Here is a 55787-nt window from a genome sequence, read left to right on the forward strand (position 1 = left end):
GTTCGCCGCCAGGAACAGCACGAGGGCGGTGGCCGCCGCGAGGACGACGAACAGGAAGCTGCCCTTGCCGAAGACCGCCTCGGCGACCTGGGAGATCACCGGGTTCTGGACGTAGCCGGAGCCGAGCGGGTGGCCGTCCCGGAGCAGGTCGGTGGCCGGGTTCTCGGCCATACGGACCTTGGTCGACATGGCGAGGGCGATGATGCCGCAGAACATGGTGACGGCGAGCCCGCCCATCAGCGCCAGCGTGGTCGCCGCGTTCTTCGACTTGGGCTTGCGGAAGGCCGGGACGCCGTTGGAGATGGCCTCCACGCCGGTGAGCGCGGCACAGCCGGAGGAGAAGGCGCGCAACAGCAGGAAGACCAGCGCGAAGCCCGCGAGGCCCTGGTGTTCGGCCTGGATGTGGAAGTCGGCGGTGGGTGCGCGCATGGTGTCGCCGAGGAGCAGACCGCGGACGGCGCCCCATGCGATCATGATGAAGACGCCGCCGACGAACACATACGTCGGGATCGCGAAGAGCTTGCCGGACTCCTTCACGCCGCGCAGGTTCATCAGCGTCAGCAGGACGATCACGGCGACCGCGCACAGCACCTTGTGCTGGACCACGAAGGGGATCGCGGAGCCGAGGTTCTCGATGCCGGAGGCGATCGAGACGGCGACGGTGAGGACGTAGTCGACGAGCAGGGCGCTGGCCACCGTCAGGCCCGCCTTGGGGCCGAGGTTGGTGGTGGCGACCTCGTAGTCGCCGCCGCCGCTCGGGTAGGCGTGCACGTTCTGGCGGTAGGAGGCGACGACCGTGAACATCAGCACGACGACCGCGACGGCGATCCAGGGGCTGAAGTGGTACGCCGACACGCCCGCGATGGACAGGACCAGCAGGACCTCCCCCGGCGCGTAGGCGACAGAGGACAGCGGGTCGGAGGCGAAGACGGGGAGTGCGATGCGCTTCGGCAGCAGCGTTTCGCCCAGCCGGTCACTGCGCAGTGCGCGCCCGATCAGGATCCGTTTGGGCACGTCGGTCAGTTTGGACACGACAGAGGATCGTACGGCTTCGAACCGGGTGCTTCCACTTGCGGTCGCACATCTGCCTGACGGGTGAAATCGGCGCCGGTCAGGGCTACGGATTCCGCAGCCCCGACGATCTTGTGTCTAGATCTCCCTGTCCATATGACAAATCCCGTCCTTGCCGTCGTACGGAGGTCCCATGCCCGCGCCCGCAGAGCTGATCGGCGCCGCCTGCGCCCTCGTCGGCCTCGGAATCCTCACCCTCTTCAGCGTCCTGAGCATCAGCCGCCGCTGAGCCGGAACGCCCGACGGCGAACCCGCCTCCTCGAACCCGTCGTGTTTCCGCACTGCGGGTTCAGGCACCCTTTTCGATCTTGAACGGTCCGAGCGGCTGGGAAAGGCTGGCGAAAGCCACGCGAACCCGCTGTGAACAACAGCGCACGGAGCGATGACCAGCTCTGCCCCACCCGCGCCCAGAGAGGCTGTACGACCGTGATTCGCCGTCTGCTCATACCTGCGATACCCGCCGTGCTCATCGGCGCCGCCCTCCTCCCCACGGTGCTGGCCACCGACATCGGCTGGGACGTCTCCCGCCCCGCCGCGCCGGCCACCGCCTGAGGAGGAGAACCATGACCAACGTCCCGCCCTACCTGCATGTGCCGGCCGCCGACACGCTGCGGGCGCTGGCCGCACACTCCGACGAGGAGCTGAAGTCCTTCCGGGAGAGCTGGGAGGACCTGCCCGTCGACGCGTACATGAAGGACGGTGCCGACTACCGGCGCCGCCGCTACGGCTCCTTCCGCGGCGTGGACCGCATGGAGCCCGACGCGCACGGCGTCTTCCACCAGTCCGTCGAGGTCAACGCCCTGCACGGCGGCGTCGACCGGCTCTTCCCGCCGCTCGCCGAAGAGGTGAAGGCCTCCAAGGTCCTGCGCACCCTGGTGGCCGCGCTCGCCGACCGGCTGCCCGGTGAGTTCGACCGGAGGCGCGGCGGCGTCGGCGTCCATCAGATACGCATCACCGCCACCCGCGGCACGAACGGCCTGCCCGCCCCCGAGGGCGTCCACGAGGACGGCCACCACTTCGTCGCCCAGGTCTTCATGGGCCGCGTCGGCGTCCAGGGCGGTGCCTCGCAGATCTACGACCGCGAGATGCGGCCGCTGCTGCGCACCACGCTCACCGAACCGTTCGAGACGATCATCATCGACGACCGGCGGGTCTTCCACGGCGTCGACGCCATCGAGCCCGCCGACGGCCACCGCACCGGTGTCCGCGACATGCTGCTCGTCGACTTCTTCCCGCGCGCCGATGGGTGACGGCGCCTCCGCGGTGCCGGGCGGCGTCACCGTCCCGGACGGCTTCCTGCGCGAGCTGTCCGAGCGGCTGCCCACCGCCCGCACCGATGCACTGACCCGGTCCGCCTACACCTCCGACGCATCGATCTACCGTGTCGTACCGCGTGCCGTCGTCGAACCCCGGGACGCCGAGGAGGCCGCCACCGCCGTGGCGGTCGCCGCGGCGCACGGGGTCGGCGTCACCGCTCGCGGCGGCGGCACCTCCATCGCCGGCAACGCCATCGGCGCCGGCCTGGTGCTGGACTTCTCCCGGCACATGAACAAGGTCCTCGCCATCGACCCGGATGCCGGTACGGCCACCGTGCAGCCCGGCGCGGTCCTGGGCACCGTCCGGGCGCGCGCCGCCGAGCACGGGCTGACCGTCGGCCCCGACCCGTCCACCTACTCGCGCTGCACCATCGGCGGCATGATCGGCAACCATGCCTGCGGGCCGCACTCCGTGGCCTGGGGCACCACCGCCGACATCACCGAGCGCATCGAGCTGCTGCGCGCCGACGGACGGCTGCTCAGCGTGGGCCCCGGCACCACCGGCGACCGGGACCTCGACGAACGGCTCCGGGGTCTGCGGGACGCGCACCTGGCCGGCATCCGCACCGAGCTGGGCCGCTTCAGCCGCCAGGTCTCCGGCTACGGACTGGGCCGGCTGCTGCCGGAGCACGGCTTCCACGTGGCGCGCTCGCTGGTGGGCTCCGAAGGCACCTGCGGCCTGGTCCTGGGCGCGACGATCAACCTGGTACCGCTGCCCGCCGCCCGGGTCCTGCTGGTCCTCGGCTTCCCGGACGTCTACGACGCCGCCACCGCGGCCCCCGGCCTGGCGCGGGCCGGCGCCCTCACCGTCGAGGGCATGGACGCCGCCCTGGTGGACGCGCTGCGCGCGCGGCCCGGGCAGGCGGCGGGCGTCGACCTGCTGCCGCCCGGCGGGGCCTGGCTGTACTGCGAGATCGAGGGCACCGACCCGGCGGACGCCGAGGAGCGGGCCCGGCGGATCGGGAAGGAGAGCGGGGCCCGCTGGGAGGTCTTCACGGACGCCGGCCGTACCGACGCCCTGTGGAGCATCCGGCGCAACGGCGCCGGCATCGCCACCCGCATGGCCGACGGCCGGGAGGCCTGGCCGGGCTGGGAGGACTCCGCGGTACCCGCCGAGAACCTCGCCGGTTACCTGAAGGACCTGCACGCCCTGATGGCCGAGCGGCAGCGGCAGGGCACCATCACCGGCCACTTCGGCGAGGGCTGTCTGCACCTGCGCGTCGACTGGGACCTCACCAGCGAGGCGGGCATCGCCGACTACCGCGCCTTCATCGAGACCGCCGCCGACATCGCCGTCTCGCACGGCGGCTGTGCCTCCGGCGAGCACGGCGACGGGCGGGCCCGCTCCGAGCTGCTGACCCGTACCTATTCGCCCGAACTCCTCGGCGCCTTCCGGCAGTTCAAGGAGATCTGGGACCCCGAGGGGCTGCTCAACCCGGGCATCCTGGTCGACCCGGCCCCCCTGGACGCCGATGTGCGGCCCGGCCCCGGGCACGACCGGCACGCGCTGCCGCTGCTCACCCTGTCCGCCGACAAGGGCTCGATGGCGGGTGCGGTACGCCGCTGCATCGGCGTCGGCAGCTGCCGCAACGCCACCGGTGCCATGTGCCCGTCGTTCCAGGCCACCGGGGACGAGGTGCACTCCACGCGCGGCCGGACCCGGGTGCTCGGCGAGATGCTGCGCGGCGAGACGCTGCCGGACGCCTGGCGGTCCGAGGAGGTCCGCGAGGCGCTCGACCTGTGCCTGTCCTGCAAGGCGTGCAAGAGCGAGTGCCCGGTCAACGTCGACATGGCCGCGTACAAGGCGGAGTTCCTGCACCAGCACTACAAGGGGCGGTTGCGTCCCCGGGCGCACTACGTGCTCGGCTGGCTGCCCCTCCTCGGCCGGCTCGGCTCCCTGGCGCCGGGCGCGGTCAACGCGCTGGCCCGACGGCCGGGGATCGCCCGGAGGCTGTCGCGGCTGGCCGGTCTGGAGACCCGGCGAGGCCTGCTGGGGGTCGCTCCGCGCACCTTCCGGCAGTGGTTCGCGGCCCGGCGGGCGGCGCCCGCAGCGGGACGGCGGACCGTCGTGCTGTGGCCGGACACCTTCTCCAACTTCCTCGACCCGTCCGGCGCACAGGACACCGTCGAGGTGCTGGAGGCGCTCGGGTACCGCGTCGTCCTGCCGGACGGCCCGGTCTGCTGCGGCCTGACCTGGTACTCCACGGGGCAGCTGGGAGTGGCCCGCACGGTCCTCGCGCGTTCCCTGAAGTCCCTGGAGAAGCACCTCGCGGCCGGGCACACGGTCGTCGGCGTGGAACCGTCCTGCACGCAGGCTCTGCGTGAGGAGTCCGTCGAGCTGCTCCCCGAATCGCCGGCCGCGCGCCTGCTCGCGGCGCAGACGACCACGCTGGCCGAACTCGTCGCCGGGCACGAGGGCCCCTGGCCCTTCGGCCCCCTCGACACCGACGCCGTACTCCAGCCGCACTGCCACCAGGAGGCGGGTCCCGGCCACCGGGCCGAGCTGGAGGTCCTGAAGCGGCTCGGCGTGGACACCGACGTGGTCACCGCGGGGTGCTGCGGGCTCGCCGGCAACTTCGGCTACGAGCCCGGGCACTGGGAGGTCTCCCAGTCCTCGGCGGAGCGTGAGCTGTACCCGAAGGTGCGCGCGGCGGGCGAGAGCACGGCGATCGTCGCCGACGGCTTCTCCTGCCGTACGCAGATCTCCCAGGGCACCGAGCGCACGGCCACCCACCTCGCGGCACTGCTGCGCAGGGCGCTGGGCAGCGGCGGCGGTTCGGGTGATGTACCAGCACAGCGAAAGAACGGATGACGTATGCGCATCGTGAGGTACCGGGAAGCGGCGGGAACCGAGGGGGTGTACGGCCTCCTCGGCGCCGACGGGCTGATCACGCCGTTGGCCGGGGACCCGTACGGCACCCGCGCTCCGGCCGGGGACCGCCCGCCCCGCCCCTTGGACGAGGTGACGCTGCTCGCCCCGGTGGAGCCCTCGAAGGTGATCGCGGTCGGCCGCAACTTCGCCGCCCACGCCGCGGAGCTGGGCAACCAGGTGCCGGAGCGGCCGCTGATCTTCCTCAAGCCGTCCACCAGCGTGGTCGGTCCCGGAGCGGACATCGTCTTTCCGGAGTACACCGACGAGCTCCACCACGAGGCGGAGCTGGCGGCGGTCGTCGGCGTCCAGTGCCGCGACCTGGCACCCGAGGACGTACCGGGCGTACTGCTCGGCTACACCTGCGCCAACGACGTCACCGCTCGCGACCTGCAAAAACCCGACGGCCAGTGGTGGCGGGCCAAGGGTTCGGACACCTTCTGCCCGCTCGGCCCCTGGGTGGAGACCGACCTGGACCCGGCCGCGCTGCGGGTCACCGCCACCGTCAACGGCGAGCTGCGGCAGGAGGGCGGCACCCAGCAGATGGTCCGCCCCGTCGACGAGCTGATCGCGCACATCAGTTCGGCGATGACGCTGCTGCCCGGCGACGTGATCCTCACCGGCACTCCGGCGGGCGTCTCGCGGATGTTCCCCGGTGACACGGTCACCGTCGCCGTCGAGGGCCTGGGCGAGCTGACCAACACGGTGGTGCGGGCCTCATGACCGCAGCCGTCGTCGCCGGGGTCTTCCTCGTCCTCACCCTGGCCTCCGTAATCCGCACCACCGCGGGGTTCGGCTTCTCGCTGGTCGCCGTACCCCCGCTGACGCTGCTGCTCGACCCGGTGACGGCCGTCGTCGTCGCCGCGATCATGGCGGCGCCGCTCAGCCTGTGGATCGCCGTGAAGGACTGGCGGCACGTGGACCGGCGGATCACCGCCGTGGCGCTGGGCGCGGGCCTGCTGGGCGTGCCGTTCGGGGTGTGGCTGCTGCACGTGCTGCCCGGACGGGCACTGTCGCTGGTCATCGCGGTCGTGGTGCTGCTGTGCACGCTGATGGTGTGGCGCCGGGTCACCGTGCGCGGCGGGCTGGCCGCGGTCGCCTGGATCAGCGCGTTCTCCGGCGCCTCCTTCGCCTCCACCGGCATCGACGGCCCGCCGATGGTGGCCGCCATGCAGAGCCTGCGGCTGCCACCGCGGGTGCAGCGCGCCACGCTGGGCGTGGTGTTCTCCGGTACGAGCCTGGCGTCGCTGAGCGGTTACGCGCTCAGCGGGCGTCTCACCGCTCAGGTCGGGTGGGCGCTGCTCGCCGGGGTGCCGGCGCTGCTCATCGGCATCGTCGTCGGCGAGCGCATCTTCGCCCGCTTCGACTCCGAACGCTTCCGGCAGGCCGTCCTGGGGCTGCTCGTCGTCAGTTCGGTGTCGGTGATCGCCGGCGTGCTCTCGGGCTGACCACCCTGCCACCCCTTCCCCCCGTCTCTTCCAGAACGACAGATGGGAGCCCTCGCATGCGCCTCGCCGCACGCGCGCACTCCGTATCCGGATCCAAGACCTCCGGCACCCGCAACAAGGCCGAAGCCCTCCGGGCCCAGGGCGTCGACATCGTCAACTTCGCCGCGGGAGAGCTGGACTTCGCCCCGCCCGCCGACGTCCTGCGCGCCCTGCACGCGGCCACGGACGCGGACACCCACCGCTACACCGACACCGCGGGGCTGCCCGCCCTGCGCACGGCCCTGGCCGAGCGGATCACCCGGCTGTCCGGGGTGCCGTACGCGGCGCAGGAGGTGATCGTGACCACCGGGGCCAAGCACGGTCTGCACCTCGCCGCGCTGGCCCTGCTCGACCCGGGCGACCAGGCGCTGGTCCCCAACCCGGGCTGGGGCACCTTCGCCGCGCAGATCCGCATCGCGGGCGGTGAACCCGTGCCGGTGGAGACGTCCGACACCGGCTTCGTGCCGGACGTGGACCGGCTGGAGGCCCTGCGGACGCCGCGCACCCGCCTGCTGGTCCTCAACACCCCGAACAATCCGACCGGCGCGGTCTGCCCGCCCGAGCAGCTGGCCCGCATCGCCGCCTGGGCGGTCGCCCACCGCGTGTGGATCGTCTTCGACGAGTGCTACGGCGAACTCGTCCTGCCCGGTGCGGCCCACGCCCACCCCGCGGCGCTGGTGCCTCAGGCCCGCGACCTCACCGTCGGCATCGGCTCGTTCTCCAAGAGCTTCGCCGTCACCGGCTGGCGCGCGGGCCATGTGCACGGCCCGCGTCCGCTGATCGACACGCTGAAGAACCTGCAGAGCCACACCGCGTCGAACGTCACCAGTGTCGTCCAGCACGCGCTGCTGCCGGCGGCCCGGGGCGAACTGGACGGTTTCACGGAGCACGTCCGCGAGGTGCTGGCCCGGCGGCACGCACTGGTCGGCGAAGCCCTCACCACCATCGACCACATCCGGCCCGCCACCACTCCCCAGGGTGCCTTCTACTACTTCCTGGACGTCCGTGACGTGATCGGCCGCAAGCTCGGCGGCGTCCCCGTCCCGGACACCGACACCCTCACCGGTGTCCTCATGGAGCAGGCGCACATCGCGCTGACCCCGGGCACGGCCTTCGGCACCGAGGGCTTCGTGCGGTTGTCGTACGCGATCGCCGAGGACCGCATCGACGCGGGCCTCGCCTCGCTGCGGGAGGTGATGACCGGTGTCGAGTGAGCCCGCCGCGGCCGGCCGCCGTCCGCTGGTCCTGTACTTCGGCGCCGTGCAGCGCCCCGAGTTCTACGCCGGCCTGCTGGAGGCAGGGGTGGCACTGGGTGTGCTGCGGGACACCGACAGCGTGCACACGCTGGAGCCCGAGGAGTTCGAGGTCGTCGAGCACCTGCGGTTCGCCGACGGCGCGGACGCGGTCGTACGCCGGATCGAGGAGATCGGCCGGACCTGGCGGATCGACTCGGTGCTGAACGTCGACGAGACCCTGGTGCCGCTGTGGGCGGAGGTGTGCGCGCGGCTCGGGCTGGCCGCGATGAGCCGCGAGGCGGCGGCCGCGGTGCGCAGCAAGAGTGTGATGCGGCGCAGGTTCGCCGAGCACATCGGGGAGCACGCCTCCGCCCGCTCGGCCGTGGTGACGAGCGAGGAGCAGGCGCTGGCCTTCGCTGCCGGCACCGGCTATCCGGTGGTGCTCAAGCCCGGCAACCTGTGGGGCAGTTATTTCGTCTCGCGGTGCGAGAACGCCGCCGAGCTGGCCACCGCCCACCGCGAACTGGCCGCCACGCTCCCGGAGTTCAGTGCGGGACAGCGCATCGGCGACACACCGGTGGAGATCCTGGTCGAGGAGTTCCTGACCGGCACCAACCACTCCGTGGAGTGCCTGGTGCTCGGCGAACAGGTGTGGACGACACCGGTCGTGGACGTCGTCACCGGTACCGACCTGGGCGGCACCGACTTCCACCACTTCGCCCGTGTCACCGCCACCCGCCTCACGCCCGGCGAACGCGAGCGGATGCGCGCCCTGGCCGCGGACGCGGTCCGTGCCCTCGGCATCCGGCGCGGTCTCGCCCATGTCGAGTTCGTGCACGGCCCCGACGGTCCCCGGCTGATCGAGGCGGCCGGCCGCCCCGGTGCCAACCGTGCCCCGCTGCTGCGCGAGGCGTACGGCATCAATCTGATTGCCGGCTACCGGGACGTGCTGCGCGGCGTGGAACCGGACGTGGAGCCGGTGCGCGACGGGGCCGCCGCGGTCGTCACACCGTATCCGGAGCGAGCCGGGACGCTGGTCGCCTATCACGGCCTGGACCGGATCCGCGCCCTGCCCGCCACCGCCCAGGTCGATGTGTACAAACACCCCGGCGACCTGGTCCAGCCCCGCCACGAGGGTGCCGCCTCCCCGCTGCGGATCGAGCTGCGCGCCGACTCGCCCGAGCTGCTGCTGGCGGACCTGGACCGGCTGACGGCCCTGAGCGAGGACCTTTTCGTGCTGGAACCGGCGGCGGCTCCAGAGGCGGCGCTGTGAGCGGCCGGCACGTCGTCTTCCTGGAGAGCAACCTCACCGGCAGCGGGTACGAGGCCATCGCCGCCGCGCGCCGCGCCGGCCACCGGGTCACCTTCCTCACCCGGGATCTGTCGCTGTACCTGGCTCCGGGCCATGAACGCCTGGACCTCGGTCTGGTCGACGAGGTCGTCACCTGCGAGACCAACGATCCGGCCGCCGTCGTGGCCGCCGTACGGGGCCTGGCGCACCCGGCGGACGCGATCGTGGCCGTCGGCGAGTGGCACATGATCAGCGGCGCCGAGGCCTCGCGCGCGCTCGGGCTGCCCGGTCCCGACCCCGCGGGGGTCCGCGCGGCCCGCGACAAGTCACGGACCCGCCGGCTGTGCGCGGACGCGGGCGTGCCGGTGCCGGGGTTCGCCCGTGTCGGGACGCCGGAGGAGGTGCACGGCGCGGACCTCGCGTACCCCTGCGTGGTCAAGCCGCTCGACGACGGCGGCAGCAACGGCGTACGCCTGTGCCGCGACGCGGACGAGGCTGCCGACCATGTGCGGCTGCTGCTGAAGGAGACCCACAACGAGCGCGGCCAGCGCAAGATCCCGGCGGCGCTCGTCGAGGAGTACGTCGACGGACCCGAGGTCAGCGTCGAGGCGCTGGTGCGCGGCGGCGAGGTGTCCGTCCTCGCCGTCACCCGCAAGGAGCTGGGCGAGTTGCCGTACTTCTGCGAGACCGGCCACCACGTGCCGGCCGCGCTCGGCTCCGGCCTCGACGAGGCATGCGCGGACGTGGCCACCGCCGCGCTGCGGGCCGTCGGTTTCGACTTCGGCGCCGCCCACGTCGAACTGCGGCTGGCCGCCGACGGCCCGCGCCTCATCGAGATCAACTGCCGTCCCGCGGGCGACCGGATCACCCAACTCGTGGCGCTCGGCACGGGCGTGGACATCCCCGCCGAGCTGGTCACGATGTACCTGGCTCCCGGGGACGCGCACCCACTGCCCGCGCCCGGGCACCACCGGGCCGCCGCCATCGCCTTCCTCCCCGCGGTCGAGGGCGTGGTCACGGCGGTCACGGGCGCCGACGAGGCGGCCCGGCTGCCCGGGGTCCTCGACGTCGGTGTCTACGTCGGGCCCGGCGCCCGGGTGCGGCCCCTGCCCAACAACACCGCCCGCTACGGGCACGTGGTCGCCGTCGCCCCGACCGGTCCGGAGGCGCTGCGGCGGGCGCGGGCGGCGGCGGACGCCGTGACGGTGACCACCGCGCGGGCCTGAAGTCCTGTTCACCCCCACCACTCGCACACCAAGGAGCACCGCCATGCTCGGATCCACCCGTCATCCCTCCTTCCGCTCGGTCCTCGCCGCACGCCGTGCCGCCGGGGGCGCGGTGCGGGTCGCCGGCGCGCATGACGCGCTGGGCGGCCGGCTCGCCGAGTCCGCCGGCTTCGACGCCGTCTGGGCGTCCAGCCTGGAGGTGTCCGCGGCACGCTGCCTGCCGGACGCCAGCGTGCTGACGATGACCGAGTACCTCCAGGCCGCGGCGAACACCCAGAAGGCCATCGGCATCCCCGTCGTCGCCGACGTGGACACCGGCTACGGCAACAACCTGAACGTGGCGCACATGGTCCGCGAGTACGAGGCGGCCGGGATCACCGCGGTCGCCATCGAGGACAAGCAGTTCCCGAAGATGAACAGCTTCGTCGCCACCTCCCACACCCTCCTCGACACCGAGACGTTCTGCTCCAAGCTGCGCGTCGCCAAGCAGGCCCAGCGCACCGAGGACTTCTTCGTCATCGCCCGTACCGAGGCGCTGATCGACGGCCTCGGCGTCGAGGTCGCCCTGGAGCGCTGCCACGCCTATGTGGACGCGGGCGCCGACGCCGTGCTGGTCCACTCGAAGATGCCGACCAACGAGCAGGTGCTCGCCTTCCTCGCCGAGTGGCGGGACCGCGCGCCGGTGGTGGTCGTCCCGACCACCTACCCCGACTGGCACATCGACGACGCCGTCAAGGCCGGCGTGTCCACGGTGATCTACGCGAACCAGGGCCTGCGCGCCACCATCCGGGCGCTGCGCGAGACCTACGGCACGATCCTCGACCGGGGCGCGACCACCGAACTGGAGGGCCGCATCGCCTCCGTGAAGGACATCTTCTCGCTGCAGCGGCTGGCCGACTGGCAGGAGCTGGAGTCGGCGTGAGAGCACCGCACCCGGGAGCGGCCGTCGTACGGCAGCCGCTCCCGCCCGTGTTCTGGCTGCTGTTCGCCGGGACGCTCCTGAACCGGCTGGGCATCCTCGTCCCGGCGTTCCTCTCCCTGTACCTGGCCGCCGGGGCGGGGCTGTCCGCCGGCACCATCGGGGTGCTGGTCGGCCTGTGGGGTGCGGGGTCCGTGGCGGGGTCCCTCGCGGGCGGTGCGCTGGCCGACCGGATCGGGCCCCGGGCGGCGGTGCTGTGCTCGCAGGCGGTCTCGCTGGCCGCCTCCCTCGCCCTGGCCGGCACCCGTCGCACCGGCCTCCTGGCCGCGGTCGTGCTGCTGTCCGGCTGCGCGTCCACGCTGCACAAGCCGGCCGGTGCGGTCGTGGTCGCCCGGGCCCTGCCCGAGTCAGGCCACGTGCGCGCCTTCGGACTGCTCTACTGGGCCTCCAACATCGGCGCCGCGATCTCGCCCGCGGTCTCCGGCGTCCTGCTCGAACGCGGTGCCGGCTGGCTGATCGTGCTCAACATCACGACCGCCCTGTGCTACAGCGCGGTGGCGCTGCGCCTGCCCGGGCGGGGGCCGGGCGCCCCGGGCGGCAGCGGTGCCGTACACGGCCTGCTGTCCCCCTTCCGCTCCGGACCGGTCGCGCGCTTCCTGTGCCTGTCCTTCTGCCTGGCCCTGATCTACCTGCAGAAGCAGTCGACACTGCCGCTGGAGATGGCGGCGCACGGGCTGAGCCCGCACGCCTACGGCCTGGTCGTCTCCCTCAACGGACTGCTGATCATCGTCCTGCAGCCCGTCGTGTCCCGGCTGGCCGGACGGATCGGCATGGACGCCCAGTTCGTCCTCGCCGGACTGCTGGTGGCGCTCGGGTTCGGCGCCAACGCCGTGGCCGGGGCCGCATGGTCGTACGCCGCCGCACTCACCGTGTGGACGCTGGGCGAGATCCTGCTGGTGCCGCAGGCGTCGGCGTTCCTGGTCCGGCACGCGCCCGAGGGCCGGGCGGGCGCCTACCAGGGCGCGTACCAGTTCGTGTGGAACCTCGGCCTGGTGCTCGGCGCGCCGCTGGGCATGACGGTGCGTCAGGCCTACGGCGGGGACACATTGTGGACGGCGTGCCTGGTGCTCGGGACCGGGGTGGTGGTGCTCTACGCGGTGTACGCGGCCCGGGCGCGGGCGGATCAGCCGACGGTGGACAGCGAGGCGGCGTGAACCGAGGTGTGCTCCGGGTCCTCCGGGGGCTCGTCCGGCACATGCGCTTCCAGCAGGCCGGACTTGGCGATCAGGTAGCCGAGCTGTGCCCGGCTGCGGCTGCCGAGCCGGTCCGAGAGCCGGGCGATGTAGGCCTGGCAGCGCCGGATGCTGATGCCGAGCTGCTGGGCGGTCACGGCGTCCTTGTCGCCGGCGACCACGTGCCGCAGGATCGCCAGCTCCATCTCGTCGGTGATCCGCGCCGTCGCCCGGTCCCGGCCCGGCGGGGTGAAGGGGACGGCACGGAGCCAGGACCGTTCGAAGACCACCGCGAGGAAGGAGACGACCGCCGGGATGCGCACCTCGACGGCCACCGAGCGGTCTTCGGTGCCCGGAATGAAGGCCACCTTGCGGTCGAAGATGATCAGCCGGTCGAAGTTCTCGTCCAGGGTGCGCACTTCCGCGCCGTGCTCCTCGATGGCCCGTACGTACGCCTGGGTGGCGGGGCCGGAGCGCGCGTTGTGCTGGTAGATCGTCTTCATCCGGGCGCCGCGCCTGAGCATGTCGAGCGTCGGGGGAAGTGCGGTGGCGAGTACCTCGGCGGAGCGCGGTCCACCCGGTTGCGAGGTGAGGATCTCCTCGTGGCACTCGCGGGTGGCGATCTCGATGGCGGCGTTGATGTGGGGCAGCCCCGAGTGCACCTTGTACCCGCCCGAGTCCCGCTGGCGCAGGTAGGCGTCCACCGCCGGGGCCAGTGTCTCCTGGTCGCGCAGCAGGCGCCCGATCATCTCCTGCGCCTCGTCGAGGACGCCCTTCGCCCGCAGGCCGCCGACGCGGGCGGGGTTCACGGCGGCGTAGGTGACGGGGTGGCGGCCCTCACCGGCCTCGCCGCTCTCGTGCAGCAGCCCGATCGCGACCAGCCTGCGCACCGCTTCCGGCGGCGCTCCGTCGGCCGGCCCGGGCAGTCGGGGCAGCAGGGAGACGTAGACCTCGACGTCCTCCGGCTCCAGTAAGCCCCCGCCCCGCGCGACCCTCAACTCGCCCCGTTCCGTCACGATTCCCCCGAGCTGCGGCAACGTTGTCCACGATCTTCGCTGTCTTCAAATGTAACCACCGCAACCACTGTTCACACCTCACAGGCCTGTGACGGGCGTCTCCTGCCGGTACGGTGGCCGCAGCGCGGACGGCGGCAGCAAACCGCGACCCACGAGCGGATGACGGCGGCATTCCCCGGCATGATGTTGCCTTGCGGGCCGCGAACGGCCCGCAAGGTAGCGCGTGGCGAGCCGAGAGAGGAACATGAAAACGACGTTGGGACAGGTCGGACGGCCTGCCGAAAGTGCGGTGTGAGGCGATGCACATTGTCATCATGGGCTGCGGACGAGTGGGCTCCGCTCTGGCCCAGACCCTGGAGCAACAGGGCCACACGGTCGCCGTGATCGACCAGGACCCCACCGCCTTCCGCCGGCTGGGCCCGGGCTTCGGGGGCCGCCGGGTCACCGGGGTCGGCTTCGACCAGGACACGCTGCGCGAGGCGGGCATCGAGGAGGCCGGGGCCTTCGCCGCCGTCTCCAGCGGTGACAACTCCAACATCATCTCCGCGCGCGTGGCCCGCGAGATGTTCGGCGTGGAGAACGTGGCCGCGCGCATCTACGACCCGCGCCGTGCCGAGGTCTACCAGCGTCTGGGCATCCCCACCGTGGCCACGGTGCGCTGGACCGCCGACCAGATGCTGCGCCGCCTGCTGCCCTCGGGCGCCGAGCCGCTGTGGCGCGACCCCACCGGGGGCGTCCAGCTCGCCGAGGTGCACGCCTCCGCGAAGTGGGTCGGTCACAAGATCAGCAAGCTGCAGGAGGAGACGGGCGTCCGCGTGGCGTTCCTGACCCGTCTGGGGGAGGCGATCCTGCCGACCTCGCAGACGGTGCTGCAGGAGGGCGACCTCGTGCACGTGATGATGCGGACGGACGAGGTCGAGAAGATCGAGGCGGCGTTCGCCCAGGGACCGGAAGAGGAGGGCGGTCACTGATGAGGGTCGCCATTGCCGGAGCCGGCGCCGTCGGCCGCTCGATCGCGGGCGAGCTGCTGGAGAACGGCCACGAGGTCCTGCTCGTCGACAAGGCCCCGACCGCCATCTCGGTGGAGCGGGTGCCCCAGGCGGAGTGGCTGCTGGCCGACGCCTGCGAGATCACGTCCCTGGACGAGGCGGCGCTGCAGCGCTGCAACGTCGTCATCGCCGCGACCGGCGACGACAAGGTCAACCTGGTCGTCTCGCTGCTCGCCAAGACGGAGTACGGCGTCCCGCGGGTCGTCGCCCGCGTCAACAATCCGAAGAACGAGTGGCTGTTCAACGAGGCCTGGGGCGTGGACGTGGCCGTCTCCACCCCGCGCCTGATGTCCGCCCTGGTCGAGGAGGCGGTCTCGGTCGGCGACCTGGTCCGCCTGCTCCGCTTCAGCCACGGCGACGCCAACCTCGTCGAGCTGACATTGCCCGAGGAGTCGGCCCTGGCCGGCACCCAGGTCGGTGACGTCGAGTGGCCCGAGGACACCTCGCTGGTCACGATCATCCGCGGCACCCGCGTGCTGACCCCGTCCAAGGAGGACTCCCTGGAGGCGGGCGACGAGCTGCTGTTCGTGGCCGCCCAGGCCCGGGAGGAGCAGCTGGAGGAGCTGTTGTCGGTGCGGCGGGAAGAGGCCTGACCGCCACATCGAGAAGGGCGCCCTCTCCCCGAGGGCGCCCTTCTTCGTCGTACGACGGCCGACCAGCCGCCGGACACCCCCTAGCCCTCCCGGCGGTGCCTGCCGCCGGCGGCCTCGGCAGCGGCCTTCCTCTCCTCGGCCGCCTTCTCCTCCGCCTCCATCTCCGCGAACACGTCGATCGGCGCGGGCGCCTTCGCCAGGAAGACCCAGGTGAGCCACACCGCCAGCAGGAACGGCGGGATCTTCAGGGCGACCAGGACCCAGCCGAGCCTGGTGGTGTCGGACCACCAGTAGAGCGGGAAGAGGATCGCGCACTTGGCGAGCAGGATCAGGCCCCAGGCCCAGCTGGCCTTCGCGTAGGCCTTCTTGCGGCCGGGGTTGCGGGTGCGCCAGGAGAGGTTCTCCTTGAAGACCGGGCCGAGGATGAGGCCGATCAGGGGCACCCCGGCGAGGGTCGTGACGATGTACGCCAGCGCCAGGCCCAGCGTGTAGAGCATGCCGGGCAGGTAGAAGTCCTTGGCGTTGCCGGTGAACATCGCGAAGACCACGCCGAAGGCCACGCCGAACACGCCGCTGAAGGCGTGCTTGACGGTGTCCTTCATCGCGAGCCGGACCACGACCAGGACCAGGGAGACGATCAGCGCCGCGATCGCCGACACATGCAGGTCCTTGCTGACCGTGAAGATCGCGACGAAGAGCAGGCCCGGCACGACCGTCTCGACCATGCCGCGGACACCGCCGAACGCCTCGAACAACGCGGCCTCGGTCACCGCGCGGGCGTCGCCGGTCTCGTCGGGGGGATTGTGGTCGGTGCTTTCGGTCGGCTTGTCGAGGGACGTCACCGGCTACTCCCGTCCGAGGGGTCGCAGTTCGTACTTCGGGTTGAAAAGCACCCGGCGGCCCCGGCTCATCGAGATCCGGCCCGATGCGATCAGCTTGCGCCCCGGTTCTATGCCCACGATGGAACGCCTGCCGAGCCACACCACGTCCAGCGCGGCGGAGCCGTCGAACAGCTCGGCCTCCAGGGCCGGGACCCCGGCGCGTGGTCGCAAGGTGACCGTGCGCAAGGTACCAGTTACGGTGACGATCTGCCGGTCGTGGCAGTCACCGATCTTCGTGCAGCCCGCCGTCTCGGCGTCTTCGCGCAGCTCCTCGGACTCCAGGTCCTCCTGTGAGGAGGAGAGCCGGTCGAGCATGCGCCGGAACCGGCCGGCCGGCTTTTCGGAACGAGGAACAGCACTCATACCTGAAGCGTACCGGGGCCCACCGACGGCACCGTAGCGCAGCTCACTTCTCGAAGCGGTATCCCATGCCGGGCTCGGTGACGAAGTGCTTCGGGTGCGAGGGGTCCGTCTCCAGCTTCCTGCGCAGCTGGGCCATGTATACGCGCAGGTAGTTCGTCTCGGTCCCGTACGAGGGCCCCCACACCTCCTGCAGCAGCTGCTTCTGGCTGACCAGGCGCCCGGTGTTGCGGACCAGCACCTCCAGCAGGTGCCACTCGGTCGGGGTGAGGCGGACGTCCCTGCCGGCCCGGTTGACCTTCTTGGCGGCCAGGTCGACGGTGAAGCCCTCGGTCTCCACGGTCGTCAGGTCGTCCTCGCCGGCCCCGACCGGCTCGGCCCGGCGTACGGCGGCCCGCAGCCGGGCCAGCAGTTCGTCCATGCCGAAGGGCTTGGTGACGTAGTCGTCGGCGCCCGCGTCCAGCGCCTCGACCTTCTCGTCGGAGGAGTGCCGGGCGGACAGGACCAGGATGGGCACGCGGGTCCAGCCCCGCAGGCCCTTGATCACCTCGACGCCGTCCATGTCGGGCAGACCCAGGTCCAGCACGACCACGTCGGGGTGCCGGGAGGCGGCGAGTTCGAGCGCCGTACGGCCGTCGGGGGCCGCGTCGACCTCGTACTTGCGCGCCTTGAGGTTGATCACGAGGGCGCGCACGATCTGCGGCTCGTCGTCGACCACGAGCACCCGGGTCGTCATAGGGTCTGCCTTTCTGGTTCTGCGAGGTCCTCCCCCGTGGGAGATCCTGCGAGGTCCGCGCCCGCCTCCAGGGGCTCCGGACCCGGTCGTGCGGCCCGCAGGCTCAGGACCATGGTGAGGCCCCCGCCCGGCGTGTCCTCGGCGTTGAGGGTGCCGCCCATGGCCTCCGCGAAGCCCCGGGCGACCGCGAGGCCGAGCCCGACCCCGGCGCCGCGCGGGGCGTCACCGTACCGCTGGAAGGGCTCGAAGATACGGTCCTTGGCCTCGTCCGGCACGCCCGGCCCGCGGTCCACCACCCGCACCTCCACCCGGTCCGCCATGGCGCTCGCGGAGACCAGCACCGGGCGCCCGCGCGGGCTGTACTTGACGGCGTTCTCCACCAGGTTGGCCACGGACCGCTCCAGCAGCCCGGGGTCGACCTCGACCATCGGCAGCGTCTCGGGCACGTCCAGTCCGACGCTGTCCTCGGGTACGCCGCCCAGGGCCATGGGGACCACTTCGTCCACGTCGATCTCGCGGATCAGCGGGGTGACCGTACCGGTCTGCAGGCGGGACATGTCGAGGAGGTTGCCGACGAGGTGGTCGAGCCGGTCGGCGCCCTCCTCGATGCCCTTCAGCAACTCCGCCCGGTCCTCCTCGGACCAGGCCACGTCGTCGGAGCGCAGACTCGACACAGCGGCCTTGATGCCGGCCAAGGGCGTGCGCAGGTCGTGGCTGACGGCGGCCAGCAGGGCGGTGCGGATGCGGTTGCCCTCGGCGAGGGTGCGGGCCTGGTCGGCCTCCTCCTGCAGCCGCCGGCGGTCCAGGACGACGGCCGCCTGCGCGGCGAAGGCGGCGAGCACGCGGCGGTCCTCGGCGGGCAGCACCCGGCCGGTGAGCGCGAGCGCCATGTGGTCGCCGACGGGCATATCGACGTCGGCGTCCTCGGGCCGCTCCAGCGCCCGCCCGAACCCGGCGCGCCCGGCGCAGGTCCACGGCTCGACGTCGCTCGCCCGCTCCAGCAGCGCGGCCGACTCCATCGCGAAGGTCTCCCGGACCCGCTCCAGCAGCTCCTCCAGGCTGGTCTCGCCGCGCAGCACGTTCCCGGCGAGGAAGGAGAGGATCTCCGACTCGGCGCGCAGCCGGGCGGCCTGGTGGGTGCGGCGGGCGGCGAGGTCCACCACCGAGGCGACCGACATGCCGACTCCGAAGAAGATCGCGATGGCGACGATGTTCTTGGGATCGGCGATGGTCAGCCGGTGCAGCGGCGGGGTGTAGAAGTAGTTCAGCAGCAGCGAGCCGAAGGCCGCCGAGGCCAGCGCGGGCAGCAGGCCGCCGAGCAGCGCCGCCGCGACGGTGACCGCCAGGAACAGCAGCATGTCGTTGGCGAGGCCGAGATCGATGGTGTTCAGCAGCACCGCGAGGACCGCGGGGCCCACCAGACCCACCGCCCAGCCCCAGAGGATCCGGGCCCGCCCGAGCCGTGCGCCGCGGGCCACGGGCAGTCCGCGGCCCTTGGCGACCTCCTCGTGGGTGACGATGTGGACGTCGAGGTCGGGACCGGAGTCCCGGGCCACCGTGGCGCCGACGCCGGGTCCGAAGACGTACTGCCAGACCTTGCGGCGCGAGGAGCCCAGCACGATCTGGGTGGCGTTGACACCGCGCGCGAAGGCCAGCAGCGCGGCCGGTATGTCGTCCCCGACGACATGGTGGAAGGTGCCGCCGAGGTCCTCCACGAGGGTGCGCTGGACGGCCAGCTCCTTCGGGGAGGCCGCGGTCAGACCGTCGCTGCGCGCTATGTAGACGGCGAGCACCTCACCGCCGGCGCCCTTCTCGGCGAGCCGCGCGGCCCGGCGGATCAGGGTGCGCCCCTCGGGGCCGCCGGTCAGCCCGACCACGATCCGCTCGCGCGATCCCCAGATCCTGGAGACCCGGTGTTCGCTGCGGTACTCGTTCAGGTACTCGTCGACCCGGTCGGCCACCCACAGCAGCGCCAGCTCGCGCAGGGCGGTGAGGTTGCCGGGGCGGAAGTAGTTGGACAGGGCCGCGTCGACCTTGTCGGGCTGGTAGATGTTGCCGTGGGCCATACGGCGGCGCAGGGCCTGGGGCGACATGTCGACCAGCTCGATCTGGTCGGCGCGCCGTACCACCTCGTCCGGAACGGTCTCGCGCTGCCGCACCCCGGTGATCGACTCCACGACGTCGCCGAGTGATTCCAGGTGCTGGATGTTGACGGTGGAGACGACGTCGATGCCGGCGGCGAGCAGTTCCTCCACGTCCTGCCAGCGCTTGGCGTTGCGGGAGCCGGGGATGTTGGTGTGGGCGAGTTCGTCGACCAGGGCGACGGCGGGCGCCCGGCGCAGCACGGCGTCGACGTCCATCTCGCCGAAGACGGTGTCCCGGTACTCCAGCCGCCTGCGCGGCACCTGCTCCAGGCCGTGCAGCAGCACCTCGGTGCGCGGCCGGCCGTGGTGCTCGACGAAGCCCACGACACAGTCGGTGCCCCGCTCCACCCGGCGATGCGCCTCGGAGAGCATGGCGTAGGTCTTGCCCACGCCCGGTGCCGCGCCGAGGTAGATCCGAAGCTTGCCGCGTGCCATGGCTCCATTGTCTTCCGGTGACTGCTGCCTACGCAGCGTCGACCTTACGGCCAACAATCACGGCAAACGGGACAGGAGGGCGGGCCGGGGGCAACTTTGACGCAACCCTGATGACCACCTTGTTCACGCACGACGAACCCGCACTCGGCAACGGAGGACCCCCAAGGGCGAGACCCCGCAAAAAAGCGGGCCGCGCCCCTCGAAGGCACGGCCCGTGAACCCGATGGCTATCGAACTTCCGTGATCTCCGGCCCCCGCTGCAACTGCCCCATACCCCCGGAGAAGCGCGAGCCCTCCTCCTGCTGGACCCCTTCGGGGACCATCTGCGCGTCGTTGGGCAGCTTGAGGACGATCGGGTCACGAGGCGCCATCGGCCCCTCACCGCGCACCACGACCGTGTCCCGGAAGATCTGCTCCAGCAGCCCCGCGGCCTGCGGCTGCACCGCGCCCTGCCCGGAGATCACACCGCGCAGGAACCAGCGCGGACCGTCCACGCCGACGAACCGCACGACCTGGAAACCGCCCGTGCCGTCCGGCAGCTGCACCGGCACCTGCGCCCGCAGCTCCCACCCCAGCGGCCCCTCGACCTCGTCGACGATGCCACCCTGCTGGGTGATACCGGCCCCGATCTCCTCGCGGACCTCACCCCAGATGCCCTCACGCTTGGGCGCGGCGAAGGCCTGGAGCTGGATGGCGCTGTCACGCAGCACGACGGTCGCGGCGACGATCGCGTCACCGGCGACCTCGACCCGCAGCTCCATGCCGTCGACGCCCGGGATGAACAGCCCGCCGAGGTCCACGCGGCCCTCGCCCGGGTCGCGCACCTCGCTGCTGTCCCACGGCCCGTCGGGCCGCGGCCCGGGCTCCAGCCGGACGCGCTCGCGCTCGGCCTCTGCTTCCTCGTCCGCCTCGGTGTCGACGTTGTCGACGACCTGCTCGGCCTCGCCGGCCGCGTCCTCGGCGGCACCCTTCTTCTTGCGACGTCCGAACACGTCACTGTCCTTCCCGGTCGGATACGACCGAAGCGTATCGATTCCCACCCGTCGGACCGCCCTCGGCGGCCTGACCGCTTGTGCCGCTCTCGCCGCCCACCGCGGCATGGCCACCGGTGGACCCGAAGCCCCCTTCGGCCCGCGCCGAGCCGGGAAGTTCCGCGACCTCCTGGAAGCGGACCCTCTCGACCTGCTGGACGACCAGTTGGGCAATCCGGTCGAAGCGCTCGAACCGCACGCTCGCGCGCGGATCGAGATTCACCACGATCACCTTGATCTCCCCACGGTACCCGGCATCCACCGTCCCCGGGGCATTCACGAGGGCGACACCGCAGCGGGCGGCGAGGCCGGAGCGCGGATGCACGAAGGCGGCGTACCCCTCGGGCAGGGCGATCGACACGCCCGTGGGCAGCACCGCCCGCTCCCCGGGCTCCAGCTCGCACGCCTCGGTGGTCCGCAGATCCGCCCCGGCGTCCCCGGGGTGCTCGTACGCCGGAAGCGGTACGTCGGGGTCGATGCGCCGGAGCTGCACGTTCAGGGGACGGCGGCTCACGGGTTCACCTCGAAGGCGCGGGCGCGCCGGACCTGGTCGGGGTCGCTCATGGCGGCCTGGATCTCCTCCTCGCGGCCGTGGTCGATGAAGTGGTCGACCTTGACCTCGATGAAGAGGGCGTCGGCGCGGACGGCGACGGGCCCGTCGGGGCCGCCGATGCGTCCGGTGGCGGTGGAGTAGATCTTCCGCCCGGCGACGGCGGTGACCTCGGCCTCCAGGTACAGCGTGGTGCCCACCGGGACCGGCCGTACGAAGTCGGTCTCCAGCCGGCCGGTGACGGCGATGGTCCGCAGCAGCCAGTTCAGCGAGCCGAGGGTCTCGTCCAGGGCCGACGCCAGCACGCCGCCGTGCGCGAGGCCGGGGGCGCCCTGGTGGGCGGGCTGGACGGTGAACTCGGCGGTCAGCGAGACATCGTCACCGGCGCGAGCCTCCAGGTGCAGGCCGTGCGGCTGCCCGGGGCCGCAGCCGAAACAGTGTTCGTAGTGGGCACCGAGGAGTTCCCCGGGCGCGGGCGCGTCGGGGTGCCGTACCGGTTTCACCGCGTCGGCGGGGGGCTGAAGGCTTGCGGAACTACCACTCACAGCCGCAGACCTTACCCGCGCGTCGGGGATATCAGGATCCCGTGCCAAGCTTGGCCCCATGCAGCTCTCCGCCACCCCCTACGAAGAACGCCTCACCGCCCCCCGCTCATGGTGGCTGATCAGCCTTCTCGTGGGTGTCTCGTTCGCCCTGATCCTGCTCCCGTTCGGCACCCTGCCGCTGCTCGGCGGTCTGGTCGGCGGTACGGCGGCCGCGGCGGTGGTGGCCAGTGCCTACGGCTCGCCGCGCATCCGTGTGGTGGGCGACTCGCTGATCGCGGGGGAGGCGAAGATCCCGGTGTCGGCGCTGGGCGAGTCGGAGGTGCTGGACGCGGAGGAGGCCCGCGCCTGGCGGACGTACAAGGCCGACACCCGCGCCTTCCTTCTGCTGCGCGCCTACATCCCGACGGCCCTGCGCGTCGAGGTCACGGACCCCGAGGACCCGACGCCGTACCTGTACCTGTCGACGCGGGAGCCGGAGAAGCTGGCGGCGGCGATCGAGGCGGCCCGGAAGTCCGGCGCCCAGAGCCCGCGACACCGGGATGATCCGAACGACACCCCCTAGAGCTCTTCCGGAAGATCGCGCAGCTTCAGCGGGTCCGCCGGCTTCTCCAGCGGGGGAAGCTCCGCCAGCTCCTCCCACGGCACCTGGATCTTGCGCAGGTCGGCCCGGATGCGGGCGGCGAGTCTCTTGGTGTCCCTGCGGTTCATGACCGCCCCGACCGCGGCGCCCACCATGAACGGCATGAGGTTGGGCAGGTCGCGGACCATCCGCTTCATGATCTGCTGGCGCAGTTCGCGCTTCATGCGGCCGCCGAGGGCCACGTCGTACGTCGACGGCTTCATCACGTCGATCCCGCGCTCCCCCGACCAGGAGGACAGATACGCGGTACTGCGGGTCTTCAGGTTCCCGGGCGGTCGTACGCCATAGACCTCGTGCAGTTCGGCGATGAGCTTCACCTCGATCGCGGCGACCCCGGTGATCTCAGCGGCCAGCTCGGTCGGCATGGCCGGCGGTACCGGCAGCATCGCCGCCGCTCCGATCCCGGCGCCGATCGTGGAGGTGCCGGCCGCCGCGCCCGCCACGAGCTTGTCGGCGAGTTCTTCGGGGCCGAGCTCCGGGAACTGCCGACGCAGGGTCGCGAGGTCGCGTACGGGGATACGCGGGGCGATCTCGATGATCCGGTCCGCGAGGTACGCCAGGCCCGCGCGGGCGCGGCTGCCGCCCCTGCGGGCCCCTTCCCGGGCCAGGTCCCGGGCCTTGTCGCGCATCACCGCGGCCCGTCGCCGTGCGACGGGCGCGGGCTGCCGCACCGGCGCCGGGTGGTCAGCCCGGTCGGTCGCCGGTTCGAGCGGGGCCACCACTCCCGGTGAGCCCCGCTCGTCGTCACGCGCGCCGTGCGGGCCGTCGGACGGCCCTTCGTCCGCTTTCCCGAGGGAGAAGCGGCGCTTCCGTGGAGGGGTCGAGCCAGTCACGGCCGACCCGACCTCAGTCGCAGTCGCGGCAGATCGGCTGGCCGTTCTTCTCACGGGCCAGCTGGCTGCGGTGGTGCACCAGGAAGCAGCTCATGCAGGTGAACTCGTCCTGCTGCTTCGGCAGGACCCGGACGGCCAGCTCCTCGTTCGAGAGGTCGGCGCCGGGCAGTTCGAGGCCCTCGGCGGCCTCGAACTCGTCGACGTCCACCGACGAGGTGGACTTGTCGTTCCGCCGGGCCTTCAGCTCTTCGAGACTGTCCGAGTCGACGTCGTCATCGGTCTTGCGTGGAGTGTCGTAATCGGTTGCCATATCGCTCTCCCCCTCTGGGTGTCTGCGGTGTCTCCAGCGCACGTAACGCGTGAGAGGCCGGACTTGTGCCCGACCTGAGGCGGAGATTTTGCCTCACATCAAGGTCTGTTACTCAATCGACACCCAACCCGACCCCTCAAGAGTGATCGGCTTGGATGGCGGTGAGGACCGTACACGGTTCGAATGCCGCACCTCAAAGGCGCCTCACCGTGTACTTCCCGTGATCAAGAGCCCTGAAAACCAGGACTTTCCCGGCTTTCTGCCATCTGTCATGATCACGGAGCGTACATGGCCGGAAATCCTCCCATGTGATTGATCACACAATGTGAACCCCGTCCGGCGCCCCGAGGATTCCGCGCAAAGCGAACATGCCTCGCGTGTGTCGGTCCAGGATCACAACGGCAGGGTGACCCGCATCACCAGGCCTCCGCCGTCGCGAGGCTGCGCCACGATGTGGCCGCCGTGCGCGCGCGCCACGGACCGGACGATGGACAGTCCGAGACCGACACCCTTGTCGCTGCCCGTGCGCTCCGTACGGAGCCGCCTGAAGGGTTCGAAGAGGTTGTCGATCTCGTACGCCGGCACCACCGGCCCGGTGTTCGTGACGGTCAGCACCGCCTGTCCGTGCTGGACCTCGGTGTTCACCTCGACCCAGGCGTCCTCGGGCACGTTGTACCGCACGGCGTTCTGCACCAGGTTCAGCGCGATCCGCTCCAGCAGCACGCCGTTGCCCTGCACCACGGCGGGCTTGCGCTCGCCGCGGATCTTCACGCCCTTGGCGTCGGCCTCGGCGTGCACCTGATCGATGGCCTGGGTGGCGACCTCGGCCAGGTCGACGGGCTTTCGCTCGACGATCTGGTTGTCGCTGCGGGCGAGCAGCAGCAGACCCTCGACCAGTTGTTCGCTGCGCTCGTTGGTCGCCAGCAGCGTCCTGCCGAGCTGCTGCAGCTCCACCGGGGCGTCCGGGTCCGACAGATGGACCTCGAGCAGCGTTCTGTTGATCGCGAGCGGGGTGCGCAGCTCGTGGGAGGCGTTGCCGACGAAGCGCTGCTGGGCGGTGAAGGCCCGTTGCAGCCGCTCCAGCATGTCGTCGAAGGTGTCCGCCAGCTCCTTCAGCTCGTCGTCCGGGCCGTCCAGCTCGATCCGGCGGGACAGGTCGGATCCGGCCACCTGGCGGGCGGTGCGGGTGATCCGGCCGAGCGGGGACAGCACGCGGCCGGCCATCGCGTAACCGAACGCGAACGCGATCACGGCGAGGCCCAGCAGGGCCAGCAGGGAGCGGCTGAGCAGGTCGTCCAGGGCCTCCTGGCGCTGCTGGTCCACGCAGTGGGCGATCGCGTCGTTGAAGTCGGACAGCGGCAGCGTGCCGCCGTTGATCGCGGGACAGTTGTCGCTGGAGACCCGGATCTGGGTACCGCTGACGATCTTGAACAGTGGCTGGTTGCCGGTGCTGATCGCCTGTGCGGCCAGCAGATAGATGATCGACAGCAGCAGGATGCCGGCGATCAGGAACATGCCGCCGTACAGCAGCGTGAGCCGTATCCGGATGGTCGGGCGCAGCCACGGGAAGGGGGGCTGCGGTCTCCGGGGATCCCAGGTGGGCTTCGGGGGCGCCTGGGGCGGCGCGGGAGTGGCGGCCATGGCGGATCAGATCCGGTAGCCGGAGCCGGGGACGGTGACGATCACCGGGGGCTCGCCGAGCTTGCGCCGCAGGGTCATCACGGTCACGCGCACGACGTTGGTGAACGGGTCGGTGTTCTCGTCCCAGGCCTTCTCCAGCAGCTGCTCGGCGGAGACGACCGCGCCCTCGCTGCGCATGAGGACCTCCAGCACCGCGAACTCCTTGGGCGCGAGCTGGATCTCCTTGCCGTCGCGGAAGACCTCGCGGCGGTTCGGGTCCAGCTTGATGCCGGCGCGCTCCAGGACCGGCGGCAGGGGCACGCTCGTACGGCGGCCGAGGGCGCGCACGCGCGCGATCAGCTCGCTGAACGCGAAGGGCTTGGGCAGATAGTCGTCGGCGCCGATCTCCAGGCCCTCGACCCGGTCGCTGACGTCGCCGGACGCGGTGAGCATCAGCACGCGCGTGGGCATGCCCAGCTCCACGATCTTGCGGCAGACGTCGTCGCCGTGGACGAGCGGGAGGTCGCGGTCGAGGACGACCACGTCGTAGTCGTTGACGCCGATGCGCTCCAGGGCGGCCGCACCGTCGTACACGACGTCGACGGCCATGGCCTCCCGGCGCAGTCCGGTGGCCACCGCATCGGCGAGCAGCTGCTCGTCCTCGACGACGAGTACGCGCACGTCGCTTGTCCTTCCTCTGTCCACCCGCGACAGCGCACCGTGTGGGCGTGTGCGGGCAGGGGTGTTCGTGGGGTGTGACCTCCATCCTGCCCTTTTCGGCCGTAAGTCGGCTGTAAGGCGGGTTGCGGACGGCACGGACCGGCGCCCGGGGCAGGAATACGAGATTTTCTCCTCCGGTTGAGGTTTCCGGGTGAGGGAGCGGGGGGAGGACGGCTTTACACCCCGCGATCACGCTCTGCATGTGCCGCAGCACCATGCGGTACCCCGCGATCCGCTTGTTGCAGAGTGGGCGCGGGTGTCCGGCACCGTCGCCGCCCAGCAGGGCAGCGCTGGGCACCCGTGAGAGACGTGATCGCCCCTTTCCCAACAGGCACACCCCCGTGCCACCGACCCACGACCCAGGACGAGGGGGCGCAGCATGGACGCTTTCACCGCAGGACTTCTGCAGCGCATAAGGGCGACCGAGTCCGACCTGTCGCGGGCTCGTGACGAGGGCGACGACTTCCTCGTCGAGGTGGAGCAGGCAGAGCTCGACGACCTGCGACGCCTCGCCGCCGACCACGGTGTGGAGGTCGGCGCGTCACGCGTCTGATCGGCTCGAAAGCGCAAGAAGGGACCCCGGCGAATCCAGCGCCGGGGTCCCTTTGCGTCGTGCGGTGCACCGGGTGCGCTCCCTGCCGCCGGCGGCTGCCGTGCAGCCGGCCGGCGCTTTCTTCGCGCCGCCGCGGCGCTCAGCCACGACGGCGGTCACCGGCAGTGCCGGCCTCCGCGCCCTGCCCCCTCAGTCGTGCCACGCGCCGAACTCCTCCAGCAGCCCCTGCAGCGGCTCGAACACCCCCGGCGCCGCGGCGACCGTCAGATCCCGCGACGGCCGCTCCCCGGGCCGTCCACCGACCAGCGCGCCCGCCTCCCGGGCGATCAGGTCACCCGCGGCGAAGTCCCACGCGTTGAGCCCCCGCTCGTAGTACCCGTCAAGCCGGCCGCAGGCCACATCGCACAGGTCGACCGCCGCCGAGCCGCTGCGCCGGATGTCCCGCAGCAGCGGGATGAGCCGGCCGGCGACCTCGGCCTGGTGGGTGCGGACCTCGGCGACGTAGTTGAAGCCGGTGGAGACCAGCGCCTGCTCCAGCGGGGGCGCGGGACGGCAGGCGAGCGCCCGCTCACCCTCCCACGCGCCGGTGGCCCATGCGCCGCCGCCGCGCACGGCGTGGTACGTCTCGCCGCGCATCGGGGCCGCCACGACCCCGACGACCGTCTCGCCGTCCTGCTCGGCCGCGATGGACACCGCCCAGGTCGGCAGGCCGTACAGGTAGTTCACCGTCCCGTCCAGCGGGTCGATCACCCAGCGGATGCCGCTGGTGCCCTCGCTGGAGGCGCCCTCCTCGCCGAGGAAGCCGTCGTCGGGCCGCCGGCCGGAGATCAGGTCGGTGATCAGCTTCTCCGCCGCGATGTCCATCTCGGTGACGACGTCGATGGGGCTGGACTTGGTCCTCGCCACGGCCAGGTCGGCCGGGCGGCCGTCGCGCAGCAGCTCCCCGGCCCGGCGGGCGGCCTCCCGGGCCAGCTCCAGCAGTTCCCGGTGCAGGGCGTCGGTCACGGGGCTCCTCACGCGTAGGGGCTGTCGGCGCCGGCGGCGGCCGGGCGGGGCGTACGGGACGGACAGCAGCCGACGGGGCAGATGTTGTGGCTCGCGCCGAGGGCGCCCAGGGCGCAGGGAGTGATCTCCTGACCGCGCTCCACGGCGGCACGCTCGGTGATCAGCTCGCGGACCGCGGCGGCGAACCGCGGGTCGGCGCCCACGGTGGCCGAGCGGCGCACCGGCAGGCCCAGCTCCTCGGCCTTGGCCGTGGCCTCGGTGTCGAGGTCGTAGAGGACCTCCATGTGGTCGGAGACGAAGCCGATGGGCGCCATGACGACGGCCGGAACGCCCGCCGCGTGCTGCTCCTCCAGATGGTCACAGATGTCCGGCTCCAGCCACGGGATGTGCGGGGCGCCGGAGCGGGACTGGTAGACCAGCCGCCAGGGGTGGTCCACGCCCGTGCGCTCGCGGACGGCGTCGGCGATCAGCTGAGCCACCTCCAGGTGCTGCTCGACGTACGCGCCGCCCTCCCCGTGGGCCTCGACCGGGCCTGAGCTGTCGGCGGCGGAGGCCGGGATGGAGTGCGTGGTGAAGGCGATGTGAGCGCCCGCGCGGACGTCCTCGGGGAGGTCGGCGAGGGAGCGCAGCACGCCGTCGATCATGGGCTCGACGAAGCCGGGGTGGTTGAAGTAGTGCCGCAGCTTGTCGACCTTCGGCAGCTCCAGGCCCTCGGCCTGAAGGGTGGCCAGCGCGTCGGCGAGGTTCTCGCGGTACTGCCGGCAGCCGGAGTAGGAGGCGTAGGCGCTGGTGGCGAGCACCAGGATGCGGCGGCGGCCGTCGGCCACCATCTCGCGCAGGGTGTCCGTGAGGAACGGCGCCCAGTTGCGGTTGCCCCAGTAGACCGGCAGGTCCAGTCCGTGCTCGGCGAAGTCCTTGCGCAGGGCGTCCAGCAGGGCGCGGTTCTGGTCGTTGATGGGGCTGACCCCGCCGAACAGGAAGTAGTGCTGCCCGACTTCCTTCAGGCGTTCCTTCGGGATGCCACGCCCGCGCGTGACGTTCTCCAGGAAGGGGACGACGTCGTCCGGGCCTTCGGGGCCGCCGAAGGAGAGCAGGAGCAGGGCGTCGTACGGGGTGGCATCGAGCGCGTCTGGCATGTCTCGATCCTGCCACCCGGCACTGACAGCCGGGCAACAGTGGGGTGACGAGTCGGGTTCCAGTCGGTTTATGCCGGTATTTCCCACGGTCGAACGAGGTGCAATTAGGGTCCCCTAACTCGTAAGCTGTATCAGCCGCATTCGCGCCTTACCGAGCCGCTTCGGAGACCCCGTGCCCAGCCCCTACAGAGCCCTGTTCGCCGAGCCCGGCACCAAGGCGTTCTCCGCCGCGGGATTCCTCGGCCGGATGCCGCTGTCGATGATGGGCATCGGCGTGGTCACGATGGTCTCCCAGCTGACCGGGCGGTACGGGCTCGCGGGCGCGCTGTCGGCCACCATCGCGCTGTCCGCCGCGGTGATCGGCCCGCAGATCTCCCGGCTGGTCGACCAGCACGGGCAGCGCCGGGTACTGCGTCCCGCGACCCTGGTGGCCCTGACGGCGGCGGCCGGGCTGCTGCTGGCCGCGCATCTGAAGTGGCCGGACTGGGTGCTGTTCGTGTGCGCCGCCGGGATCGGCTCGGTGCCGAGCCTCGGCGCGATGATCCGAGCTCGCTGGGCGGCGCTGTACCGGGGCACCGACAAGCTGCACACCGCCTACTCGTTCGAGTCGGTCGTCGACGAGGTGTGCTTCATCTTCGGCCCGATCATCTCCATCGGGCTGTCCACGGCCTGGTTCCCGGAGGCCGGGCCGCTGCTCGCCGCCTGCTTCCTGGCCGCCGGCGTCTTCTGGCTCACCGCCCAGCGTGCCACCGAGCCGGAGCCGCACCCGCGCGAGAAGCACGGCGGCGGCAGCGCCCTGCGCTCGCCGGGGCTGCAGGTACTGGTGGCGACCTTCGCCGCGACCGGCGCGATCTTCGGCTCCGTGGACGTGGTCACCGTCGCCTTCGCCGACGAGCGCGGCCACAAGGGCGCCGCGAGCCTGGTCCTCGCGCTGTACGCGGCCGGTTCCTGTGTGGCCGGCGCGGTCTTCGGGCTGCTGCGGTTCGCCGGGGCACCGGAACGTCGCTGGCTACTGGGCGTGGCGGCCATGGCCGTGAGTATGATCCCCCTCCTACTGGTCGGAAGCCTGCCGCTGCTGGCCGTGGCGCTGTTCGTTGCGGGGCTGTCCATCGCACCGACGATGATCACGACGATGTCCCTCATCGAAGAGCACGTACCTCGCGCGCAGCTCACCGAGGGCATGACCTGGGTGAGCACCGGCCTCGCGGTCGGAGTCGCGCTCGGCTCCTCCCTGGCCGGCTGGGTGATCGACGCCGCCGGGGCACGGGCCGGGTACGGGGTTCCGGCCGTGTCCGGGGCCGTCGCGGTCGCGGTCGGTTTCCTGGGGTACCGCCGGCTGCGCAGGCCGGCCGCGGGTCGGGGAGGCACCGTTGAGCAGCACGGCGAGCGGGAAGAACGGCACCTGGCGTAACTGGGGCGGGAACGTCTCGGCCCGGCCCGCCCGGCAGGTCGCGCCGGCGTCGGTGGACGAGCTGGCCGCGGCGGTGCGCCGGGCGGCCGAGGACGGCCTGAAGGTGAAGGCGGTCGGGACCGGCCACTCCTTCACGTCGATCGCGGCCACCGACGGTGTGTCGATCCGCCCTCAACTGTTGACGGGCATCCGCAGGATCGACCGTGAAGCCATGACCGTCACGGTGCAGGCCGGCACCCCGCTCAAGAGACTCAATGTGGCCCTGGCGCGCGAGGGCCTGTCGCTGACCAACATGGGCGACATCATGGAGCAGACCGTCTCCGGGGCCACCAGCACCGGCACGCACGGCACGGGCCGTGCGTCCGGCTCCATCGCGGCCCAGATCAAGGGCCTCGAACTCGTCACGGCCGACGGCTCGGTGCTCACCTGCTCCGAGAAGGAGAACCCGGACGTCTTCGCGGCCGCCCGAATAGGCCTCGGCGCCCTCGGCATCGTCACCGCCATCACCTTCGCCGTGGAGCCGCTCTTCCTGCTCGCCGCGCGCGAGGAGCCGATGCCCTTCGAGCGGGTGCTGGCCGAGTTCGACCAACTGTGGGCCGAGAACGAGCACTTCGAGTTCTACTGGTTCCCGCACACCGGCAGCACCAACACCAAGCGGAACAACCGCAGCGCCGGCCCCGAGCAGCCCGTGGGGCAGCCGGCCGGCTGGTTCGAGGACGAGTTCCTCTCCAACGGCGTCTTCCAGGTGGCCCAGTGGGTCGGCCGAGCCGTCCCCGCCACCGTCCCGGCCATCGCCCGGATCTCCAGCAAGGCCCTGTCCGCGCGGACGTACACCGACATCCCCTACAAGGTCTTCACCTCCCCGCGCCGGGTGCGCTTCGTGGAGATGGAGTACGCCGTCCCGCGCGCGGCCCTGACCGAGACGCTGCGGGAGCTGAAGACCATGGTCGACCGTTCCGGGCTGCGCGTCAGTTTCCCCGTGGAGGTGCGCACCGCACCGGCCGACGACATCACCCTGTCCACCGCGTCCGGCCGGGACACCGCCTACGTCGCCGTCCACATGTTCCGGGGCACGCCGTACCAGGCCTACTTCACCGCCGCCGAGCGGATCTTCACCGCGCACGAGGGCCGACCGCACTGGGGCAAGGTGCACACGCGCGACGCGGAGTACTTCGCACGCGTGTACCCGCGTTTCGACGAGTTCACCGCACTGAGGGACCGCCTGGACCCGGAACGGCTGTTCCAGAACGACTACTTGCGGAGGGTTCTGGGCTCGTAGACCCCGTGGCGGGCTCGCCGAGAAGGGCGGACGTACCGACGAAACCAATAATTCCGTTTCTGCTGATTGCGTGAAGTTCGCCACGTTCATGATCGGTAAAACCGGTTGCCAAGGGCCAAGTCATAGGCCTTGCCAGAAGTTGGGCGGCGCGCCCATCCACGCACATGGTCCAAATGGAGTACTGTTGCGAGCCCTGGGCCCGGTCTCCCACCAGGGTGTCCGCGGCCTTGCAGGACCGCCGGGAGGGGGGCTAGTTGCACAGGGTGACAGACTTGGTCACTTAGCGTTGCGAACAGGTAACCGTGCCATAACGGCGACCCAGGGTCCGTGCCCGACACGCCGGGCAACTCGGCAAGGTTGTGGCAGGCTGCACCCGGGCAGGCCACACTCGACTAGCGGAAGCAGCGACGCACGTGACGTCGGCAGGCACCACCCGGGAGGTCCCCATGCCCGAACTGCGTGTCGTGGCCGTCTCGAATGACGGCACACGGCTGGTGCTCAAGGCTGCCGACTCTACGGAGTACACGCTTCCGATCGACGAACGGCTCCGCGCAGCCGTGCGCGGCGATCGGCCGCGTCTCGGCCAGATCGAGATCGAGGTCGAGAGCCATCTGCGCCCGCGTGACATCCAGGCGCGTATACGCGCCGGGGCCACCGCGGAAGAGGTCGCTCAGCTCGCCGGCATCTCCGTCGACCGCGTACGGCGCTTCGAGGGCCCCGTACTGGCCGAGCGCGCCTTCATGGCGGAGCGCGCCCGCAAGACCCCGGTCCGCCGCCCCGGCGAGAACTCCGGTCCGCTGCTCGGCGAGGCCGTGCAGGAGCGGCTGCTGCTGCGCGGCGCCGAGAAGGACAGCGTGCAGTGGGACTCCTGGCGCCGCGACGACGGCACCTGGGAGGTGCTCCTCGTCTACCAGGTCGCGGGCGAACCGCACTCGGCGAGCTGGACGTACGACCCGCCCCGGCGGCTCGTCCAGGCCGTGGACGACGAGGCGCGCTCGCTCATCGGCGAGTCCGACGACCTCGCCGTGCCCGAGCCGAGCTTCCCGTTCGTCCCGCGCATCGCCCGGCTGCCGCGCGAGCGTTCCATGGACCGCGCGCTCGACCGGAGCGACCGGGAACGGCCCAGCCTGCCCGCGCAGCCGTCCGAGCCCGCCGAGGACAGCACGGGCGAACGCGACTCGCTGACCAGCCTGCTGGAGGCCGTGCCGAGCTTCCGGGGCGACCTGGTGGTCCCCGAGCGCCCGGCGGAGACGCCGGAGGAACCCGCCGACGAACCGGCTGCCGAGGAGCCGCCGGCCCCGGCCGCCTCGGCCGGCTCGGCCTACGCGGACGTCCTCATGCCCCGCTCCGTCGGCAGCCACCGCGACCGGCTCATCGGCGCGACCGACCGGCAGGCCGAGGCCGACGGTGTCCGTCCCGGCCGCCGCGCGGCCGTACCGAGCTGGGACGAGATCGTGTTCGGCACGCGGCGCAAGAAGCAGGAGTAAGCAGGCCGTACGGGAACGGCGGGGGCACGCGCGCGTGCCCCCGCTTCCCGCTGCCGCTACTGCGGATCCGCCCCCACGGCCACCGGACGGGACGGGTCCGAGGACCACTCGGACCACGAACCGACGTACAGGGCCGCCGGAATGCCGGCCACGGCGAGGGCGAGGACCTCGTGGGCACCGGAGACGCCCGAACCGCAGTACACGCCCACCTCGGTGTCCGGGGAGACGCCCAGGGCCTTGAAGCGGTCCAGCAGCTCCGCCGCGGGCAGGAAGCGGCCGTCCGGGCCCACGTTCTCCGTCGTGGGCGCCGACACCGCGCCCGGGATGTGCCCGCCGACCCGGTCGACCGGCTCCACCTCCCCGCGGTACCGCTCCCCCGCACGCGCGTCCAGCAGTACGCCCGCGCGGGCCAGTGCGGCTGCCCCGTCCGCGTCCAGCAGACCCGCGGCGGCCGGCGCCGGCCGGAAGTCGCCCTCGGCCACCGCCGGCACCTCGGTGGACAGCTCACCCGCCCAGGCCGCCAGACCGCCGTCGAGGACCCGCACGTCCGGGTGACCCGTCCAGCGCAGCAGCCACCAGGCGCGGGCCGCCGCCCAGCCCTGGCCGCCGTCGTACACGACGACCGGGCGGGTGGCCGACACACCCGCACGGCGCATCGCGGCACCGAACTCCGCGAGGTCCGGCAGCGGATGCCTGCCGTGTTCCCCGCGCGCTCCGGCCAGTTCACGGTCCAGGTCGACGAAGACCGCGCCGGGGAGGTGACCGGCCGCGTACTCGGCCCGCCCGTCGAAGGCCGGTGCGCCCGCCGCCTTGGCCAGGGTCAGCTGCCAGCGCACGTCCAGCAGCAGCGGCGGGCGGTCCCCGGCCAGCTCATGTGCGAGATCGGTTGCGGTGATGATGGCTGTCATGGCGTCCATCCATACGCCAGGGGTGGCCGCGGCGTCCAGGTCCGGCTACTCTGCTCGGCCGGACACGCTCGATCACCAGGCGTACGGGATCGAGCACGGGCTGTACAGCCGACGGACACCCGCCGGCCATCGTCAGGAAGCGGCGAAAGACGGCAGATCGGGCATCCTCCCGGACGTACCGCCGGGCGGCTGCGCGGTATCGCACACGGCGCCGTGGAGGATGCGGGCACCGGTGCGGGCGTACCCGCCGCCGGCGTGGACACCCCTTCCGGGGAGCGGAAGCGACACGGCCACCGCGAGGGGCCGGGGAGAGAGTGATCGATGACCGAGGCACGGGAGCCGGCCGGTCCGCACGCGCGGCGTGCGCCCGGCACGCCCTGCTGGGTGAGCCTGATGGCGCACGGGCTGGGCGCCACCGAGGAGTTCTACGGTGAGCTGTTCGGCTGGGAGTTCCGGCCGGGCCCGCAGCAGCTCGGCCCGTATGTGCGGGCGCTGCTGGACGGGCACGAGGTGGCGGGCATGGGCCAGTTGCCCCCGGACCGCCGGCTGCCGATCGCCTGGACGCCGTACCTCGCCTCGGACGACGTGGACGCGACGGCCGACACGGTGCGGGAGTGCGGCGGCACGGTGGCGGTCGGTCCGCTGGACGCCGCGGAGGCCGGGCGGATGGCCATCGCCGCGGACCCCTCCGGCGCGGTGTTCGGCATCTGGCAGGGCTCCGCGCATCTCGGCACCGCGATCACCGGTGTGGCCGGGACGCCCGCGTGGAACGAGCTGGTGACCTTCGAGACGGAGAGCGTCGCCAAGTTCTACGCGACCGTGTTCGGGTACGAGCAGCAGCCGGTGGTGTCCGCCGACTTCGACTACGTGACCCTCCATCTCGCCGGGCGCCCGGTGGCCGGGCTGCACGGCGTGGGCCACGCGCTGCCCCGCGATCGCGGACCGCACTGGCAGACGTACTTCGAGGTCGCCGACGCCGATGCGACGACGCGTCAGGTCGCGGATCTCGGCGGCCGGGTCATCCGGCCGCCGCACGACAGCCCGCACGGCCGGGTGGCCACGGTGGCGGACCCGGAGGGCGCGGAGTTCTCGGTGGTCCAGAACCCGCACTGAGCGAAACGGCGGCGCCCCTGGCCGACGGCACTGCAGCACCAGGGCGCCGGGCTGCACCGACACGCGGCTCCGCCGCGACGGGCTCCGGTTCGAGAGGACAACCGAGCACTTGGCAAGCGCCAAACGGGGAACGGCGCCGCGCAAGAGGCCAGTGATCGTCACTGCGGAGGTTGAGAACACCCCGGCAGGCTTCGGGCGGAGACGGCGCGGCATGGTCTCACCAGGGAATCGGCCCGTCCTCGGCCAGAAAGGCGCCCGTCGGGCCGTCCTCGCCCACAGTCGCCAGGTCAACCACGACGGCCGCGCCCTCCTCCGCCGTGCGTATCCCGGTGTGGCGGTTGAGGTCGGTCGCGCAGTAGCCGGGACTCACCGCGTTGACCAGGATCCCTTCGGCGCGCAGTTCATTGGCGTAGAGCACGGTGATCGCGTTCAGCGCGCTCTTCGAGGTGCAGTAAGGGAGGAGGACCGAGTAGTAGGCGGACCACGGGCTGCCCGGGTCGGCCAGGTGGGTGAGGGAGCCGAGTTCGCTGGACATGTTGACGATGCGTGCGGCGGCGGAGCGGCGGAGCAGGGGGAGCATGGCGTGGGTCACCGCGATGACGCCGAACACGTTGGTCTCGTAGACCTGCCGGACGGTGGCGGCGGGGGTTTCACTCGGTTCTTGCGGTCCGGCGGCGATCGCGGCGTTGTTGACGAGGATGTCGAGGCGGCCGAACGTGGCGTCGATGTGCTTGGCGGCGGCCTGGACCGAGGCCTCGTCGGTGACGTCCAGCGCTACGAACCGTACGTCGGCACCGTCGGCGCGAAGCTCCTCGGCCGCCGCCTCGCCACGCTCGGCGTTGCGGGCGCCGATCAGCACGGTGATGCCGAGGGCTGCGAGCCTGCGCGCCGTTTCCTTGCCGATGCCCTTGTTAGCGCCGGTGATCAGAGCAGTCTTCTGCGAAGTCGTCATGGCACCCAGCCTCCCCTCACCCACGGGCGGCAGGGAAAGACCAGAAGACTCTGGATCTATAGTCCACAGATATGAGTGAGCTGGAGGTGCGCGAGCTGAGGTACTTCATCGCGGTCGCCGAGGAACTGAACTTCAGCCGGGCCGCGCAACGCCTGGGCATGGCGCAGCCCCCGCTGTCGAAGGCGATCGCTCAGATGGAGTCCCGGCTCGGGGTACGCCTGCTGGAGCGCACCACCCGGCAGGTGAGGCTGACCAACGCCGGTCAGGTGCTGCTCGATCAGGCCCGGATCGCGGTCGACGCGGTGCACGCGGCGGCCCGGCGTGCTCGCCGGGCCGGTCAGTCGACACCCCAGCTCGTCGTGGCGGTCAAGCCGGGAGGCGATGCCGGGCTGCTGCGGGAGATCCTCGCCGCCTACCGGGGAACGGGTTCGCATCTGCCGCCGCCCGAAGTCGTCGTCGGCGGCAGCGGGGAGCCGATCGCCATGCTGCGGGACGGCCGTGCCGACGTAGCGCTGCTGCGCAGCCCGTTCGACGGTCAAGGGCTGGATTCCCAGACGCTCGTGGTCGAGCCGCGACTGGCCGTTCTCCCCGCCGGGCACCGCCTGGCCGGACGCCGGCGACTGCGGCTGACCGACCTCAAGGGCGAACCGATCCCACGCTGGAAGGGGGCCGCCCCCTCCGCCACCGCCTACTACACAGGATGCGACGGAGCGGAAGCAGGCGATGTCCACACAGGCTTGGCGCCGGCCGACACTCCTGAGGGGCCGCTCGTGGCCGGCGTCGAGCAACTGCTGGAGGTGGTCGCGCTGGGCCAGGCGGTGGCGTTCCTGTCACTCTCCACCACCCAGCGGCACCAGCGCCCGGACATCGTCTACCGGCCGGTCACCGGCCTCAGCCCCAGCGCGGTCATGGTCGCCTGGCCGGAGACCTCGCGATCCGCAGCCGTCGCCGCCTTCGTCCAAGCCGCCCACGACGTCGCCGCCCACCACCCCGACCACATGACCGCACTGGCCTACTGACCGGGGGCACTCACCCCTCGCCAGGACGATCACCGCAGGACCGATTTCAACCACCAGCGCGAAGAGAAGAAAGGCCGGCACCCCCTCACCCGCCACCGCCATGCGCATGCCGCCTCGTCCCCGCGCTCGACCGCTACGGCCGGTCCCTCAAGGACCTGGTCAACATGGTCGGCGGACTCCGCCGCCGCGAGATCGGCTTCTGCTCCCCGAAGGCCGGGCACCGGCCGTCTCGGGAGCAGGGACGGCACCGCCGGCTCGGCCCGGCCGCGCGAACCCAGCCGGGGCGGCCCAGCCGGGCTCAAGGCATGCCGGGAATGAGCCGGGCCGGCTCACGACGCGCCGGGTCGGGCCGAAGGGGAGCGGGGTACCGGGACGGGGCTGTGCCCCTTACCTGTCGGGACGGACGGGAAGAGGCTCAGGACGGGCCGGAAGAGGCTCAGGGGCGGAATCAGGACGGGGAGACGGGGAGGACGTCCGGGGAGAGGGCCGCTGCGTGGGCCGTTGCGGCGGTCATACGGCGGCGGTGGTGGCGACGGCACAGCACCTCGTAGCCGACCTCGCCCGCCGCCTGGTTGACGTCGCCGACGACCACCTGGGCGCCCTCCACGACCATCTCGCCGCCTATCGTGCGGGCGTTGTGCGTGGCGCGGGCGCCGCACCAGCACAGCGCCTCCACCTGGAGCACCTCGATGCGGTCGGCCAGCTCCACCAGCCGCTGCGAGCCGGGGAAGAGCTTGGAGCGGAAGTCGGTGGTGATCCCGAAGGCGTACACGTCCAGGCCGAGATCGTCCACCACGCGCGCGAGCTGGTCGATCTGCTCGGGCGCGAGGAACTGCGCCTCGTCCGCGATCACATAGTCGGCCCGGCGCCCCTGCGAGAGGTGTTCCACGAGATAGCCGTACAGGTCCTGGTCGTCGGCGACCTCCACGGCGTCGGTGACCAGGCCGAGCCGCGAGGACAGCTTGCCCTCGCCCGCGCGGTCGTTCCGGGTGAAGATCATGCCGACGAGGCCGCGCGCGGAGCGGTTGTGCTCGATCTGCAGAGCCAGCGTCGACTTCCCGCAGTCCATCGTTCCGGAGAAGAACACCAGCTCGGGCATGAGGAGTTGAGCACCTTTCGGCGAGTAGTCACAAGGGGAGCGTCAGGACGTCAGGAGCGTACTTCGAGCAGCGGGACCAGCTGCTCGGCAGGCGTCATCGAACCGTGGTTGCCGACCAGCGCCGACTCCTTCGGCTCCCGCTCGGACGCGATGATCAGGACGTCGTCGTGCGCGGCCGCGACCACGTCACCGAGCCGTGGATGGACCCGCTCGTCGATGTGCGGCCCGAACCAGCCCGCTGCGATCGCCTCGTCCCGCGAGGCCACCCAGAACTGCTCGCCGAGCACCTCGCGCCAGACGGTCAGTACGTCGTTCTCGGCGCCCGGCACCGCGTACACGTGCCGCGCCCGGCCCTCGCCGCCCAGCAGGGCGACTCCGGCGCGCAGTTCCCAGTCCGTGTCGAAGTCGAGGCGGTGCTCCTCGTCGAACGGGACGTCGACCATGCCGTGGTCGGCGGTGACGTAGAGCGCGCTGCGCGGCGGCAGTTGCTCGGCGAGGCGCTGGACGAGCCGGTCGACGTACATCAGCTGGCCGCGCCAGGTGTCCGAGGCGACGCCGTAGCGGTGCCCGGCGCCGTCCAGCTCGGAGTAGTACGTGTAGACCAGGGAGCGGTCCCCGGCGGCCAGTTGCTCGGCCGCGAGGTCCATGCGCTCCTCGCCGCTCAGCCGGCCGTGGAAGCCGCCGCCGCTGAGCGCGATCTTGGTGAGCGGGGTGTGCTCGAAGGCGGGCGAGGTCACCTGTGCGGCGTGCACCCCGGCCTGCTCGGCGAGCTGGAAGACGGTGGGGTACGGCTGCCAGGCGCGCGGATCGGTGTACGGCTGCCAGCGGAGCTGGTTCATCAGCTCGCCGGTGGCCGGGTTGCGGACCGTGTAGCCGGGCAGTCCGTGGGCACCGGGCGGCAGGCCGGTGCCGACGGAGGCGAGGGAGACCGCGGTGGTCGCCGGGTAGCCGGCGGTGAGCGGGCGGCCGGTGCCGCCGCGCGAGGTGCCGAGCAGCGAGGTCAGGAAGGGTGCCTCGTCCCGGTGGGCCAGCAGCTGCTCCCAGCCGAGCCCGTCGATCAGGAAGACACAGACGCGGTCTGCGGGGGTCAGTTCCTGGATCGTCGCGGTCATGCCGGGGACGCCCATCCCAGCCGCCAGGGTGGGCAGCAGATCGGCGAGCGAGCCGGTGCCGTACTCGGGCAGCGGCGCGGTGTCCAGGGCGAGCGGTTCCGGGTGGTCCCAGGCGGAGAGCTGGGACATCAGCGGGTGATGTCCGCGGTCGCCTCCGAGATGGCCTGTGCGAAGGCGAGCGCCTGGCGCACCGTCTCCGGGCCGTCCCCGGCCTCGCTGACGCGCAGGCTGAGGTCGTCCGCCGTGGAGTTGCCCGTGTAGCCGTGGTCGGCGTCGCAGTTGGGGTCGCCGCAGGCGGCGGGCTCCAGGTCGATGCGGTTGACCGCGCCCCAGCCGATGGTCAGCACGACCTCGCGGGGCAGCGTGCCCGGCGCGTACTGCTCCGGGTTCGCGACCACGCGGCTGACCACCACCGAGGAGATCCGGCCGAGCTTCACGGACTCGGTGGAGGTGGTGGCGTACGGCGTCGGGGAGGTGCTGTCGGCGGCCTGCTCGTCGGTGTGGCTGACGATGAAGCGGTTGCCGGTGAGGACCAGCACCGTGACATGCCGGCGGACCTCGTTCTGGTCGAACGTCGTCTCCTGGTGGACCAGGTACGACCGGATGGGCTCGCCGCCCACAGCGGCCTCCACCGCCTCGGCCACGAGGGCCGGGTAGTAGCCGCTGCGCTCGATCGCCGCGCGCAGCCCCTGGGTCGTCGTACTGGTCTTGGCCATGGCGTCCATCCTAATCCGTGGGCAAGGGGGGTCCGGGCCAGGCGCGGAGACCGGGGGCGGCCCGCACATGCGCGCGTGGGTGCCGCTGGACAAGCCCCGGCAGGATGTCCAGTCCCTCGGCAGCGATCAGGCAGGAGACGGGTTCGGTCCCGCCGGCGTCCGCCTCGAACGCGACGACGACGGGCGCCGTCCCGCCCAGCGTCCGCCGCAGCCGTGCCGTCTCCTCCGCGGCCGGCTCGCGGAAGACGGGAGCCTGGAAGGCCGAGGGGCAGGAGACGAAGGCCGGGGCGGTGAAGACGACCTCCGGGCCATGGTGGTGGGTGAGGTCGTACCCGGCGGCCGGCCGCAGCTGCCGGCCGTCCCGGACGATCACTTCCCAGTCCCCCCAGCTGCCCTCGGGCAGCCTCCGGCCGGCGATCTCCATGCGCTCCCCCCTCCCCCGTCAGTAGGCCGGCATCGTGCGCGGGCCGAGGTCGTCGCGGGCGGGCGGGGGCGCGAGCCGTACCGTGGCGCCGAGGACGCTCACGCCGTGCGGGGCGACGACGACCGGTTCCAGGGTGACGGCGACCACCTCCGGGTGATCGTCGACCAGCCGGGACACCCGCAGCAGCAGCTCCTCCAGCGCCGGGGTGTCGACGGGCGTGGAGCCGCGCCAGCCGAACAGCAGCGGCGCGGTACGGATCGAGCGCACCAGCGAGGTCGCCTCCCGGTCGGTGACCGGGACGAGCCGGTGCGCCATGTCCCCGAGCAGCTGCGAGGTGGCCCCGGCGAGTCCGAAGGACAGCACGGCCCCGGCCGCCGGGTCGATCACCGCCCGTACGACGGTGTCGACGCCGCGCGGCGCCATGCCCTGCACCACCGGCCGCAGCTCCTCCGGCTTGCCGAACAGCTCCGTCAACTCGGCGTAGGTCCGGCGCAGTTGGTCCTCGTCCGCGAGATCGAGGCGTACGCCGCCCAGGTCGGCGCGGTGCCTGAGGTGCGGGGCGGTGGCCTTGAGGGCCACGGGGTAGCCGAGGAAGCGGGCGGCTTCCGCGGCGGCGTCGGGGGTGGGCGCGGGCAGCGCGCGCCGCACGGGGATGCCGTATTTGCCGAGGAGCTCGCAGGTCTCCGCGTCGGAGATGGTGAGCCCTTCCCCGCGCGCGAGCAGCTCACCGATCAGTCGCGCGGCACCCTTCTCGTCGATGTCGTCGTACTCGGGCACCTTTCCCGGGTCCATGGCCTCCCGCCGCCACTGCCCGTACCTGACGGCTTCGGCCAACGCCCGCACGGCACGTTCGGCGGCGGGGTAGGCGGGGATGAGACGGGTGCCTTCCGGAGGGGCCGTCGCCGCAGAGGACCCACTGTCGACCGCTCCCGCGGTGACCGGTCGTTCCGCCCCCGCGATGGGCAGTCGTTCCGCAGGGCGGAACGGGTGGGCACCGCCCTCGGTACCGGGTGCCTTGACGGCCTGCGGTGCAGTACTGGCCGCAGCCGACAACGCTTCGGCAAGTCCCCCGAGCTCCACGTGCACAACGAGCACCGGCTTACCAGGAACCGCAGCCGCAGCGGAGCGCAGAGCCTCGGCCAGCTCCGCATCCCCCGGCGACGCCTCCCCGATGGCCGGTATCGCCGTCACCACGACGGAGTCGCACGTGTCGTCGGCCAGCGCCCGCGTCAGCGCCCGGTGGAAATCCTCCGCCGTCGCTCCCGTCGTCAGGTCCACCGGACGCGACGGCCGCAGCCCCTCGGCGAGACAGCGGTCGTAGGTCAGCACCCCCAGTGACTCGGAGTTCCCGAGGATCGCCACTCTCGGCCCCGCAGGGAGCGGCTGCCGCGCGAGCAGCAACCCCGCGTCGACCAGCTCGGTGATCGTCTCGACCCGGATCACCCCGGCCTGCCGCAGCAGCGCGGAGACGGTGGCGTGCGGCAGCCGGGTGGCCCGCACCGCGTGCCCCTGCGGCGCGGAGCCGACCCCCTGCACCACGACCAGCGGTTTCGCCGCCGCGGTCCGCCGTGCGAGGCGCGTGAACTTGCGGGGGTTGCCGATGGACTCCAGATACATGAGGGCGACGTCGGTCTCGGGGTCGTCGTACCAGTACTGGAGGACGTCGTTGCCGGAGACGTCCGCGCGGTTGCCGGCGGACACGAAGGTGGACACGCCGGTGACCCCGGTGACCCCTCCCCCGCGCCGGTGCAGCCGGGACAGCAGGGCGATGCCGATGGCGCCGGACTGGGCGAACATGCCGATGCGGCCGGGGCGGGGCATCTGCGGGGCCAGGGAGGCGTTCAGCCGGACGTCCGGTGCGGTGTTGATGATCCCGAACGCGTTCGGGCCGATGATCCGCATGCCGTACGCGCGTGCCTGCCGCACGAGCGCCCGCTGCCGCTCGCGTCCCTCGGGCCCGCTCTCGGCGTACCCGGCGGAGAGCACGACGAGTCCCTGCACCCCGTGTTCTCCGCATTCGGCGACCACCGCGGGCACCTGCTCGGCCGGCACGGCGACGACGGCGAGGTCCACCGGGCCGTCGATGTCCCGCACGGACCGGTGCGCCGGCACCCCGTCGACCTCCTCGATGTGCGCCGGGAAGGCCTTGTTCACGGCGTGCAGCCGGCCGCCGTAGCCGGCGTCCCGGATGTTGCCGAGGACGCTGCGGCCGACTCCGCCGGGGGCGCGGCCGACGCCGACGACCGCCACGGAACCGGGCGCGAGCAGCCGCCGTACCGAGCGGGCCTCGGCGCGCTGTTCCCGCGCGCGCTGCACGGCGAGGGAGCGGTCGGTGGGTTCGAGGTCGAACTCCAGGCGTACGACGCCGTCCTCGAAGCTGCGCTTCTGGGTGTAGCCGGCGTCCGTGAACACCTTGATCATCTTGTTGTTGGCGGGCAGTACCTCGGCGGCGAAGCGGCGGATGCCGCGCTCGCGGGCGACGGCGGCGATGTGCTCCAGCAGGGCGGAGGCGACCCCGCGGCCCTGGTGGGCGTCCTGCACGAGGAAGGCGACCTCGGCCTCGTCTGCGGGCGCGGAGGCGGGCAGGCCGTCGGTGCCGATGCGGTCGTAGCGTACGGTGGCGATGAACTCGCCGCCGATGGTGGCCGCGAGTCCCACCCGGTCCACAAAGTCGTGGTGCGTGAAGCGGTGGACGTCCTTGGCGGAGAGCCTGGGGTACGGCGCGAAGAAGCGGTAGTACTTCGACTCGTCCGAGACCTGCTCGTAGAAGCTGACCAGGCGGTCGGCGTCATCAATGGTGATGGGCCGGATGCGCGCGGTACCCCCGTCGCGCAGCACCACGTCCGCCTCCCAGTGGGCGGGGTACTGGTGCCGGTCCTGCCGGTCCGCCGAGGTCTGCATGGGCCCCAGAGTACGGCTCGCGTACGACAACGGCGCGGGGCAGTCTGTGGAGGACGACGAGTCGGACCGAGGCCGCGGTCCGACGACCCGCCGGGGCAGGACGAAGGTCCGCTCCGGGCATGCTTCACGATATGGGAAACTGGTCTAGACAACCCTGAAGACTGAAGGGCAGCAACACATGGCTGAGCGCCGCGTCAACGTCGGCTGGGCCGAGGGCCTCCACGCCCGCCCCGCCTCCATCTTCGTCCGAGCCGCCACGGCCGCAGGCGTCCCGGTGACGATCGCCAAGGCTGACGGCAACCCCGTCAACGCGGCCTCCATGCTGGCTGTCCTGGGCCTGGGCGCCCAGGGCGGCGAGGAGATCATCCTCGCCTCCGACGCCGAGGGCGCGGACGTCGCCCTGGACCGTCTGGCCAAGCTGGTCTCCGAGGGGCTGGAAGAGCTGCCCGAGACCGTCTGAGCAAGGCGAGGGAGCCGCGCCGCCCATTCCGGGTGGCGCGGCTTCCGCGTTTTCCGGAACAAGAATTCAGGGCGCCGGAGAAAAGGGCAGCGGAAATCATGCCCACCGAATAGCCCCTTCTTTGTATACGGTGCCCGTGTTAATGCCGAAGGCTCGGCATGTTTACGGCGTGTTGCGAAGTCCTCACGCGCTCGGCGGACCCGGAAAAACGGAGCCGGTGCGCGGCCGTCGCGCGCTCGGTGTGCAGCGCCGTGACCGCCCGCGCGCGCTCGCCGTCGCCGCGCGCCACCGCGTCGACGATGGCGCCGTGTTCCGCCCAGGACTCCACCGGGCTCGGCGGCGCCTCCACCGCGTACATCCAGGCGATCTTGTGCCGCAGCTGGGTGAGCATCGCGCTCAGCGAGGGACTGCCACAGGCCTGGGCGAGCGTCTCGTGGAACCAGCCGCCCAGTGAGCGCAGATCGTCGCTGTGGCCCCTCCTGGCCCGCTCCTGACCGATCCTGACCAGGCCGCGCAGCACCTTCAGGTGGGCCTCCGTGCGGCGCTGGGCGGCCCGGGCGGCTCCGAGCGGCTCCAGGAGCATGCGCATCTCCAGCAGGTCGGCCGCCTCCTGCTCGGTCGGCTCGGCCACGCACGCGCCGGCGTGCCGGCGGGTCACCACGAATCCCTCGGCCTCCAGGGTGCGCAGCGCCTCGCGGACGGGGACGCGCGAGACGCCGTAGCGGCGGGCCAGGACTTCCTCGGTGAGGCGGCCGCCGCGCTCATGGACACCGGCCACGATGTCGTCCCGGATCGCCGTGCACACCGAGTGCGCCGGAATACGCATGACCGACCTCCGTCTTAATCCCCGTGAAACGTCGACGATGGACGCGTGTTCCGTGACTCTATTCCAATGCGTCGGACATTCCGACGGCGGGCCGGAATCCATGGATATTTTTTTGGCCGGCGGGTCCGGTGGACGCGCCGGAAAACGGCGGAAGCCCCGGCCGGTGCGGGCGGGGCTTCCGGGGAGCGGCAGGGGCGTCAGACGTCCACGCCGTGCTTGCGGAGGTAGGCGACCGGGTCGACGTCCGAGCCGTAGTCGGGAGTCGTACGGGCCTCGAAGTGGAGGTGCGGACCGGTGACGTTGCCGGTCGCGCCGGACAGGCCGATCTGCAGGCCCGGGGTGACCTGCTGGCCCACCGTGACGCCGATCGACGACAGATGGCCGTACTGGGTGTACATGCCGTCGGCCATGCGGATCACGATCTCGTTGCCGTACGCGCCGCCCCAGCCTGTGGAGACGACGGTGCCCATGCCGACGGCGTGGACGGGCGTGCCGCTGGCCGCGTGGAAGTCGATACCGGTGTGCGAACCGGAGGACCACAGCGAGCTGCTGGCCTTGTAGGCCGTCGACACGTAGGAGTGTGCGACCGGGGCGACGAAGGCGTTCAGCCGCTCGCGCTCGGCCTCGCGGGCGGCGCGGGCCCTGGCCTGGCGGATCTCCTGGGCCCGCTTGGCCGCGGCCTCCTCGGCCGCCTTCTGTTCGGCGGCCTGCTGCTGGGCGGCGGCCTGCGCGTCGATCTGCTCGGCGATGTCGTCGCCGACGCTGATCACCGGGGTGAGGCCGGTCTGCTCGGCGGTGTTCTCGGCGGCCGTCGCCGGAGACGCCGCGAGGGTGCCGATGACGCCGGTGGTGGTGAGGGCCGCGATGCCGGCCGCCTGAGCGGTGGTGCGCTTGACCCGGCCGGGCTTGCGATGCTTCCCGGTGGCGCACATGAACGCCATGAAGTGGCTGGTCCTTTCCTTCCCTCTCGCCTACCGGGTTAGCTGACGGGTTCGGAGCAGGAAGGTCTCCTACAGGCCCCCTCGCTGTCGCGCGGGCGCCCGATTCACCCCAGGGACGGTGGGTCCCCGGCTCCCCTGGCTCGCGCCGTACGGGGACTCGGCGATGGCTGTCCGGTGCCGCGGGTGCGGCGTACTGCCTGACGAACAGCCCGGACGACGCTACGGAAGCCTGCTTTCCAACCTCAAACGGATCCGGGCTTTTGTAGCGCATCCCACAGGGCAGACAGGCAACCTCCGCCTCAAATCGGGCATCTGGGGAAGGGAGTGGAACCGCAGGGGCCCTGACGGTGTGTCGACCGTCAGGGCCCCTCGCGTGCGTGCCGTTGCTACTCGGCCGCCACCACGGTCACATCGCCGATGCCGAGTGCCTCGACCGGCGCCTTGATCTGGGCGGCGTCACCGACGAGGACGGTCACCATGCGGTCCACCGGGAAGGCGTTCACGACGGCCGCCGTGGCCTCCACCGTGCCCGTCGCGGCCAGCTGCTGATACAGCGTCGCCTGGAAGTCGTCGGGGAGGTGCTGCTCGACCTGATCGGCCAGCGTGCTCGCCACGGCCGCCGCGGTCTCGTACTTCAGCGGCGCCACCCCGACGAGGTTCTGCACGGCCACGTCCCGCTCGGCGTCGGTCAGGCCCTCCGCCGCGAGGGTCCGCAGCACCTTCCACAGGTCCTCCAGCGCGGGACCGGTGTTGGGGGTGTCCACGGAGCCGCTGATGGCGAGCATGGAGGCGCCCGTGCCGTCCGGTGCGGACCTGAGGACCTGCCCGAAGGCGCGCACTCCGTAGGTGTAGCCCTTCTCCTCGCGCAGGACGCGGTCCAGGCGGGAGGTGAGGGTGCCGCCCAGGCAGTAGGTGCCGAGCACCTGGGCGGGCCACACGCGGTCGTGCCGGTCGGGGCCGACGCGGCCGATGAGCAGCTGCGTCTGAACGGCGCCGGGCCGGTCCACGATGACCACGCGGCCGGTGTCGTCCGCGGTCACCGGGGGCACGGGCCGCGGCTCGCCCGGGGTGCCGGTCCAGGCGCCCAGGGTGTCGCCGAGCAGCGCGTCCAGGTCGATCCCGGTGAGGTCGCCGACCACGACGGCCGTGGCCGTGGCGGGGCGTACGTACCGGTCGTAGAAGGCGCGTACGGCGGCGGCGTCGATCTTCTCGACGGTCTCCTCGGTGCCCTGGCGCGGACGCGACATGCGCGAGGTCGCCGGGAAGAGCTCCTTGGAGAGTTCCTTGGCGGCCCGGCGGGAGGGGTTGGCCAGCTCGTGCGGGATCTCGTCCAGGCGGTTGCGGACCAGCCGCTCCACCTCGCTCTCGGCGAAGGCGGGCGCGCGCAGGGCGTCGGCGATCAGGCCGAGGCCCTTGGCCAGGCGGGAGGCCGGGACCTCCAGGCTGAGCCGGACGCCGGGGTGGTCGGCGTGCGCGTCGAGCGTGGCGCCCGCGCGCTCCAGCTCGGCGGCGAACTCCTCGGCGGAGTGCTTGTCGGTGCCCTCGGAGAAGGCCCGCGCCATGATCGTGGCAACGCCGTCCAGGCCGGCCGGCTCGGCGTCCAGGGGTGCGTCGAGCAGCACCTCGACGGCGACGACCTGCTGGCCGGGGCGGTGGCAGCGCAGCACGGTCAGGCCGTTGCCGAGCGCGGTGCGCTCGGGCGCCGGGAACGCCCAGGGCCGGGCCTCGCCGGGCTGCGGCTGGGGGTGGAAGTCCATGGTGGCGAGCTCGGTCACTTGGCCGTCTCCTCGTTCTCGTTACCGGCCTCTACGGTCGCTTCCTGCTCCGGGTCCTCGGGGACGTCGGCGTCCGGGGCCTCCTCCGGGGACTTCGGTTCGTAGACCAGGACCGCGCGGTTGTCGGGACGCAGACGGGCCTTGGCGACCTCCTGGACCTCCTGAGGAGTCACCTCCAGGACGCGCTTGACGGCGGTGAGGGCGAGCTGCGGGTCGCCGAACAGGACGGCGTACCGGCACAGTTCGTCCGCACGGCCGGCGACCGTACCGAGCCGGTCCAGCCACTCGCGCTCCAACTGGGCCTGGGCGCGCTCCATCTCCTCGGGGGTGGGGCCCTCCTCGGCGAACCGGGCCAGCTCCTCGTCGATGGCGGCCTCGATGACCGGCACCTCGACGTCACCGGAGGCCTTCACGTCCAGCCAGCCCATCGAGGGCGCGCCGGCCAGGCGCAGCAGGCCGAAGCCGGCCGCGACAGCCGTACGGTCGCGGCGCACGAGCCGGTTGTACAGGCGGGAGGACTCGCCGCCGCCGAGGACGGTCAGGGCGAGGTCGGCCGCGTCGCACGCGCGCGTGCCGTCGTGCGGGAGCCGGTAGGCGGCCATCAGGGCGCGCGCCGGAACCTCCTCGACGAGGACCTCGCGCTTCTGCTCGCCGATGACCTCCGGCAGGGAGCCGTCACGCGGTGCGGGCTTGCCGTCGTGCGCGGGGATCGAGCCGAAGTACTTCTCGATCCAGGCGAGGGTCTGCTGGGGGTCGATGTCGCCGACCACGGAGAGCACCGCGTTGTTCGGCGCGTAGTAGGTGCGGAAGAACTGGCGGGCGTCCTCCAGGGTGGCCGCGTCCAGGTCCGCCATGGAGCCGATCGGCGTGTGGTGGTAGGGGTGGCCCTCCGGGTACGACAGGGCGGTCAGCTTCTCGAAGGCGGTGCCGTAGGGCACGTTGTCGTAGCGCTGGCGGCGTTCGTTCTTGACGACGTCCCGCTGGTTCTCCATGGACTCGTCGTCCAGGGCGGCGAGCAGCGAGCCCATGCGGTCGGCCTCCAGCCAGAGGGCGAGCTCCAGCTGGTGCGCGGGCATGGTCTCGAAGTAGTTGGTGCGCTCGAAGCTGGTGGTGCCGTTGAGCGAGCCGCCGGCGCCCTGCACCAGCTCGAAGTGACCGTTGCCCTTGACCTGAGCCGAGCCCTGGAACATCAGGTGCTCGAAAAGGTGAGCCAGACCGGTACGCCCCTTGACTTCGTGGCGGGAGCCGACGTCGTACCAGAGGCAGACCGCCGCCACCGGGGTCAGGTGGTCCTCGGAAAGCACCACGCGCAGACCGTTGGCCAGGCGGTGCTCGGTCGCTGTCAGGCCCCCGGAGCCTGCCTCGGCTGTGGTCGTGTGACCCATGGGCATGTACATCCCTTCGCGAGCGGATGCGGTTGTGAAAACCGCGGTCTTCCTGCCGTTCCTGCCACTGTATGCACAGCGTGCGGGGGCTCGGCGAAGTTCCCGCGGGACGTACGCCCACAGCGGATCGCGTAGCCTGCCCCGGACCCGGCCCACCGGCCCGGGAAGCCGCCTGGACCCGGGTCGTGGTACGGCTTGTCAGTGCCTCGGTCCACAATGGTCGGCGTCAGATCCGTCCCACGCTTCACGCAAGAGCGAGCCGGAGGGGCGCGTAGGTGTCGAGAGGCGCCCCGCAGGCGAACAAACAGATCAGAAGGAGCCAGGCAGCGATGGCCCGCCGCAGCACGAAGACCCCGCCGCCCGACGATTCGTTCGAGGAGAGGATCCTCGACATCGACGTCGTGGACGAGATGCGTGGCTCCTACCTCGAGTACGCGTACTCGGTCATCTACTCGCGCGCCCTCCCGGACGCACGGGACGGCCTCAAGCCGGTGCACCGCCGGATCGTGTACCAGATGAACGAGATGGGCCTGCGCCCCGACCGCGGCTATGTGAAGTGCGCGCGCGTCGTCGGCGAGGTCATGGGCAAGCTGCACCCGCACGGCGACGCGTCGATCTACGACGCCCTGGTGCGCATGGCGCAGCCCTTCTCCATGCGTGTGCCGCTCGTCGACGGGCACGGCAACTTCGGTTCGCTGGGCAACGACGACCCGCCGGCCGCGATGCGGTACACCGAGTGCCGCCAGGCCGAGGCGACGAGCCTGATGACCGAGTCGATCGACGAGGACACGGTCGACTTCGCACCCAACTACGACGGCCAGGAGCGGGAGCCGGTGGCGCTGCCCGCCGCCTTCCCGAACCTGCTGGTCAACGGCTCCTCGGGTATCGCGGTCGGCATGGCGACGAACATGCCGCCGCACAACCTGCGGGAGGTCATCGCGGCCGCCCGCCACCTGATCAAGTACCCGAACGCGGACCTGGACGCGCTGATGAAGCACGTGCCGGGACCGGACCTGCCCACCGGCGGCCGGATCGTCGGCCTGGACGGCATCCGCGACGCGTACGCCTCGGGCCGCGGCACCTTCAAGATGCGCGCCACGGTCGCGATCGAGACGGTGACCGCCCGCCGCAAGGGCCTGGTGGTCACCGAACTGCCCTTCACGGTCGGCCCCGAGAAGGTCATCGCGAAGATCAAGGACCTGGTCAACGCGAAGAAGGTCCAGGGCATCGCCGACGTCAAGGACCTCACCGACCGTGAGCACGGCCTGCGCCTGGTCATCGAGATCAAGAACGGCTTCGTGCCGGAGGCGATCCTGGAGCAGCTGTACAAGCTGACGCCGATGGAGGAGTCCTTCGGCATCAACAACGTGGCGCTGGTCGACGGCCAGCCGCTCACGCTGGGTCTGAAGGAGCTGCTGGAGGTCTACCTCGACCACCGCTTCGACGTGGTCCGGCGGCGCAGCGAGTTCCGCCGCGGCAAGAAGCGCGACCGGCTGCACCTGGTCGAGGGCCTGCTGACCGCGCTGGTCGACATCGACGAGGTCATCCGGCTGATCCGGTCCAGTGAGAACTCCGCGCAGGCCAAGGAGCGCCTGATGGAACGCTTCTCGCTGAGCGAGGTGCAGACGCAGTACATCCTCGACACGCCGCTGCGCCGGCTCACCAAGTACGACCGCATCGAGCTGGAGGCGGAGAAGGACAAGCTCACCGCGGAGATCGCGGAGCTGACCCGGATCCTGGACTCGGACGCGGAGCTGCGCAAGCTGGTCTCCGCGGAACTGGCGGCCGTGGCCAAGAAGTTCGGCACCGACCGGCGCACCGTGCTGCTGGAGTCGGCGGGCGCCCCGGTGGCCGCGGTGCCGCTGCAGGTGGCCGACGACCCGTGCCGGGTGCTGCTGTCCTCGACGGGTCTGCTGGCCCGTACGGCGACCGCCGAGCCGTTCCCGGATCAGGCCGGCGCCAGGCGCGTCAAGCACGACGTGATCGTCTCCGCGGTTCCGGCGACCGCGCGCGGCGAGATCGGCGCGGTGACCTCGGCGGGGCGCCTGCTGCGGATCAACGTGGTCGACCTGCCCCAGCTTCCGGAGACGGCCACGGCCCCGAACCTGTCCGGAGGGGCGCCGCTGGCGGAGTTCGTCTCCCTGGAGGACGACGAGACCGTGGTCTGCCTGACCACGCTGGACGAGTCGTCGCCGGGCCTCGCGCTCGGCACCGAGCAGGGTGTCGTCAAGCGTGTGGTGCCCGACTATCCCTCCAACAAGGAGGAGTTGGAGGTCATCACCCTCAAGGAGGGCGACCGGATCGTCGGCGCGGTGGAGCTGCGCACCGGCGAGGAGGACCTGGTCTTCATCACCGACGACGCGCAGCTGCTGCGCTTCCAGGCGTCCATCGTGCGCCCGCAGGGCCGCCCGGCGGGCGGTATGGCGGGCATCAAGCTCGCCGAGGGCGCGAAGGTCATCTCCTTCACGGCCGTCGACCCCGCGGCCGACGCGGTGGTGTTCACCGTGGCGGGTTCGCGCGGCACGCTGGACGACTCGGTGCAGACGACGGCCAAGCTGACGCCGTTCGACCAGTACCCGCGCAAGGGCCGGGCCACGGGCGGTGTGCGCTGCCAGCGGTTCCTGAAGGGCGAGGACTGCCTGTCGCTGGCCTGGGCGGGACCCGCTCCCGCGCGTGCGGCGCAGAAGACCGGCACCCCGGTGGAGCTGCCGGAGCTGGACCCGCGCCGGGACGGCTCGGGCACGTCACTGGCCAAGACGGTGTCGGTGGTCGCGGGGCCGGTGTTCTAGGCCTCGTACGACGTCTCGTACGGCTCCGGGCCGGGCTCCTGCTCGGAGCCCTGGACATAGCGCAGGACACCCCACATGCCGTGTTCGTCGGCGTGTGGGGCGTCGTTCCGGCACCCCTTGAGCTCCTGGCCGAGGACTTCCGTGTCGATGCCGGAGCCGATCAGCACGAGCTGGGTGCGGCGGTCGCCGGTGGCGCCCCAGCTCTCGGGGTAGAAGCGCAGGAACCGGCCGACGGCGTGCACGGCGTACCGGTTGAGGGGGTCGTACGGTCCGAAGTCGACGTACCCCTTGATCCGGTACAGCCCCTCGGGCCGGCTGTCCAGGAACCGCATGAGCCGGCGGGGGTCCAGGGGGACCTCGGAGGTGAAGGACAGGCTGTCGTAGCCGGTGTGCAGATGACCGGCGTGTTCCTCGCGCTCGTCGTCCCCGGTGTGCTCGTGCAGGTCGTCGAAGGACAGCTGCCCGATGCGCTCCTCGCTCGGCCTGCAGTCGAAGAGGAACTCCGGGTCGATCCGGCCGTAGGTGGCGGGGACCACGGCGGCGCGGTCCGTGAGGGACCGCACCAGACCGAGGATCCGCTCACCGTCCACGGCGCGGTCGAGCTTGTTGACCACGACCAGGTCGGCGAGGGCCAGATGCCGGTCGATCTCGGGGTGCCGGGCACGGGTGTCGTCGAACTCGGCGGCGTCCACGACCTCGACCAGACCGCCGTAGACGACCCTCGGGTGCTCGCTGGCCAGCACCATCCGCACGAGTTCCTGGGGTTCGGCGAGCCCGCTGGCCTCGATGACGATCACGTCGATGCCGGTGTCCGGGTCGGCGAGCCGGTCCAGGTAGAGGTCGAGTTCGCCGGCGTCGACGGCACAGCAGAGGCAGCCGTTGCCCAGCGAGACGGTGGAGTCGCCGAGGGCGCCCGCGACGGCCATCGCGTCGATCTCGATGGCCCCGAAGTCATTGACGATCGCCCCGATGCGGCTGCCTCCGCTGCGGTGCAGGAGGTGGTTGAGGAGCGTGGTCTTCCCGGAGCCCAGGAAACCGGCGAGCACGACGACCGGGATCTGCGGACCGCTGCTGTTCCCCAACGGGTGACCTCTCTGCTGTGGACGGGGTGGCCCTGGCGGACCCGGGCCCCTCTGGACGGGGTGACCCTGTGGACCGGGGCCCTGAGGACCGGCTGCCGGACCAGCATAAGAGGGCGCTGCTGTCGTCTCGCGCGGTCAGCGGGCGGCCGGTACCGCGACCGGCGGCTGCGGCCCGACATACCGCGCCACCGGCCGGATGATCTTCGAGTCGGCCGCCTGTTCCAGGAGGTTGGCGCTCCAGCCCACCACCCGTGCGGCGGCGAAGGTGGGAGTGAACATCTCGCGGGGCAGGCCGCAGAGTTCCATGACCACGCCGGCGTAGAACTCGACGTTGGTGTGCAGTTCGCGGCCGGGTTTCAGCTCGGCGAGGATCGCCTCGACACGGCGCTCGACCTCCACCGCGAAGTCCACGCGCGGACCGCCGAATCCGAGGGCGATCTCCCGCAGCATCCGCGAACGCGGGTCCTCCGTGCGGTAGACGGCGTGCCCGAAGCCCATGATCCGGTCACCGGCGAGCACCCGTTCCCGGATCCAGGGGTCGATCCGGTCCGGTGTGCCGATGGCGTCCAGGGTGTCCAGGGCCCGGCTGGGCGCGCCTCCGTGCAGCGGACCGGACAGGGCGCCGACGGCTCCGGTCAGGCAGGCGGCCACGTCGGCACCGGTGGAGGCGATGACGCGGGCGGTGAAGGTCGACGCATTGAATCCATGATCAATGGTGGAGATCAAGTACTGCTCGACGGCACGCGCCCGCCGTGGCTCGGGCTCCTCACCGTTCAGCATGTACAGGTAGTTGGCCGCGTAGCGGAGGTCCTCGCGCGGCTCGACCGGGTCGAGGCCCTGTCCGAGCCGGTACAGCGCGGTGAGCAGCGTGGGTACGGCCGCGCAGACGGCCACGGTGTCGGCGCGGCGCCGGTCGGCGTCGATGTCGTACACCGGCCGCAGCCCCCGCGCCGAACCCAGCAGCGACAGGGCCGTGCGCAGTCCGGACAGCGGGCCGGAGAGGCGGCTTGCCGCGGCGATCGCGGGCAGCGCCGCCCGGACCTCCTGCGGCAGCCGGCGCAGTGCCGCGGTCTCGGCGGAGAAGGCGGCGCGGCGCTCCCCGTCCGGCAGCGAACCGTGCACCAGAAGGTGCCAGACGTCCTCGAAGCCCCGGGTCCGTGCCAGTTCGACGGCCGAGTACTGGCGGTAGTGGTAGAAGCCCTCCCGCCCGCGGACGTCGCCGATCTCGGTCTCGGTGACGACGACGCCGGCGAGACCGCGCGGTGCGTCGATGAGCGGGGTTGCGGTCCTGTTGACGGCCATGGTTCTCCTCCCTGGACTTGATTCGACTGTCCATGCTTGACTAAGTTGTTGTCAATATTGATTCAATCAATGCACGCGATCAAGGTATGCGGAGGCGGCTACGGTGACCCCCATGCGCGCACACGAACCCGCCGAACCCATCCCGCCCGGCCGTCCCGGGCGGAGGCTGACCACCAAGGAGACCGCCGAACTGCTCGGTGTGAAGCCCGAGACCGTGTACGCGTACGTGAGCCGCGGCCTGCTCAGCAGCAGACGCGAGCCCGGCGGCCGGTCCAGCACCTTCGAGGCGAAGGAGGTCGAGGCCCTCGCCCGGCGCCACCGGCGCGAGGCGGCCGTGAGCCCGGGCGCCGGCGGGGACCTCTCCGTGCGGACGCGGATCACGCTGATCGAGCGGGACCGGTACTTCTTCCGGGGCGTCGACGCCGTGGAGATGGCGCTCCGTCACTCCTACGAGGAGGTCGCGGAATGGCTGTGGACGGGCCGGCTGACCCCGGGCGTCGCCTTCTCCGCGCCCGGACCCACCGTCGAGGTGGCCCGCCGCGCCGTCAACGCCCTGAGCGAGCACGCCTCCCCCACCGACCGGCTGCGCGTCGCGGCGATCGCCGCGGCGGCCGAGGACCCGCTGCGCTTCGACCTGTCGGAGGACGCCGTGCTGAACACCGCACGCATCCTCATCCCGACCCTCGTCGCCGCGCTGCCGCCGGCCCGGCACGCCCACGAGGACGACGACCCGCTCGCCCACCGGCTGTGGGGCCGGCTGACCGGCCGCCCGGCCGACGAGGCGTCGCTACGCGTCCTGGACACCGCGCTCGCCCTGCTCGCCGACCACGACCTGGCCGCGTCCACGCTCGCGGTCCGGGTCGCCGCCTCGGCCCGCGCACACGTCTACGCGGCCGTCTCGGCCGGGTTCGGCGTCCTGGAGGGCCCGTTGCACGGTGCCGCGAGCGGCATGGCCCACCGCATGCTGCTCGACGTGCTCGACCAGGGCACGGCGGTCCCGGTGATCGCCGACGAACTGCGCGCGGGCCGCCGCATCCCCGGGCTCGGCCACCGGCTGTACACCGGCGAGGATCCCCGCGCGCGTGTGCTGTTCGGCCTTCTGGAGCAGGTCCCGCGCGCGGAGTCCGCCCTGCTCGCCGCCCGTGACATCGTCGCGACGACCGCGCGGCACACCCCGCTGCACGCCAACGTCGACCTGGCCCTGGCGGTGTTCACCGCGTCCAGCGGCATGGCCGCAACGGCAGGCGAGACGATCTTCGCCGTCGCACGTACGGCGGGCTGGATCGCGCACGCCCTGGAGGAGTACGGCGAGCGCCCCCTGCGCATGCGCCCCGTCGGCCACTACGTCGGCCCGCGGCCTCCGCAGCCCCTCCCGGAGTAGGACACGACGACACCGGAAGTCGCCCCAGGAAGAGTCAGGTTAGGCTCACCTCTGTGAGTAGGTGCGCGACCGTCTCCCGGAGCCTCGACGAGCCCGTTTCCGGCACGGCGGCCACGGCGACGACGTGGCTGCTGCTGGAACAACCCGGCCCGTGGGGCGCCAAGGCGCTCACTTCGAGTCACCTGGACCCCTCACTGGGCCGGGCCCTGGAGTCGGCCGCCGAGGGAACCGGCGTACGCGTCGCGCTCATCCGGCGCCCCGGACGTCACGCCGACCCGGGCAGGCCCTCCGTCCGGCAGCTGTACGCCGCCCACACCATGCCGGGCCGCACCTGGCTGCACAGCGCCAGGATCCGCGATCCCCGGCGGCTGCTCGGACTGGACTTCGCCGCCCTCGGAGCGGGTGACCACCGTTCCTTCGGCACCGCGCTCGACGGCCGGCCGCACCGCGGCGACCCGCTCGCGCTGGTGTGCACCAACGGCAAGCGTGACCGCTGCTGCGCCCTCCTGGGCCGCCCCCTGGCCGCCGAACTGGCCGCCTCCGAAGTGCGCGGCGTCTGGGAGGTCACCCATCTGGGTGGACATCGCTTCTCGCCGACCGTGCTCGTCCTGCCGTACGGCTA

At 71.9% G+C, this 55787-nt stretch carries 51 protein-coding genes and 1 riboswitch (2 of these 52 cut by a window edge); of the genes, 23 read left to right on the plus strand and 28 right to left on the minus strand.

Features of this window, described 5'->3' with window-relative positions; translation table 11 throughout:
• On the minus strand, window positions 1-1032 hold the 5' portion of the coding sequence (locus ACIGXP_RS26590) for an APC family permease (RefSeq protein WP_363215098.1). The gene continues 1020 nt to the left of window position 1, outside the view; the window shows 1032 of its 2052 coding nt (coding positions 1-1032); the start codon lies at window positions 1030-1032; its stop codon lies beyond the left edge, outside the window.
• Window positions 1033-1497: 465 nt separating this feature from the next.
• Between ACIGXP_RS26590 and ACIGXP_RS26595 the strand changes: the two genes are divergently transcribed.
• Genes ACIGXP_RS26595 through ACIGXP_RS26640 form a run of 10 tightly spaced genes read left to right on the plus strand, consistent with a single transcriptional unit; the run spans window position 1498 to window position 12628 of the window.
• The gene (locus ACIGXP_RS26595) at window positions 1498-1623 is read left to right on the plus strand and encodes a hypothetical protein (RefSeq protein ID WP_363215097.1); all 126 of its coding nucleotides are present in this window, start codon (window positions 1498-1500) and stop codon (window positions 1621-1623) included.
• An 11-nt stretch (window positions 1624-1634) separates the two neighbouring features.
• Window positions 1635-2321 (plus strand): 2OG-Fe dioxygenase family protein, encoded by a 687-nt coding sequence (locus ACIGXP_RS26600; RefSeq protein WP_363215096.1) that lies wholly within the window; start codon window positions 1635-1637, stop codon window positions 2319-2321.
• Window positions 2314-5199 carry an FAD-binding and (Fe-S)-binding domain-containing protein gene (locus tag ACIGXP_RS26605; RefSeq protein WP_399772309.1) on the plus strand — a complete coding sequence of 962 codons (2886 nt, stop codon included), beginning with the start codon at window positions 2314-2316 and terminating at the stop codon, window positions 5197-5199. The genes ACIGXP_RS26600 and ACIGXP_RS26605 overlap by 8 nt, the downstream gene beginning before the upstream one ends.
• 3 nt (window positions 5200-5202) lie before the next feature.
• Entirely contained in the window at window positions 5203-5979 is a 777-nt protein-coding gene (locus ACIGXP_RS26610; protein WP_363215094.1) for a fumarylacetoacetate hydrolase family protein, read from the plus strand.
• Window positions 5976-6704: a sulfite exporter TauE/SafE family protein gene (locus ACIGXP_RS26615; RefSeq protein WP_363215093.1), complete on the plus strand. Its 729-nt coding sequence runs from the start codon at window positions 5976-5978 to the stop codon at window positions 6702-6704. The genes ACIGXP_RS26610 and ACIGXP_RS26615 overlap by 4 nt, the downstream gene beginning before the upstream one ends.
• Window positions 6705-6760: 56 nt before the next feature.
• Window positions 6761-7957, plus strand: coding sequence for an aminotransferase class I/II-fold pyridoxal phosphate-dependent enzyme (locus tag ACIGXP_RS26620; protein ID WP_363215092.1), 1197 nt, complete (start codon window positions 6761-6763; stop codon window positions 7955-7957).
• Window positions 7947-9251 (plus strand): ATP-grasp domain-containing protein, encoded by a 1305-nt coding sequence (locus tag ACIGXP_RS26625; protein WP_363215091.1) that lies wholly within the window; start codon window positions 7947-7949, stop codon window positions 9249-9251. The genes ACIGXP_RS26620 and ACIGXP_RS26625 overlap by 11 nt, the downstream gene beginning before the upstream one ends.
• Window positions 9248-10495 carry an ATP-grasp domain-containing protein gene (locus tag ACIGXP_RS26630; RefSeq protein ID WP_399772313.1) on the plus strand — a complete coding sequence of 416 codons (1248 nt, stop codon included), beginning with the start codon at window positions 9248-9250 and terminating at the stop codon, window positions 10493-10495. The genes ACIGXP_RS26625 and ACIGXP_RS26630 overlap by 4 nt, the downstream gene beginning before the upstream one ends.
• 43 nt (window positions 10496-10538) lie before the next feature.
• Window positions 10539-11417, plus strand: coding sequence for an isocitrate lyase/phosphoenolpyruvate mutase family protein (locus ACIGXP_RS26635; protein ID WP_363215089.1), 879 nt, complete (start codon window positions 10539-10541; stop codon window positions 11415-11417).
• On the plus strand, window positions 11414-12628 hold the full coding sequence (locus ACIGXP_RS26640; RefSeq protein ID WP_363215088.1) for an MFS transporter: 1215 nt from the start codon (window positions 11414-11416) through the stop codon (window positions 12626-12628). Before ACIGXP_RS26635 ends, ACIGXP_RS26640 begins: the two co-directional genes overlap by 4 nt.
• On the opposite strand, the gene ACIGXP_RS26645 is transcribed toward ACIGXP_RS26640, so the two are convergent.
• Window positions 12598-13662 (minus strand): LuxR family transcriptional regulator, encoded by a 1065-nt coding sequence (locus ACIGXP_RS26645; protein ID WP_399772317.1) that lies wholly within the window; start codon window positions 13660-13662, stop codon window positions 12598-12600. The two genes, ACIGXP_RS26640 and ACIGXP_RS26645, sit on opposite strands and share 31 nt — an antisense overlap.
• A 299-nt stretch (window positions 13663-13961) precedes the next feature.
• Between ACIGXP_RS26645 and ACIGXP_RS26650 the strand changes: the two genes are divergently transcribed.
• Together ACIGXP_RS26650 and ACIGXP_RS26655 are read left to right on the plus strand one after the other, a co-directional pair.
• Entirely contained in the window at window positions 13962-14633 is a 672-nt protein-coding gene (locus tag ACIGXP_RS26650) for a TrkA family potassium uptake protein (RefSeq protein WP_363215086.1), read from the plus strand.
• Window positions 14633-15304, plus strand: a complete 672-nt coding sequence (locus tag ACIGXP_RS26655) for a TrkA family potassium uptake protein (RefSeq protein ID WP_363215085.1) — start codon at window positions 14633-14635, stop codon at window positions 15302-15304. The genes ACIGXP_RS26650 and ACIGXP_RS26655 overlap by 1 nt, the downstream gene beginning before the upstream one ends.
• Before the next feature lie 80 nt (window positions 15305-15384).
• Here ACIGXP_RS26655 and ACIGXP_RS26660 read toward each other — a convergent pair whose 3' ends face one another.
• The 7 genes from ACIGXP_RS26660 to ACIGXP_RS26690 form a co-directional block, all read right to left on the minus strand.
• Window positions 15385-16146 (minus strand): DUF3159 domain-containing protein, encoded by a 762-nt coding sequence (locus ACIGXP_RS26660; protein WP_399772320.1) that lies wholly within the window; start codon window positions 16144-16146, stop codon window positions 15385-15387.
• A gap of 3 nt (window positions 16147-16149) precedes the next feature.
• On the minus strand, window positions 16150-16548 hold the full coding sequence (locus tag ACIGXP_RS26665; protein ID WP_076095565.1) for an OB-fold nucleic acid binding domain-containing protein: 399 nt from the start codon (window positions 16546-16548) through the stop codon (window positions 16150-16152).
• Window positions 16549-16591: 43 nt separating this feature from the next.
• Window positions 16592-17281 carry a response regulator gene (locus tag ACIGXP_RS26670; protein WP_363215083.1) on the minus strand — a complete coding sequence of 230 codons (690 nt, stop codon included), beginning with the start codon at window positions 17279-17281 and terminating at the stop codon, window positions 16592-16594.
• Complete coding sequence (locus ACIGXP_RS26675; RefSeq protein WP_363215082.1) at window positions 17278-19860, minus strand: sensor histidine kinase KdpD; 2583 nt, start codon at window positions 19858-19860, stop codon at window positions 17278-17280. Before ACIGXP_RS26675 ends, ACIGXP_RS26670 begins: the two co-directional genes overlap by 4 nt.
• A gap of 227 nt (window positions 19861-20087) precedes the next feature.
• The gene (locus tag ACIGXP_RS26680) at window positions 20088-20852 is read right to left on the minus strand and encodes a DUF3710 domain-containing protein (protein WP_363215081.1); all 765 of its coding nucleotides are present in this window, start codon (window positions 20850-20852) and stop codon (window positions 20088-20090) included.
• A gap of 1 nt (window position 20853) precedes the next feature.
• On the minus strand, window positions 20854-21405 hold the full coding sequence (gene dut / locus ACIGXP_RS26685; RefSeq protein WP_363215080.1) for a dUTP diphosphatase: 552 nt from the start codon (window positions 21403-21405) through the stop codon (window positions 20854-20856).
• The gene (locus ACIGXP_RS26690) at window positions 21402-21986 is read right to left on the minus strand and encodes a PaaI family thioesterase (protein ID WP_363215079.1); all 585 of its coding nucleotides are present in this window, start codon (window positions 21984-21986) and stop codon (window positions 21402-21404) included. Before ACIGXP_RS26690 ends, dut begins: the two co-directional genes overlap by 4 nt.
• A gap of 58 nt (window positions 21987-22044) precedes the next feature.
• Here ACIGXP_RS26690 and ACIGXP_RS26695 point away from each other — a divergent pair, with 58 nt between their 5' ends.
• Entirely contained in the window at window positions 22045-22548 is a 504-nt protein-coding gene (locus tag ACIGXP_RS26695; RefSeq protein WP_399772324.1) for a DUF3093 domain-containing protein, read from the plus strand.
• On the opposite strand, the gene ACIGXP_RS26700 is transcribed toward ACIGXP_RS26695, so the two are convergent.
• From ACIGXP_RS26700 to ACIGXP_RS26715, 4 genes are all read right to left on the minus strand, one after another.
• Window positions 22545-23459 carry a hypothetical protein gene (locus ACIGXP_RS26700; RefSeq protein ID WP_399772326.1) on the minus strand — a complete coding sequence of 305 codons (915 nt, stop codon included), beginning with the start codon at window positions 23457-23459 and terminating at the stop codon, window positions 22545-22547. The two genes, ACIGXP_RS26695 and ACIGXP_RS26700, sit on opposite strands and share 4 nt — an antisense overlap.
• Window positions 23460-23472: 13 nt before the next feature.
• On the minus strand, window positions 23473-23769 hold the full coding sequence (locus tag ACIGXP_RS26705; protein ID WP_003997302.1) for a DUF4193 domain-containing protein: 297 nt from the start codon (window positions 23767-23769) through the stop codon (window positions 23473-23475).
• A gap of 393 nt (window positions 23770-24162) precedes the next feature.
• On the minus strand, window positions 24163-25410 hold the full coding sequence (locus ACIGXP_RS26710; RefSeq protein ID WP_363215076.1) for a HAMP domain-containing sensor histidine kinase: 1248 nt from the start codon (window positions 25408-25410) through the stop codon (window positions 24163-24165).
• A gap of 6 nt (window positions 25411-25416) precedes the next feature.
• Window positions 25417-26070: a response regulator transcription factor gene (locus ACIGXP_RS26715; protein WP_031165802.1), complete on the minus strand. Its 654-nt coding sequence runs from the start codon at window positions 26068-26070 to the stop codon at window positions 25417-25419.
• A 418-nt stretch (window positions 26071-26488) separates the two neighbouring features.
• Between ACIGXP_RS26715 and ACIGXP_RS26720 the strand changes: the two genes are divergently transcribed.
• Window positions 26489-26662 carry a hypothetical protein gene (locus tag ACIGXP_RS26720; protein WP_167528465.1) on the plus strand — a complete coding sequence of 58 codons (174 nt, stop codon included), beginning with the start codon at window positions 26489-26491 and terminating at the stop codon, window positions 26660-26662.
• A 189-nt stretch (window positions 26663-26851) separates the two neighbouring features.
• On the opposite strand, the gene ACIGXP_RS26725 is transcribed toward ACIGXP_RS26720, so the two are convergent.
• Together ACIGXP_RS26725 and ACIGXP_RS26730 are read right to left on the minus strand one after the other, a co-directional pair.
• A complete protein-coding gene (locus ACIGXP_RS26725; RefSeq protein WP_399772329.1) occupies window positions 26852-27667 on the minus strand; it encodes an inositol monophosphatase family protein in 816 nt (271 codons plus the stop codon).
• Window positions 27668-27675: 8 nt separating this feature from the next.
• Window positions 27676-28803, minus strand: coding sequence for a ferrochelatase (locus ACIGXP_RS26730; protein WP_399772332.1), 1128 nt, complete (start codon window positions 28801-28803; stop codon window positions 27676-27678).
• 172 nt (window positions 28804-28975) lie between these two features.
• Here ACIGXP_RS26730 and ACIGXP_RS26735 point away from each other — a divergent pair, with 172 nt between their 5' ends.
• From ACIGXP_RS26735 to sepH, 3 genes are all read left to right on the plus strand, one after another.
• Complete coding sequence (locus ACIGXP_RS26735) at window positions 28976-30214, plus strand: MFS transporter (RefSeq protein WP_399772335.1); 1239 nt, start codon at window positions 28976-28978, stop codon at window positions 30212-30214.
• Window positions 30174-31493 (plus strand): D-arabinono-1,4-lactone oxidase, encoded by a 1320-nt coding sequence (locus ACIGXP_RS26740; RefSeq protein WP_399772338.1) that lies wholly within the window; start codon window positions 30174-30176, stop codon window positions 31491-31493. The genes ACIGXP_RS26735 and ACIGXP_RS26740 overlap by 41 nt, the downstream gene beginning before the upstream one ends.
• 446 nt (window positions 31494-31939) lie before the next feature.
• Window positions 31940-32980 carry a septation protein SepH gene (gene sepH / locus ACIGXP_RS26745; protein ID WP_363215071.1) on the plus strand — a complete coding sequence of 347 codons (1041 nt, stop codon included), beginning with the start codon at window positions 31940-31942 and terminating at the stop codon, window positions 32978-32980.
• A 56-nt stretch (window positions 32981-33036) separates the two neighbouring features.
• On the opposite strand, the gene ACIGXP_RS26750 is transcribed toward sepH, so the two are convergent.
• The gene (locus ACIGXP_RS26750; protein ID WP_399772341.1) at window positions 33037-33888 is read right to left on the minus strand and encodes a sulfurtransferase; all 852 of its coding nucleotides are present in this window, start codon (window positions 33886-33888) and stop codon (window positions 33037-33039) included.
• A gap of 321 nt (window positions 33889-34209) precedes the next feature.
• On the opposite strand from ACIGXP_RS26750, the gene ACIGXP_RS26755 reads away from it, so the two are divergent.
• A complete protein-coding gene (locus ACIGXP_RS26755) occupies window positions 34210-35001 on the plus strand; it encodes a VOC family protein (protein ID WP_399772344.1) in 792 nt (263 codons plus the stop codon).
• Between the two features lie 217 nt (window positions 35002-35218).
• Here ACIGXP_RS26755 and ACIGXP_RS26760 read toward each other — a convergent pair whose 3' ends face one another.
• The gene (locus tag ACIGXP_RS26760; protein ID WP_399772347.1) at window positions 35219-35953 is read right to left on the minus strand and encodes an SDR family oxidoreductase; all 735 of its coding nucleotides are present in this window, start codon (window positions 35951-35953) and stop codon (window positions 35219-35221) included.
• A 71-nt stretch (window positions 35954-36024) separates the two neighbouring features.
• Here ACIGXP_RS26760 and ACIGXP_RS26765 point away from each other — a divergent pair, with 71 nt between their 5' ends.
• Window positions 36025-36972: a LysR family transcriptional regulator gene (locus tag ACIGXP_RS26765; RefSeq protein ID WP_399772350.1), complete on the plus strand. Its 948-nt coding sequence runs from the start codon at window positions 36025-36027 to the stop codon at window positions 36970-36972.
• Window positions 36973-37420: 448 nt separating this feature from the next.
• Here ACIGXP_RS26765 and ACIGXP_RS26770 read toward each other — a convergent pair whose 3' ends face one another.
• The 5 genes from ACIGXP_RS26770 to ACIGXP_RS26790 are packed head-to-tail and all read right to left on the minus strand — an operon-like array spanning window position 37421 to window position 43224.
• Window positions 37421-38071, minus strand: coding sequence for a thymidine kinase (locus ACIGXP_RS26770; protein WP_399772353.1), 651 nt, complete (start codon window positions 38069-38071; stop codon window positions 37421-37423).
• Window positions 38072-38121: 50 nt separating this feature from the next.
• Window positions 38122-39312, minus strand: a complete 1191-nt coding sequence (locus tag ACIGXP_RS26775; RefSeq protein WP_363215065.1) for a nucleotide pyrophosphatase/phosphodiesterase family protein — start codon at window positions 39310-39312, stop codon at window positions 38122-38124.
• Entirely contained in the window at window positions 39312-39899 is a 588-nt protein-coding gene (locus tag ACIGXP_RS26780; RefSeq protein ID WP_363215064.1) for a DUF5998 family protein, read from the minus strand. The genes ACIGXP_RS26775 and ACIGXP_RS26780 overlap by 1 nt, the downstream gene beginning before the upstream one ends.
• 10 nt (window positions 39900-39909) lie before the next feature.
• A complete protein-coding gene (locus ACIGXP_RS26785; protein WP_399772358.1) occupies window positions 39910-40323 on the minus strand; it encodes a hypothetical protein in 414 nt (137 codons plus the stop codon).
• Between the two features lie 18 nt (window positions 40324-40341).
• A complete protein-coding gene (locus tag ACIGXP_RS26790) occupies window positions 40342-43224 on the minus strand; it encodes a GNAT family N-acetyltransferase (RefSeq protein WP_399772360.1) in 2883 nt (960 codons plus the stop codon).
• Window positions 43225-43402: 178 nt separating this feature from the next.
• Between ACIGXP_RS26790 and ACIGXP_RS26795 the strand changes: the two genes are divergently transcribed.
• Window positions 43403-43684, plus strand: coding sequence for an HPr family phosphocarrier protein (locus tag ACIGXP_RS26795; protein WP_399772363.1), 282 nt, complete (start codon window positions 43403-43405; stop codon window positions 43682-43684).
• Between the two features lie 139 nt (window positions 43685-43823).
• On the opposite strand, the gene ACIGXP_RS26800 is transcribed toward ACIGXP_RS26795, so the two are convergent.
• The 4 genes from ACIGXP_RS26800 to ACIGXP_RS26815 all read right to left on the minus strand — a co-directional run bounded on the left by ACIGXP_RS26800 (window position 43824) and on the right by ACIGXP_RS26815 (window position 48617).
• Entirely contained in the window at window positions 43824-44510 is a 687-nt protein-coding gene (locus tag ACIGXP_RS26800; protein ID WP_399772366.1) for a GntR family transcriptional regulator, read from the minus strand.
• Between the two features lie 197 nt (window positions 44511-44707).
• Window positions 44708-45451: a M23 family metallopeptidase gene (locus tag ACIGXP_RS26805; protein ID WP_399772368.1), complete on the minus strand. Its 744-nt coding sequence runs from the start codon at window positions 45449-45451 to the stop codon at window positions 44708-44710.
• A 12-nt stretch (window positions 45452-45463) separates the two neighbouring features.
• Window positions 45464-45624: riboswitch (cyclic di-AMP (ydaO/yuaA leader) on the minus strand.
• 213 nt (window positions 45625-45837) lie between these two features.
• Window positions 45838-47226, minus strand: coding sequence for a pitrilysin family protein (locus tag ACIGXP_RS26810; RefSeq protein WP_363215059.1), 1389 nt, complete (start codon window positions 47224-47226; stop codon window positions 45838-45840).
• Window positions 47223-48617, minus strand: coding sequence for a pitrilysin family protein (locus ACIGXP_RS26815; protein ID WP_363215058.1), 1395 nt, complete (start codon window positions 48615-48617; stop codon window positions 47223-47225). The genes ACIGXP_RS26810 and ACIGXP_RS26815 overlap by 4 nt, the downstream gene beginning before the upstream one ends.
• Before the next feature lie 323 nt (window positions 48618-48940).
• Between ACIGXP_RS26815 and ACIGXP_RS26820 the strand changes: the two genes are divergently transcribed.
• On the plus strand, window positions 48941-51400 hold the full coding sequence (locus ACIGXP_RS26820) for a DNA topoisomerase (ATP-hydrolyzing) subunit A (RefSeq protein ID WP_399772371.1): 2460 nt from the start codon (window positions 48941-48943) through the stop codon (window positions 51398-51400).
• On the opposite strand, the gene ACIGXP_RS26825 is transcribed toward ACIGXP_RS26820, so the two are convergent.
• Window positions 51397-52482 carry a CobW family GTP-binding protein gene (locus tag ACIGXP_RS26825; RefSeq protein WP_399772374.1) on the minus strand — a complete coding sequence of 362 codons (1086 nt, stop codon included), beginning with the start codon at window positions 52480-52482 and terminating at the stop codon, window positions 51397-51399. The two genes, ACIGXP_RS26820 and ACIGXP_RS26825, sit on opposite strands and share 4 nt — an antisense overlap.
• A 135-nt stretch (window positions 52483-52617) precedes the next feature.
• Entirely contained in the window at window positions 52618-53784 is a 1167-nt protein-coding gene (locus tag ACIGXP_RS26830; RefSeq protein ID WP_399772376.1) for a citrate synthase, read from the minus strand.
• A 112-nt stretch (window positions 53785-53896) separates the two neighbouring features.
• On the opposite strand from ACIGXP_RS26830, the gene ACIGXP_RS26835 reads away from it, so the two are divergent.
• Both ACIGXP_RS26835 and ACIGXP_RS26840 read left to right on the plus strand, forming a co-directional pair.
• Window positions 53897-55165 (plus strand): citrate synthase, encoded by a 1269-nt coding sequence (locus ACIGXP_RS26835; RefSeq protein WP_399772378.1) that lies wholly within the window; start codon window positions 53897-53899, stop codon window positions 55163-55165.
• A gap of 53 nt (window positions 55166-55218) precedes the next feature.
• Window positions 55219-55787, plus strand: the 5' portion of a protein-coding gene (locus tag ACIGXP_RS26840; protein WP_399772381.1) for a sucrase ferredoxin. 373 nt of this gene lie beyond the right edge of the window; the window shows 569 of its 942 coding nt (coding positions 1-569); it begins with the start codon at window positions 55219-55221; its stop codon lies off the right edge, out of view.

Source organism: Streptomyces sp. NPDC053069 (assembly GCF_044546895.1).
Classification (GTDB): Bacteria; Actinomycetota; Actinomycetes; order Streptomycetales; family Streptomycetaceae; genus Streptomyces.

What these genes read in the sequence shown, in the direction of transcription:
- ACIGXP_RS26750 (WP_399772341.1), bottom strand. Translation starts at nt 33,888, where the DNA reads ATGACAGCCATCATCACCGCAACCGATCTCGCACATGAGCTGGCCGGG.
- ACIGXP_RS26835 (WP_399772378.1), top strand. Translation starts at nt 53,897, where the DNA reads ATGCGCGCACACGAACCCGCCGAACCCATCCCGCCCGGCCGTCCCGGG.
- ACIGXP_RS26600 (WP_363215096.1), top strand. Translation starts at nt 1,635, where the DNA reads ATGACCAACGTCCCGCCCTACCTGCATGTGCCGGCCGCCGACACGCTG.
- ACIGXP_RS26730 (WP_399772332.1), bottom strand. Translation starts at nt 28,803, where the DNA reads ATGCCAGACGCGCTCGATGCCACCCCGTACGACGCCCTGCTCCTGCTC.
- ACIGXP_RS26665 (WP_076095565.1), bottom strand. Translation starts at nt 16,548, where the DNA reads ATGAGTGCTGTTCCTCGTTCCGAAAAGCCGGCCGGCCGGTTCCGGCGC.
- ACIGXP_RS26710 (WP_363215076.1), bottom strand. Translation starts at nt 25,410, where the DNA reads ATGGCCGCCACTCCCGCGCCGCCCCAGGCGCCCCCGAAGCCCACCTGG.
- ACIGXP_RS26655 (WP_363215085.1), top strand. Translation starts at nt 14,633, where the DNA reads ATGAGGGTCGCCATTGCCGGAGCCGGCGCCGTCGGCCGCTCGATCGCG.
- ACIGXP_RS26720 (WP_167528465.1), top strand. Translation starts at nt 26,489, where the DNA reads ATGGACGCTTTCACCGCAGGACTTCTGCAGCGCATAAGGGCGACCGAG.
- ACIGXP_RS26605 (WP_399772309.1), top strand. Translation starts at nt 2,314, where the DNA reads ATGGGTGACGGCGCCTCCGCGGTGCCGGGCGGCGTCACCGTCCCGGAC.
- ACIGXP_RS26800 (WP_399772366.1), bottom strand. Translation starts at nt 44,510, where the DNA reads ATGCGTATTCCGGCGCACTCGGTGTGCACGGCGATCCGGGACGACATC.
- ACIGXP_RS26820 (WP_399772371.1), top strand. Translation starts at nt 48,941, where the DNA reads ATGGCCCGCCGCAGCACGAAGACCCCGCCGCCCGACGATTCGTTCGAG.
- ACIGXP_RS26755 (WP_399772344.1), top strand. Translation starts at nt 34,210, where the DNA reads ATGACCGAGGCACGGGAGCCGGCCGGTCCGCACGCGCGGCGTGCGCCC.
- ACIGXP_RS26785 (WP_399772358.1), bottom strand. Translation starts at nt 40,323, where the DNA reads ATGGAGATCGCCGGCCGGAGGCTGCCCGAGGGCAGCTGGGGGGACTGG.
- ACIGXP_RS26765 (WP_399772350.1), top strand. Translation starts at nt 36,025, where the DNA reads ATGAGTGAGCTGGAGGTGCGCGAGCTGAGGTACTTCATCGCGGTCGCC.
- ACIGXP_RS26780 (WP_363215064.1), bottom strand. Translation starts at nt 39,899, where the DNA reads ATGGCCAAGACCAGTACGACGACCCAGGGGCTGCGCGCGGCGATCGAG.
- ACIGXP_RS26775 (WP_363215065.1), bottom strand. Translation starts at nt 39,312, where the DNA reads ATGTCCCAGCTCTCCGCCTGGGACCACCCGGAACCGCTCGCCCTGGAC.
- sepH (WP_363215071.1), top strand. Translation starts at nt 31,940, where the DNA reads ATGCCCGAACTGCGTGTCGTGGCCGTCTCGAATGACGGCACACGGCTG.
- ACIGXP_RS26830 (WP_399772376.1), bottom strand. Translation starts at nt 53,784, where the DNA reads ATGGCCGTCAACAGGACCGCAACCCCGCTCATCGACGCACCGCGCGGT.
- ACIGXP_RS26620 (WP_363215092.1), top strand. Translation starts at nt 6,761, where the DNA reads ATGCGCCTCGCCGCACGCGCGCACTCCGTATCCGGATCCAAGACCTCC.
- ACIGXP_RS26805 (WP_399772368.1), bottom strand. Translation starts at nt 45,451, where the DNA reads ATGGCGTTCATGTGCGCCACCGGGAAGCATCGCAAGCCCGGCCGGGTC.
- ACIGXP_RS26760 (WP_399772347.1), bottom strand. Translation starts at nt 35,953, where the DNA reads ATGACGACTTCGCAGAAGACTGCTCTGATCACCGGCGCTAACAAGGGC.
- ACIGXP_RS26610 (WP_363215094.1), top strand. Translation starts at nt 5,203, where the DNA reads ATGCGCATCGTGAGGTACCGGGAAGCGGCGGGAACCGAGGGGGTGTAC.
- ACIGXP_RS26695 (WP_399772324.1), top strand. Translation starts at nt 22,045, where the DNA reads ATGCAGCTCTCCGCCACCCCCTACGAAGAACGCCTCACCGCCCCCCGC.
- ACIGXP_RS26770 (WP_399772353.1), bottom strand. Translation starts at nt 38,071, where the DNA reads ATGCCCGAGCTGGTGTTCTTCTCCGGAACGATGGACTGCGGGAAGTCG.
- ACIGXP_RS26670 (WP_363215083.1), bottom strand. Translation starts at nt 17,281, where the DNA reads ATGACGACCCGGGTGCTCGTGGTCGACGACGAGCCGCAGATCGTGCGC.
- ACIGXP_RS26615 (WP_363215093.1), top strand. Translation starts at nt 5,976, where the DNA reads ATGACCGCAGCCGTCGTCGCCGGGGTCTTCCTCGTCCTCACCCTGGCC.
- ACIGXP_RS26790 (WP_399772360.1), bottom strand. Translation starts at nt 43,224, where the DNA reads ATGCAGACCTCGGCGGACCGGCAGGACCGGCACCAGTACCCCGCCCAC.
- ACIGXP_RS26795 (WP_399772363.1), top strand. Translation starts at nt 43,403, where the DNA reads ATGGCTGAGCGCCGCGTCAACGTCGGCTGGGCCGAGGGCCTCCACGCC.
- ACIGXP_RS26815 (WP_363215058.1), bottom strand. Translation starts at nt 48,617, where the DNA reads ATGCCCATGGGTCACACGACCACAGCCGAGGCAGGCTCCGGGGGCCTG.
- ACIGXP_RS26705 (WP_003997302.1), bottom strand. Translation starts at nt 23,769, where the DNA reads ATGGCAACCGATTACGACACTCCACGCAAGACCGATGACGACGTCGAC.
- ACIGXP_RS26650 (WP_363215086.1), top strand. Translation starts at nt 13,962, where the DNA reads ATGCACATTGTCATCATGGGCTGCGGACGAGTGGGCTCCGCTCTGGCC.
- ACIGXP_RS26675 (WP_363215082.1), bottom strand. Translation starts at nt 19,860, where the DNA reads ATGGCACGCGGCAAGCTTCGGATCTACCTCGGCGCGGCACCGGGCGTG.
- ACIGXP_RS26635 (WP_363215089.1), top strand. Translation starts at nt 10,539, where the DNA reads ATGCTCGGATCCACCCGTCATCCCTCCTTCCGCTCGGTCCTCGCCGCA.